Raw genomic sequence first — 56,755 nt, forward strand, 5'->3', positions numbered from 1 at the left:
AGTTCGCAATTAGGGAACTGCTCAGGCGGATTGCTCAGGACTTCGAGCATTTTCTCGATGGTTGAGATTTTTTCTTCCAGTTCCATGATCAGTCCCTCGCCCATGATGGGATTTCAGTCTGCCCGTAGTCCTTCGCTGCAAAGTTTTCCGGCTGGCGCCCATTAGCAATCTTGCGTGGCGTCCGTGAAGACGCCTGCTTGTTCTGGTAGCTCAGTTTTTGGCTGGCGGTAATAAACCAGTTTTTCGGCTTTTCATGGCTGAATTCGATATCCAGCTTTTGCAGTTCGTACTGCAGGTCAATCAGCGGGTACAGGGCTAACCACGCCTGGTAGTCTTTGTGATTCAGGCGAACCACAGAACCTTCGAATGCGTATCGACTAGCCATCTGATGAACAGTTGCCTGCTCAGCCCCTTGGTCACCTTCGCAAGTCGCGGAAGGGGCTTGGGTGTTATCCAAGGAATCAGGATCAGGGTTAAGGGAATCAGGAATCAGGTTAAAGGAATCAGCAGGATTTAAATTGTTCTCCACTGATTCTTGCACCGTGCTTGCACTATGCTTTTCTGGTGCTCCTTTATTTTCAATGACTTCAGCTATTCCTGAATCCTTCTTGTCTTCCTCACTATCTTCCTTGCACTGTTCTTGTCCGGTGCTTCTATCGTTTTCAACTGGTTTTGGTATCTCACTAGCAGCTTCTTTGCAGTGTGGGTTCTGGTGCTTTTTCCAGTTAGAAATCTGAATGTATGAGTCCCCATTAACCTGATAGCGGTTAATGAATTTGTGCTGATGGAGTTGTTGCAGAAGAACGTCGCAATCAGCATCGTCAAAAGGGAGCACCATCACTTTTATCTTTTTTGGACGGTCATCCAGACGCCCTTCTTTGTCAGCAATAGTCCAGAGACCAGCAAACAGAATTCGAGCCAGAGGCTGACATTCTGCAAGCTCATCATTTGTGAAAAAGCCGGGCTTGATGTTTCGGGATCTGGCCATTTAAAACTCCAATGGTTTTTGAGGACCATACGCACCAGCCGCATTGCAGGCTTTAATGTGCGCACTTCTTTGTTGCTCAAATTCTGTAAGCATCGGTATTGCTCTGCCGTCCATGAAAACGATGGAGCACCCAAGGCGTTGGAAGTGATCAATGTAGGATTTTGCAATCTCGACCAGGCGCTTAGTCGCTGCGAACTTGCAGCCAAAAACGTGGAGGTCCAGGTCATCAAGCATCTCTTCCAGAGAGAACCTTTTTTCGGTTTCGAAGCAGACGACATTGAACCGGTCAGCAAGCTCTTCAGCTGACGATGTTCTACGGACTAACCCTGCAGCGCTGAACGCTTCTTCAACGTCTTCTCCAGAGCACTGGAAAAACTCTCTGCTCTGATTGATTCTGAAGTCAGACAGGTACTCATGAATGTCCTGCTCGTCCTGCTTTGGATTTTCTGAGAAATAGGCCTCGCTCACCTCAAACGGCGCCGGTATACCTGTTCCCTGAGATATCTGATTAGCCCGGAATTCAGGTTCATTTGTTGTCATCCCGATCTTGTAGATGCCTGGCATGTATGGGTTTGTCAGAACATAAACCCAGCCTTCACTACGAACCCCATCAGGGATATCGAGATGTGTCTGCACCTCTTTCTCCATTGATAACGGCAAAAACAATGTGTGAATCGTGTTGGGTTCTGCCATAATTACTCCTGTGAATTGATCCAGTTAATTCGCCTGAAAGCCGTTGGTGTGTCAGCACTGCGGCTTTCGTCTTTTCTACCCTTCATTAGTCCCATCCCAGCGGGCCAGGCCGCTTACGCTCAGCCCGTAATCCGATATCCGCCAGCGTCTCTACTGACTGCAGGTAATGCCGGGAAACAACTACCGCCTCAGGCGGGACAACCTGCAGACCCAAAACTGACAACTCTTTTGCTATGTCAGCGAAATGCCCTTCTCCTTTCCTGCGGCTGACTGTGGATTCACTGATACACAGCAGCTCTGCGTAAACCTTCTGCCCGATTGAAGAAAGGCGGTTGAGTAGAACCCCTTCCAGCTCAATCGGGTTGAGGATCGGCGGTTCTAACTTGCGAGCTATTGCACTTTCCATTTGTGATAGTTCCTCTGGTGTTGTTTGGAATAGCCGCCTTTTAGACGGCTTTTGGTTTGCTAACTTCCAAGATCTGATCGGCGGTGTACTGACCTTCAGAGGCGCTTGCTATCTTTTCCGCATACTTCGTCTCGCCTGTGTAGTCAGTTCTTGGAAGGCTGCCGCTACCGATCCATTTGTAAATGGCTCTCGGGGTGCGGCCACAAGCTTTAGCGACAACTGGTACGCGGATTTTCTTGATGATTTCGCTGAGGCTGGATGCTGCCATTTTTAATCCTCGAAAATGAACTGTAGGTACATATTATGTCGGAACTGATAGTTCACGCAAGTGGTATTATGATTGAACCCATGGTTCAGGAAGAAAAAGCGCGAAAAGAATTCTCCAAGAGGCTTGCGCTAGCCTGCGATAAAGCCGGTTTGCAGTCACATGGTCGTCAAGCTGATATAGCGAAGAGGATGAAATTGACACCGAAAGCGGTCAGCAAATGGTTTAACGGAGAGTCAATACCGAGACGTGGGACGCTGCAGGAATTGGCAGCGCTCATTGGCACGTCTTCATCCTTCCTCCTTGGTGACAGCCCATCTGATGGCATAGAGGCAGGCCACTTATCACAATCACCCGACAGCTTTAAAATCGATGTTCTAGATATTGCAATGAGTGCCGGCCCTGGGGTGGTCAATAGGGAGTTCGTTGAAGTGCTTCGCTCTGTGGAGTACGCCCCTGAAGATGCTCGCGCTATGTTCGATGGACGCAAGTCGGAAAACATCCGCATCATCAACGTTCGCGGCGACAGCATGTCGGGAACGATTGAGCCAGGAGATCTGCTGTTTGTCGACATCAGCATTAAGAGCTTCGATGGGGACGGTATTTACGCATTCCTGTACGATGAGACCGCGCATGTTAAGCGGCTTCAAAAGATGAAAGACAAGCTGCTGGTTATCTCAGACAACAAGAGCTACGCAGCATGGGACCCGATCGAGAAAGACGAAATGAACCGAGTTTTCGTGTTTGGGAAGATAATAGGAAGCATGCCGCAGACCTACCGCAAGCACGGATAGCCAATCTTTAATTCTCTAAAACGCCGGCTCTTCTCAAACGCCGGCGCCCTCCAAATAGATATTAATAAAAACTAAATATACTTAATGTTCATAGCGTTAAGTCTTAGTGAACTTTCAATTCAATTAAAATGTACTTTTGGTACTTTACAATGATGAACCATTAGTACATTATCAACTCATCCAAACAACACCGGCAACGCCGGGAAGTCGTAACAACGTTCCGTTAGCCGCGATAAGGCTTGAGGGTGAGATGAATACTTCAGATCTTCAGAAAATTTTAGACGAGCATAAGGTATGGGTTGAGTCCTTCCGCCTGCGCGGCGATCGTGCCGACCTGCGCGGTGCCAACCTGCGCGGTGCCAACCTGAGCGGTGCCAACCTGAGCAGTGCCAACCTGAGCAGTGCCAACCTGCGCGGTGCCAACCTGAGCGGTGCCAACCTGAGCGATGCCAACCTGAGCAGTGCCAACCTGCGCGGTGCCGACCTGCGCGGTGCCAACCTGTGCGGTGCCAACCTGAGCGGTGCCAACCTGAGCAGTGCCAACCTGCGCGGTGCCAACCTGAGCGGTGCCAACCTGAGCGATGCCAACCTGAGCAGTGCCAACCTGCGCGGTGCCAACCTGAGCGATGCCAACCTGAGCAGTGCCAACCTGCGCGGTGCCGACCTGAGCGGTGCCGACCTGTGCGGTGCCAACCTGAGCGGTGCCAACCTGAGCAGTGCCAACCTGCGCGGTGCCAACCTGAGCGGTGCCAACCTGAGCGATGCCAACCTGAGCAGTGCCAACCTGCGCGGTGCCGACCTGAGCGGTGCCGACCTGTGCGGTGCCAACCTGCCAGATCTCACCTTCATCATTATGGGCATGGAATACCCCATCACGATTACGAATGGAGAATATATCCGCGCCGGATGCCAGAACCACAAAATCGAAGACTGGCGCCAGTTTTCTAAACGAGACATTGCCGAAATGGACGGCCGCCGCGCGCTGAAGTTCTACCCTCGCCTGCTGGATGTTATCGACTTCTACATCAGCAAGGGTTCCCGTCCTGAATGGCTTAATGAGCCAGAATCTGCGGAGTGCGAAGAATGATCCGTGAAGAAGATAAATCCGAGTGGTTTAAGTTCCTGGCAAACGCGTTCGCAATCGTGGCCGGCGTTCTGGTGGTAAGTGCGTTATGTCTGCTTCCTGGCGGTGTCGCATGAGCAGAAACGGCATTCGTTCACTGACAATCGTCCTCCTGCTGATGATTCCGGTATGGGTGGCGGCATTCAAGTTTGTTGCGTCTCTATGGGAGGTATTTCATGGCTAAGCCAATTCCAAACAACGGTCGTGCAGTGATGATGCGCAACGCTAAAACTGGCGCCACCTGGAAGGTTTCTCGCGACTACCTGAACGAAACCTTCTGGTTCGAACCGCAGGGAAACTTACGGCATATCCGCCAGTGCTTTGAAGCGCGTGAGCTGCTGCCAAACCTGGTGCCGGCCGGAACGCACTAACCGGAACGCAAATTTAATTAAGCCATTAGGCAGCCAATACGGTGCCGGGATTTTCACAACCTTTTGGAGGGTTAAACCATGCAACCATTACCACGCTTAACCGCCGATCGTCTCGCCTCTTTACCTGCTGGCACCCGACTGAAACTCGGCGGCCACATCGTGAAACTGGTAGGTCGCGGGTCATTTACCAACTCAGCTGGCATCGCTCAGACCATGGTCGACTATGTCGATTCTCGCGGTGTGCAGGGCAGCTTTGAGGAAAAGATTTTCCTCTCTACTGCCACCGAACACCTCAACGCGGTTCAGTGCGAGCTCTGCTTCGCCCTGCGCCATCCGAAAGACTGCGTTGTCCGCTCCATCACTAATTACATGACCACCCGGCAGGCTCATTTCTGCGACGACAGCGGGTGTGCTGAGAAATATTTCATCAAACACCCCGGGCGCCAGAAAGCTGGACGGAGAACGAAATGGTAAGCCAACAAAACGGAATGCTGGCGCTGGCATGGGTGATCGTCGCCTTTGGCCTGCAGCCTGAAGACCTCGAAAGCGCCGCTAACCAGCTGGCTGAATTTGATGCAATTAACGACGCACACACGGAGATGAAAAATGTTGCGAGTCATTGATACCGAAACGACCAGCTTGGAAGGTAGCGTTCTGGAGATTGCCAGCGTGGATATCGTCGACGGCACTATCTGCAACCCAATGAGCGACTTTGTCCGCCCATTAGAGGCGATCAGCTTCGAAGCGATGGCGATACATCACATCACTGAAGATATGGTCGCTGACGCCCCACTGATTAACGAAGTGATTGGACGTTACCTGGGCGCTGATGCGTATGTTGCTCACAACGCAAAATTCGATAAGTCAAAGCTTCCCCAGATAGACGCTCCCTGGATTTGCACCCTGAAGCTGGCTCGCACCCAGTACCCGGAATTTGAGAGTCACGGTAACCAGTACATGCGTTACCGCCTGGGTTTGAAGCCTTATCTGCCAGAAGGCCTGTACGCGCATCGGGCGCTATACGACTGCTACGTAACCGCCGAGCTCCTGCTGTACATGGGCCGCCTGGCTAAGTGGACGATGGGAGAAATGCGCACCATCGCAAATAGCCCTTCGCTGATGAAGGCGATCCGATTCGGTAAGCACAAAGGCCTGTCCTTTGAAGAGATAGCAAAAGTCGATCCGGGTTATCTCCGCTGGCTGTCCAGTAACAGTGACGATGAAGACATTCTGTTCACCATCAAACACTGGTTGAAAGGAGCCTGATATGGGAACGCCTGTGCTCATTCTTGGCGATAGCGGCTCCGGCAAGTCGTACAGCCTGCGCAACTTCACGCCTGACGAAGTGATCCTGCTGCAATGCATTCCGAAGATGCTTCCGTACCGCGCCACTGGCTGGAAGCTGAACGGTAAAGAGTTACCGGATGGCTCTGTGCAGCGCGGAAACATCATCCGTTTTGATGCCTGGGATGCGGTACTGGATTCCATAAACCGCATGGTTCTTTCGAAGAATCGCCGGGTTCTGGTTATAGACGATTTTCAGGTCGTTATGCAGCACGAAAACATGATGCGCGCATACCAGACCGGATATCAGAAATATACCGAAATGGCCGATCACGTCTGGCAAATCATCATGGCGGCCACCCGGCTTCCGGATGACTTCCGGGTTTACTTCCTGGCTCATACCGAAGAGTCGGAAGGGAAAATCAGGATGAAGACCACCGGCAAGATGCTGAACGAAAAGCTTACGCCGGAGGGCTATTTTTCCATCGTCCTGCGAGCCATCAAGAAAGACGGGAAGCATGTTTTTTTGATTAAGGGTGACGACAACGACACCGCCAAAGCGCCGCCGGACCTGTTTCCGGGGCTAACAGAAATGGATAACGACCTGAAAGCCGTTGACGTCGCTATCACCGAATTTATGACCGAATTATAAGGATCACCACCATGAGCCAACCAATGTCTTTTGTATGGAACACCGAAGCAGCATCTATGGCTAAGAAAGCTGGCAGCACTGGCGGCATCAGCGAAACCGGCGCATATGAGGGTGTAATCGCCTCTGCAATTTACACCTTCGGAAAAGATGGTAGCCAGTCCCAGGCGCTTGAGCTGAGCCTTGATAGTAACGGAGCAAAAGCGAACTACCTTCGCATCAACTTTATCGGGAAAGATGGTCAGCAGACCTTCGGCATGGGCTTAATTTCGGCCATCCTCTGGGCTGCGCAAGTAAAGAACGCTCAACCTGAACAGATCCAGACTACTGAAGGCACTGAGTGGCATTGCCCTGCCCTGGAAGGTAAGAAAGTTGGCCTCTTCCTGCAGAAAGTCCTCTACTCCAAAGGTGACGGATCTGATGGCTATAAATTCGAGGTTCGCCATGTGTTCCAGCCAGGTACGCGTCGCACTTATGCAGAGCATAGCGAAAACGAGCCGGCAACAGCTATCAGTGCCCTTGAGCAGTCGATGAAAGACAAAGATGAGCGCGCTCCGGGCAACACGCAGTTCTCTGGCGGAGCGCGTCCGCAGGCAGGCGCAAACCCCTATACGCAAAACCCTAACTCAGTTCCAACCTCCAGACTTCAACAGGCTGCCAATCAGCATGCTCAGAACCGTCAAAACCCGCCTGATTTTGACGACGATATCCCGTTCTAGAGTTGGCAGGTGAGCATGAAACACGCTCAGGACGATATCAGGGTTGGCGCGGTGCGCCTTCCCTACCTGAAAGAAAAGAAAGGCTGGCTGACTCCGTGGGGCGATGTGGTTAGTAACCCGCTAAAAGCTCAGCGACTGGCTGAAGAGCTGGACATGAAAAGAGGTGCGCAATGACTGACTACACCGGAAGCAAAACACCTGTTGAGCAACGCAACCTTTGGCAGACGCCGATCCCTCTGTTCGTCGCTCTGGATGCTGAGTTTTGCCTGACACTGGACGCGGCCGCATCATCTGATAATGCGCTGTGCAACCGCTATATCACGGAACAGCAGAACACGCTGACTATCCCGTGGGCTGACTTCCTTGTGGCTCCCGGTTATGCATGGCTTAACCCACCGTACAGCGATATCACGCCCTTTGTTCAGAAGGCTGCAGCAGAATCCAAAAACCAGATCGGCACTGTGATGTTAGTTCCGGCTGATACGTCTGTCGGCTGGTTCCGGGAGGCTATTGCGACGGCCAGCGAAGTGCGATTCATCGTCGGCGGTCGCCTGGCTTTCATCAATCCGGTATCCGGGAAGCCTGTCAGCGGAAACAACAAAGGGTCAATGCTGATTATCTGGCATCCCTACCCGCGCACTCACTGCCAATTCACTACCGTTGAGCGTGATGCTCTGATGAGTTTCGGTGCCCGATTAATCACTAAGCGGGAGGCAGCATGAAAATTTACATCGCTGGGCCGATGACCGGCTTTCCCGAATTTAACCGCCCTTCCTTTCATGAAGCTGCTGCCGTACTCAAAAGTGACGGACATGTAGTGCTGAACCCCGCGACGCTTCCGGATGGGCTCAGTCAGTTCGAATACATGGATATATGTCTGGCCATGTTGCGATGTGCTCACGCCATCTACCTGCTTCATGGCTGGGAATTGTCTGCAGGCGCGCGAGCCGAACAAGCGCTGGCTGAAAAATTAAACCTTCAGCGGATTTATGAGGAGCCACTCCAATGACGCCAGAAGAGAAAGAAAACATCCTCCGCGCCCAGGCTCGTCGCTGCGCAGAAGAGCTAACCAAAGCGATGAGCGCAAAGCCTAAACCGAAGTGGAACGCTGTATGCCCCCCCATCCTTCGCAAGCACTACGAGAAGGTCCGGCCTATGGGCGTCAGTTTAGTCAAATTTGTCAGTGTTATTGGTCGGCTTAGCGGCCGCTATGGAGTGGAATCATGAAAGAACGCGGAATGATTTTTAACGGGGAGATGGTGCGGGCGCTGCTGGATGGTCGGAAGACGCAGACGCGCCGCCCCATCAAATGGAGGCAGACTCGTGCTACTGAAATCGCTGAGCGTGAAGACGGTAGTAAATGGCCCTGGAGCGAAGATGCAGAGAACGTATGCGATTACTGGCATCCGTGCCCGTTCGGCGCTGTCGGCGACCGTATCTGGGTGCGCGAGACGTTTCAGGGGCCGCTATTCGATTTCGACCTGATGGATATCTATTGCAAAGACTCAACTCCTTTTGAGACGCCAGAGTTTTGTGTTTACAAGGCTGACGGCGTGCCTGCGCCCGAGTTTTACGATGCCGATGATGAACTGCATTGCCGCTGGCGCCCATCAATCCATATGCCGCGCTGGGCCAGCCGCATCACGCTGGAAATCACCGATGTGCGCGTGGAGCGACTGAAGAGTATCAGTGACGTCGATGCGATACGCGAAGGGTGCAGTACCGCCGACATGAAGAGTGGCGATTGCGCAGCTGATGTGTTCGCGCGCCTGTGGGCATCAATCTACGGCTCAGATAGTTGGAATGCCAATCCCTGGGTTTGGGTCATTTCGTTTAAGCGCATTGAAGGCGGTGCAGCATGAACAGAGCCTCTCCCGTTGATTTAAGGAAATGCCTTGAAGCCGCAAATGGCCTCGCTCATATCGGTATCCGTTTTGTGCCGATCCCAGTTGCGACAGAGGAAGAGTTCCAGTCTCTGTCTGCCGAGCTTTCACGAAAACTTGAGCAGATGGCGATTGAAGCTGAAAAGAGTGAAGGCGGTCCAGCATGAGCGCAGAGATTATCGATCAGGCCAACGAACTCGAAGAGCTGCAGCGTGAAGCCGCCATAGCGAAGTATCGTATCGACCATAACGCAGTTTCGGCTATTCATTGTGTGGATTGCGGGGAAGGAATACCAGAAAGGCGCCGGGAGGCAGTGGCGGGATGTCAGCGCTGCGCCTCCTGCCAGGAAGAGGCTGAAGAACGCGGAAAGCATCGGAGGTGACAGGTGTTCAAGCTTATTCAGCGCGGCCAGATATTCGCAGATAGCCACGGATGGCCGGTGCTAATCCACAGTTGCGACAGCCAGACGGTGCGCTACTGGCGTCAGGGTCGGATCAACACGGCAAGCATTGACAGATTTAATACCGACTTCGAACCGCTCTCACCCGAAGAGGCGCACCAGATACGCGCCGAACTGGAGCAGAGTGAGCATATTAAAAAGCTGCGCGCCCAGCGCGCGGCCTGATTCAGGAGAGCTTATGAGCGACGTAATTCAACTGGTACCTAACAAGTGGGTTACAGAAAAAAAACTCACAGAAATTACCGGTCTTCGTTCTGGGACAATTGAAAGAGCCAGAAAGAACTCCTGGTTCGTTGGCCGAGAATATATGCATGTATCACCTGATGGTGATCCAAACCCGAACAGCCAATGTATGTATAACCTGGAAGCGATAAATCAGTGGATAGAGCGCCAGTCGTCGAAACAGCCAGGTGCTCATTCATGCTGAAAGCGATATTCTTAACATGCTCTTGGGCGCTAGGGAGGAAGAATGGCCAAATCGTCATATCCAACTGGCGTTGAGAACCATGGCGGATCGCTTCGTATATGGTTCATTTATCAAGGTGTCAGGGTCAGGGAAAACCTTGGCGTTCCTGATACACCAAAAAACAGAAAGACGGCAGGTGAGCTAAGAAGTTCAGTTTGTTTCGCAATCAAAATGGGTAACTTCAACTATGCCAGTCAGTTTCCCGAATCTCTTAACCTGAAAAAATTTGGGGTTGAGAAAAAGGAAATAACAGTAAAGGAAATAGCTGAGAAATGGCTTGAACTCAAACGGATTGAGATGAGCAGCAACGGATTTGTTGGTTATGAGTCCATTGTAAAAAACATGGTGCCAAGGATCGGCGCTGACAGGTTCATTTCCTCAGTTAACAGGGAGGATTTGCTGCTGATAAGAAAGGAACTTCTGACCGGGTGGAAGGTGCCTAAAAAAGGGCATAAACCATCAAAAGGAAGAACGGTACCCACCGTTAACAACTACATGACCACTATTTCAGGAATGTTCAGTTTTGCTGTAGCGAGTGGGTACACGGCAGAAAACCCGTTTAACGGTATATCAGCTTTGACAAGAAGTCGCCCAGACCCCGATCCTCTTTCGAGAGATGAGTTTCTTCGACTGCTTGATAGCTGCAAGCATACGCAGATCAGGAACATCTGGGCCCTTGCAGTATACACCGGCATTCGGCATGGGGAGTTGGTTTCACTTGCCTGGGAGGATATCGACCTGAAAGCGGGAACGATGATGATCAGGAGGAACTTTACCCCTACAAATGAATTTACCATGCCAAAAACTAAGGCTGGAACGAACAGAGTTGTTTTCCTGATTGAACCTGCAATAGAAGCACTCCGCAGTCAGGCAGAGATGACAAGGTTTGGTAAACAGCATGAAGTAGAAGTAAACCTACGGGAGTACGGGCGAAGGGAAAAGCACGAATGTACGTTTGTGTTTGATCCACGACTAACAGGGCGAAACTACCTTGCAGGGGACCATTATGCAGTCGGGTCGATAAAGAAAATTTGGGATGCTCATATAAAGCGGGCCGGTCTGAGACACCGAAACGCCTATCAAACGAGACATACTTACGCTTGCTGGTCTCTTTCAGCTGGCGCAAACCCGAACTTTATTGCCACACAAATGGGCCATGCCGATGCACAGATGGTTTATAAGGTTTACGGGAAATGGATGGCAGAGAAAAACACGGAACAGGTAGCGCTTTTGAACCAAAAACTATCTTATTTTGCCCCACCCCTGCCCCATGACATTGCATTGAATGATTAATATATAGATATATCATTATGTTACATGTGACCATGCTACATATTGATAACACAGGAGGCACAAAATGCGCTCGACCCGATGCAAAGCTTGTGGTGTGATCCGTGTTCAATATATTAAACTAGGCCTCGCAAATGACCGTCAGCGTCGCCATCGGCCTTCACTGCGGGACAGAGTCGGGGAATAAAGCTATACTCCGCCTCCTTTTTTCTGCTCAGGTTTTGATGGATACGCTCCAGTGAGAGGATGCTACTGCGCACCATGACACAATTCACTGCTCCTGTACTGCACTCGCTGCTTGATACGGATGCCTATAAACTGCACATGCAGCAGGCCGTGTTCCACCGCTATAACGAGGTACACGTTGCGGCGGAGTTCCGCTGCCGCGGGGATGATTTACTCGGCATCTATGCCGACGCGATTCGCGAACAGGTTGAGGCTATGCGCGACCTGAAGCTGCAGGACGATGAGTATCACTGGCTGTCGACCCTGCCGTTCTTTTCCGAGGATTACCTCGACTGGCTGCGCGACTTCCGCTACGACCCGCGACAGGTCACCGTCAGCAACGACAACGGCAAGCTGAACATTCGTCTATCCGGCCCCTGGCGCGAAGTCATTATGTGGGAAGTCCCGCTGCTGGCGGTGATCAGCGAGCTGGTTCATCACTACCGTTCGCCGGAAATCGGCGTTGAGCTGGCGCTGGAGACCCTCGAGCGCAAGCTGAGCGACTTCAGGGAAATCACCGCCGATATCGATATGAGCCGCTTCCGCCTGATGGACTTCGGTACCCGTCGTCGCTTCTCGCGCGAGGTCCAGCAGGCTATCGTCAAACGCCTGCAGCAGGAGCCGTGGTTTACCGGCACCAGCAACTACGACCTGGCGCGTCGCCTGCATCTTACGCCGATGGGTACCCAGGCCCATGAGTGGTTCCAGGCCCATCAGCAGATCAGCCCAAGCCTTGCCAGCAGCCAGCGCGTGGCCCTTGCCGCCTGGCTGGAAGAGTATCCGGACCAGCTGGGCATTGCCCTGACCGACTGTATTACGATGGATGCCTTCCTGCGTGATTTCGGCCCGGAATTCGCCGAACGCTATCAGGGGCTGCGCCACGACTCCGGAGACCCGGTGGAATGGGGCGAGAAAGCCATTGCCCATTATCAGAAACTGGGTATCGACCCGCTGAGTAAGGTGCTGGTCTTCTCCGATAACCTCGACCTGACGAAAGCCGTCGATCTCTATCGTCACTTCTCATCACGGGTGAATCTCAGCTTTGGCATCGGAACGCGCTTAACCTGCGATATTCCACAGGTTAAGCCGCTCAATATCGTGATAAAGCTGGTGGAGTGCAACGGCAAGCCGGTGGCCAAGCTCTCAGATAGCCCTGGCAAGACCATCTGTCACGATAAGGCATTCGTGCGCGCCCTGCGCGAAGCCTTCGACCTGCCGCCGATCAAAAAGGCCAGTTAATCACCACAAGGAGCCGTTCTGGCTCCTTGTTCTTTATTTATTTCCGAAAACTCCCTCTCGCGGTGCGAAATCTGCTTGTCTGACGGAAGATGACAGGTAACATAGATATCCCCCATTGCAGGGGGAAACAGATATTTTTATTGGACTACGAATAGAGAGACTATTATGAGCGTTGTGCCTGTAGCCGACGTACTCCAGGGCCGTGTTGCGGTTGACAGCGAAGTCACCGTCCGCGGATGGGTACGTACCCGCCGAGATTCAAAAGCTGGCTTTTCCTTCCTGGCCGTCTATGACGGTTCCTGCTTTGATCCTGTACAGGCCGTCATTAGTAATTCTCTTCCCAATTACAATCAGGAAGTGCTGCGTCTGACGACCGGCTGCTCGGTCATCGTCACCGGTAAAGTCGTGGCATCTCAGGGCCAGGGCCAGAGCTTCGAAATTCAGGCTAGCAGCGTAGAAGTTACCGGCTGGGTCGAAGATCCGGATACCTACCCGATGGCGGCCAAGCGCCACAGCATCGAGTATCTGCGCGAAGTCGCCCACCTGCGTCCGCGTACCAACCTGATTGGCGCGGTTGCCCGCGTGCGTCATACCCTGGCGCAGGCGCTGCATCGTTTCTTTGACGAGCAGGGCTTCTTCTGGGTTTCTACTCCGCTGATCACCGCCTCTGATACCGAAGGCGCAGGCGAAATGTTCCGCGTCTCGACGCTGGATCTGGAAAACCTGCCGCGTAACGACCAGGGCAAAGTAGATTTCGATAAGGATTTCTTCGGCAAAGAGTCGTTCCTTACCGTTTCAGGCCAGCTGAACGGTGAAACCTACGCCTGCGCGCTGTCGAAAATCTACACCTTCGGCCCGACCTTCCGTGCGGAAAACTCCAACACCAGCCGCCATCTGGCGGAGTTCTGGATGCTGGAGCCGGAAGTGGCCTTCGCCAGCCTGAACGATGTGGCGGGCCTGGCGGAAGCAATGCTGAAGTACGTCTTCAAGGCCGTACTGGAAGAGCGCGCGGACGACATGAAATTCTTCGCCGAGCGCGTGGATAAAGATGCGGTCGACCGCCTCGAGCGTTTCGTCTCTGCCGATTTCGCCCAGGTCGATTATACCGACGCGGTCACGATCCTCGAAAACTGCGGCAAGCAGTTCGAAAACCCGGTGTACTGGGGCGTCGACCTCTCTTCCGAGCACGAGCGCTACCTGGCAGAAGAGCACTTCAAAGCGCCGGTGGTGGTAAAAAACTATCCGAAAGACATTAAGGCGTTCTACATGCGCCTTAACGAAGACGGCAAAACCGTCGCCGCAATGGACGTTCTGGCACCGGGGATCGGTGAAATTATCGGTGGTTCACAGCGTGAAGAGCGCCTGGACGTGCTTGACGCACGTATGGCGGAAATGGGTCTTAATAAAGAAGACTACTGGTGGTATCGCGACCTGCGTCGCTACGGCACCGTTCCGCACTCCGGCTTCGGCCTGGGCTTTGAGCGTCTGATTGCCTACGTCACCGGCGTTCAGAACGTTCGCGACGTGATTGCGTTCCCGCGTACTCCGCGCAGCGCGACATTCTGATTTTTATTCCCGCTTTGCAAAAAGGGTCAGCGTAAGCTGGCCCTTTTTTATGTCAGTTATTGTTAACAAATATCTAGAAATTTAAACATCAACCCTTTCACGTCACATTTATGTTACTCACTATTTCGAGATCCTCCGAAACAAGAAAGCGCACCTTATGTTCATTCTTCGGTGAAATGCCTGATTATTTTGCTCATTTTTTAACCACCCACCGCACAACATGCAAAGACAAATGCTGAGTGAAAAAAAAGCGAAATCCAGCCATAAAATGCACAAATCGCCACTTATCTAAATTAATCATAATTAATTCATATAGATATATAAGACGTGGTGATTTTGCGCACAAAGTGGAACGGAATTTTGATTGAGTTCACAAAGTTCCCAAAAATTCACACTTTGTTACACACGCTTTCTTATTGTTACCAATATGCGACATTGGTAGCATTTTCAGGGTAGCGAAACGCTGGCTCGGATGGAAAGATGCCTTCAGACACCAAACTATCATCAATGGTTCTGTAAATTTTCATTGACAGAATGTATTGGCGGCAGTGGCAAGTGTTCATATAAAAATACTAATGAGGGTAATAAATAATGATGAAGCGCAATATTCTGGCAGTGGTAATCCCTGCTCTGCTGGTAGCCGGTGCAGCGAATGCTGCAGAAATCTATAACAAAAACGGCAACAAACTGGACTTTTACGGGAAAATGGTTGGCGAGCACATTTGGACGACAAATGGCGACACCAACAGCTCCGACACCACCTATGCACGTATCGGCCTGAAGGGTGAAACCCAGATCAACGATCAGCTGACCGGTTACGGCCAGTGGGAATACAACATGGATGCGTCCAACGTTGAAGGTTCCCAGGGGACTAAAACCCGTCTGGCATTCGCAGGCCTGAAGGCTGGTGAATACGGTTCATTCGACTACGGCCGTAACTACGGTGCCATCTATGACGTTGAAGCTGCAACCGATATGCTGGTTGAGTGGGGCGGCGACGGCTGGAACTACACCGACAACTTCATGACTGGCCGTACCAACGGCGTTGCTACCTACCGTAACTCTGACTTCTTCGGTCTGGTTGACGGCCTGAGCTTCGCGCTGCAGTACCAGGGTAAAAACGACGCAAGCCGTGCTATCCAGAAACAAAATGGCGACGGCGTCAGCACCTCTGCAACCTACGCATTCGAAAACGGTATTGCGCTGTCTGCAGGCTACGCGAGCTCTAACCGCAGCATCGATCAGAAAGCTGATGGCAACGGTGACAAAGCTGAAGCATGGGCAACCTCCGCTAAGTACGATGCAAACAACGTCTATGCGGCAGTGATGTACTCCCAGACTTACAACATGACTCCGGAAAACCAGGCTAACTACTTCGCTGGCAAAACTCAGAACTTTGAAGCCGTTGCTCAGTACCAGTTCGACTTCGGTCTGCGTCCGTCCGTTGGCTACGTTCAGACCAAAGGCAAAGACCTGCAGGGCCGCGCTGGCTTCTCCGGCGGCGATGCTGACCTGGTTAAATACGTAGAGCTGGGTACCTGGTACTACTTCAACAAGAACATGAACGTCTACGCAGCATACAAATTCAACCTGCTGGACGACAACGAATACACCAAAACTGCTGGCGTAGCCACCGACGACCAGGCTGCAGTGGGTATCGTTTACCAGTTCTAAGTTTTAATCAGTACACCCCTTCGTGATATGCCTAAAAAGCAGGACTTCGGTCCTGCTTTTCTACGTTACTAAGGCAAAGATCGTAACTTTGGAAAACCTTCGCGCTTTTTGTCGCAAACGGTTGGCAATTGGTCATTCTCCCGTTACCCTGATAGCGGAACTCCCTTCAGTAATCACAATGGAACCTCGTCATGTTTGAGAACATTACTGCCGCCCCTGCCGACCCTATTCTGGGCCTGGCCGATCTGTTTCGTGCCGATGACCGTCCTACAAAAATTAACCTCGGGATTGGCGTTTATAAAGATGAAACGGGTAAAACCCCGGTCCTGACCAGCGTGAAGAAGGCAGAGCAATATCTGCTGGAGAATGAGACCACAAAAAATTATCTGGGTATCGACGGTATTCCGGAATTTGGTCAATGCACGCAGGAGCTGCTGTTCGGTAAAGGAAGCGCTATCATCAGCGACAGGCGTGCGCGTACCGCCCAGACCCCTGGCGGTACCGGTGCCCTGCGCGTTGCCGCCGACTTCCTTGCCAAAAATACCGACGTTAAGCGCGTTTGGGTGAGTAATCCGAGCTGGCCGAACCACAAGAGCGTATTCAATTCCGCCGGCCTCGAGGTTAGCGAGTACACCTACTACGATGCGACTAGCCGCACGCTCGACTTTGCCGGCCTGCTGGCAAGCCTCAATGAAGCTCAGGCGGGTGACGTTGTTCTGTTCCACGGCTGCTGCCACAACCCAACCGGTATCGATCCAACGCTGGAGCAGTGGCAACAGCTGGCACAGCTCTCCGTTGACAAGGGCTGGCTGCCGCTGTTCGACTTCGCCTACCAGGGCTTTGCCCGCGGTCTGGAAGAAGATGCCGAAGGCCTGCGCGCCTTTGCCGCGCTGCACAAAGAACTGCTGGTTGCCAGCTCCTACTCGAAGAACTTCGGCCTGTACAATGAGCGCGTTGGCGCCTGTACGCTGGTCGCGAGCGATAGCGACACCGTTGACCGCGCGTTCAGCCAGATGAAGTCAGCGATCCGCGCTAACTACTCCAACCCGCCGGCGCACGGCGCTGCCGTTGTGGCGACGATCCTCAGCAACGATGCGCTGCGCGCTATCTGGGAGCAGGAGCTGACCGACATGCGCCAGCGCATTCAGCGCATGCGCCTGCTGTTCGTCAATACCCTGCAGGAAAAAGGTGCTGACCGCGACTTCTCCTTCATCATTAAGCAAAACGGCATGTTCTCGTTTAGCGGCCTGACCAAAGAGCAGGTTCTGCGCCTGCGCGAAGAGTTCGCTATTTACGCCGTGGCATCCGGGCGTATCAACGTTGCCGGCATGACGCCGGACAACATGGCGCCGCTGTGTGAAGCGATCGTCGCCGTACTGTAACGCCGCAGAACCCTAAAAAAGAAGGCCGCATTTGCGGCCTTTTTTGTATTTAGCGTCCGGCATGGTTACCAGACCGGCATTTCATCCTGCAGGAAAGGATTGCGCAAACGCTCATGACCCAGCGTTGACATCGGCCCGTGGCCAGGGATAAACGTCACGTCATCACCCAAAGGCAACAGCTTGCGTTTAATCGCGTCGATCAGCTGTCCGTGGTCGCCGCGCGGGAAGTCGCTACGCCCGACGCCACCTTTGAAGATAACGTCGCCGGAAACCAGCAGCCGCGACGCGTCATCGAAGAAAACAACGTGTCCCGGCGTATGGCCCGGGCAATGCAGAACCTGCAGAGAAACGTTCCCCACGCTGACGACATCACCTTCATTGAGCCAGCGGTCAGGATGCAGCGGCTGGCAATCCTCCAGGCCGAACATCCGGCTTTGCGCAGGGAGTCCTTCCAGCCAGAACTCATCTTCTTTTTCCGGCCCGATAATCGGCACGCCGTAATGTTGCGCCAGCTCGGCAGCCGCACCAACGTGGTCGAGATGACCGTGAGTGAGCAAAATCTGCATCAGGCTAACGCCTGCTGCCGTCACTTCCTGTTTGATTCGCTCTGCATCACCGCCGGGATCGACCAGCGCAGCAAGTCGGGTTTGCTCACACCAGATTAAAGAGCAGTTCTGGGCGAACGCGGTAACCGGAATAATACGATAGTTCATGACGCTCCTTTCGTTACCAGTGCCTTACGGGACCGGTATCAATATGCACAAAGTTGCTACGTGGGTAGTATCCTACACCACCCGCGCCCATAGATAACGCCGCTTTGCGAACATTGCTCAACGAAATGCCTTCAATATGAAAATCCATGGCCTGGCCTTTAGTGTGGTAGCTATGTTTAGCCACACCACGGCTTCGTGCACGTAGCTCATCGTTGGTATCGAGGGAACGATAGCCGGAGATAAGCTGGACAGGCTTACTGGTGCCAAGTAATCCCTGCAGGCGATAAAGATGATCGAATAAGCTCGGATCGATGGACTTTATTTTATTCGCGCGGAAATCACGGAAGAAATGGTTAAGTCTTGCTAATTCATCCTGAATATAGCCTCTGCCATCGAAGAACTCCGCCTTGAGTGATTCACCGGTATGCAGGTTATTCAGCGTCAAAATACGCGGTCGGGGGGTCGAGAGGGTGGCAAATGCCGGCGCAGGCAAAATGGCTGCTGCACCTAGCGCAGCGCCACCTAGCGCCAGCAGTTTGCGGCGATTAGCGTCAAATTTGTCCATGATAATCAGGTCTACAAGTAAATGAATCGAAATATACACGCCATCCTTCAAGCTGCTTCTTTATTGGTGACGTCTACTCCCCCGCGCACTTACCCAAGTAAGCGTCAGGAGGTTCCCAGACCTATCACCTCAATGCAGTTTTAATGGTGTTGTGTAATATGCACTTCTGGCGCACGAAAGGCACCTTACCGGGCATTATTGCCAACGTCAAGGCGGCCTAACCCCAGTGAAAACAGGCCCTGTAGACGAACAGCGCCTGTTTTCACCCAGAGTTAGGACAACAATATCCGTTGAACTACTTCATTTACCTGATTAATTGTTCAGCTTTTGCCAGAATTTGTGCGCCAGATCGCGCGGTGAGATCGTAATTGTAAATATCTGTTCTATATTGTGTGCGTCCATCAGCGCCAACAAAGGCGGTGAGATAATAAAGATTCACCGGGATATTGTTGCGGATATTCACATAGCGGGTATCGCCCTGCTTAAGCGCGGCGGAAATTCGCGTATCGTTCCAGCCCGCATCCTGCAGCAGCATATTTGCCAGCTCGGAGGCCTTATTCACACGCACGCAGCCGGAGCTCAGCGCCCGCACGTCCTTCTGGAACAGATTGTGGTTCGGCGTATCGTGCAGATAGATAGCGTCAGAGCTCGGCATGTTGAATTTGTAACGCCCCAGCGAGTTGCGTGCGCCCGGAGCCTGCTGGAAGCGGAACGGAAGATTGTTCTCGGTGATGGTCGACCAGTCTACGCGATAAGGGTCAATCGCCTCTTTGCTGTTCCAGCCGCGCATCAGGGTATAGCCATGCTGCTCAAGATAGCCTGGATCGTTGCGCACCTTCGGCAGAATATCTTTGCGCGCCAGCGTCGGCGGCACGTTCCACGGCGGATTGACCACCACGTTATTCAGCGCGCTGCTCATCATCGGCGTTTTACGGTCCGGACGACCGACGATCACCCGCGATGCCAGCACCTGGCTACCGTCCAGGTAATAGACCAGCGAAAAGGCCGGAATATTCACCATAATGCCGGTCGACAGCTTGCCAGGCAGCAGGCGCAAGCGCTGAATGTTGAGCGCCACCACCCCGGCACGCTGCGCCGCGGAGACGTTCAGCCCATCGCGCGTAGATTGTCCGATCACGCCGTCCGCGCCCAGCCCCTGCCAGGCCTGAAAGCGCTTTACGCCCTCAACCAGCTGGCGATCGTAAATGCCGCGGGCGGCCGGCTTACTTTTCTTGCCCGCCGACGGGCTGACAACATCGCCAGGGAGGGTAATTTTCGCCGAATCATCCAGCATGCCGGTACGCTGTAATATCTCGCGCAGCGCGCCGATATCATTACTCCACTCGCCAGGACGCAGCGATGCGCTGCCGGTCAGCTGCGGCCACGGGCGCGAATCGGCCACCAGCTGCAGCAGAGCCTGATGCATCGCTTCATACTGCGGATGACGCGGCGTGAGCCCGGCAATAAACTGCGGCAAAGAGCCGTTGTCCAGCGCCAGCTGCCACTGATTTATGACCGATAGCGGCGGCGTGGCCATGGTGTAGGGTTTGGTTCCGTAGAGCCAGCGGTTGCCCTGAATCGGAATACCGCTAATAAAATGCAGGTAGCCCATCATGGCGTCGGACAGCACGACATCACGCGCCATTCCGCTCACCGCGGGATCGGTCAGCAGGCTCACCCAGGTGGTGAACTGCGGCTGGAAACCGGCGATAGCGACTTCGGCCAGCTGCTGCTGAAACGCCTGCACCGCCTCACGGCTATCCCACATCGGTTTCATATCCCTGGCCGCATACAGCGAGACCAGCGGATTCATAAAGACAGGCTTATAGCCTGCGGGAAGCAACGCTTCAATCTCAGCCCGGCTTTTCGCGGCGACCTCGGTCGCCAGGGGCTGCTCGCCGGCCATTTTCGCCACCGTGGCAGACTGGCCGTTGTTTTGGATCAGCGCCGACGAGAGCTCTCCCAGCGTGGCGGAACTGTCCGTGGGTACGACTTCAGGCTCTTCGGCCTGGACATTGAACAGTGGAGCAAATGCAAAAGCCAGGCTCAAGCTCAGCGCCGACAATTGACGACCATACCGTTTCTTTAGCAACATCCCTTGCCCCCCTGTTGACACATTGCCGCCCTTAAAAATAGGGCTCACTCTCAGTATATAAAAGCGAAGACGCTTTTGCCTTCCCAAATGTAAAGAAGTTTAAAGATTATACAACGTTAACACATCATACCGGCTAACAAAAAGGGCGACATCATGTCGCCCTTTTAGACTTACTCACTGCCTATCGCTGCAGACCGATCAGGAAGCGTCCGCCGTGCCCGGCAGCGTTTGGGGCAGCTGGGCCGCGAAACCGCGCAGGCCAACCACGTGCACGTGCTCATGGTTATTGAACACCTTACGCACCAGCTTATAGGTGGTGCCTTTTTCCGGGCTGATATTTTCCGGGGCGGCAATAATCAGCTGCATTTCCAGACGTTCGCACAGCTCAAACAGGGTGGCGATAGAGCGGGCATCAAGGCGCGCCGCTTCGTCGAGGAACAGCAGACGGCACGGCGACAGGTCTTTACCGCGCAGGCGACGGGACTCGTCTTCCCAGCTCTGAACGACCATCACCAGAATCGACATCCCGGTACCGATCGCTTCCCCGGTCGACAGCGCGCCGGACTCTGCGCGCAGCCAGCCGTCGGAGCCACGGTTAACTTCCACTTCCATCTCCAGATAGTTGCGGTAGTCCAGCAGCTCTTCACCGATGGTTTGCGGAGTACGCTGGCCCATATCAATCTGCGGATTGAGGCGCTGATAGAGCTTCGCCAGCGCTTCCGAGAAGGTCAGGCGGTTGCTGTTGAACAGATCCTGATGCTGCTCATGCTGCTCAGACAGCACGTCGAGCAGCGTCGAGTGGGTTTCCCGCACGTTGACGTTGAGACGCACGCTGTTGACCTGACCAAAGGAGACGCTCTGCAGACCCTGGTTGAGCATCCGAATACGGTTCTGCTCGCGCTGAATGGTCTTGCGGATGATATTGGCCACGCTGCGGGAGCTGATCGCCAGCTTCTGCTCGCGGTTGGTCAGCTCTTCGGTCAGACGGCTGAGCTCGATCTCCATCTGCTCAATCGCCTCGACCGGGTCGTCGGTGCGGATAATATCCTGACGGATACGCTCGCGCAGGTGCTGGTAGACGGCGACGAAGAACTGAATTTTGCGCTCAGGACGCTTCGGATCTTCAGAGACTCGCAGCACGTCACGCAGGTGTTCGTTATCGGAGACCGCCAGACGCAGCGCGCCGAGCGCTTTATCCGACATCGAACGCAGCTCATCTGCCGAGAGGTAGGCCAGCTCGCGACGGTGCAGTCGGCGCTCAACACCGTTGTCTTTCACCAGCCGCATCACCGCACACCAGCCGGCTTTGGCGCTGACCACCTGCTCACGCATTTCGCAGTAATCACGCTCAAGCTTGCGCAGCCTGCGGGTCAGGTTGTCCATCTCCGCTTCGCAGAAGGTCAGGGCTTTTTCCAGCTGATTGCGCCGCGAGCGGTTATTGCTCAGACGCGTATGCAGCTCATCACGACGCACGCGGGCGCGCTCTTCCGCCCCGCTATCGGCGCGCACGCCGATATCCTGCAGCTCTTTATACAGATCGCCCAGCAGCTCTTTTTTGGTGTCATACGAGCTTTTCAGCGAGGCCAGAACCTGGTTGTACTGGTTTAGCTGCGCGGTATGCGTACGCGTGGCGTCACGAGCCCGGCTGCGTTCGCCCTCCGCCTGCTCCAGACGCTGGCGCAGCTTTTCGTTGAGATCGCTGTTGCCGCTGAGCATCTCCGCGGAATCAGAGTAGCTAAAGTGGGCGCGACGCTGCACCACTTCGCTGAGCGCAAACGCCTGCTGGCGCGCTTCACGCTGGGTTTGCTGCGAGTAAGCGTAGTCTTCTTTCAGCTGCTCGAACTGCTCCGGATCGCTCTGTAGTACTGAGAGCATCGGTTCCAGCTTCGCCAGCTGATTGCCGTGCTGCTGGATAAAGCGGGCCGCTTCCTCGGCTTCGTCCAGGCGCTCCTGAATTTCATCAACGCGATCGGCCAGCGTATCGTCCGCCAGCAGGCTAAGCCGCGGCAGCAGGCGGTTAAGCGCGGAAACGCCCTCTTTTGCCTGCTCGTACTGCAGCCGGTTCTGCTGGTTATCGCTCTCGTGCGCGTTAAGCGCCCGCTCCAGCTCGCCGCGACGGCCGTTCAGCTTACGGATCTCTTCTTCCGGATCGTCTTCAAAGGCCACCGCCAGGTGGCTGCCGATAAAGCGGCTGAAGGCCTGGTGCTGACGCTGGGTTTTCTGCACGTCGAACGACAGGGTCGCAAAACGCTCGGACAGATCTTCCCGCTCGGCGTGCAGGCTTTCAATACGGCTTTCACGGGCAGCGCGGCCAAACAGCGGCAGCGTCGGGAAGCGCGAGTAGCGCCACTGGCGATCGGCAACCTTGACGACCACCGCTTTTTCCAGCTCATCAACGCTAAATACGCTGTCATCGAACGACTGCGGATCGCCTTCGATCAGGTAGAGATCTTCCGGGCAATCCTCCAGGCCATCAAGCTGCCCGGTGAGCTGCGACAGGTCGGGAACCACGATGGCATGGCGCGACGGGCCGTACAGGGCCGAGAAGTACGGCGCATCTTCGAGGCTGACGTCGTCATAAATTTCCGACAACAGCACGCCGCCAAAACGCTCTGCCAGGGCATTCAGCCGCGGATCTTCCGAGCCGCCCGGCTGGCTAAGACGCTCAATCTCTTCATCTATGGCCCGCTTACGCGCGCCGACTTCGTCGCGCTCAACGATAGCCTCGCGCTCGCGCTCCAGCAGCTGCTGGAGGTATTCGGTCACGTCCTGGCTTGATTCAAACTGCTGGCCGCTCTGCTCGCAGAGCTGGCTGAGGCTGTTCTGCGCCGCCAGCCAGATCGGCGCCCGACGCAGCAGCGTCTGGGTGCGGGACTGCAGCTGCTCCAGCTCCTGACGCAGCGTCATTCGCTGCTCGCTGGCAGAGGAGACGCCGTCGGACAAGGAGGCAATTCGCGCTTCCAGCTCCTCGTGCAGCGTTTCCAGGCGGTCAATATCGTAACGCTTGCCCTGGCGCTTGCAGAATTCGTTCAGCTGGCGTTCAGCCTCCTGCTGCTCGCGCAGGCGCTGCTCCAGCTCGGTCAGGCGGCTACGCAGCCCCGGCGCCTGTTCGGCGTGATGGCGCTGGTTGACGCCGTCGCGCAGCAGCTCGCGCGCCACGTTCCAGGCTTCGTTACGCGCCAGCGGGCCGTTGATGGCCGCCACCAGCTGGAAAGCCTGCTCAAACTGACCGTGCGCGGTTTGCGCAACGCTCATTTTTTGTTCCAGCGACAGCATTTTCTCCGTCGCTTCCTGCTCCTTCGCCTGGAAGGTTTCCAGCCACTCGCCGGCGCTTTCCGCAGTTAAATCCGGCAGATGGCACAGCGCCTTCGCACGGTCTAAGGCCTGCAGCGCCTGGTTGTACTGGATCGCGCGGGTCTGCTGGACGTCCAGCGCCTGCTGGTAGTCGGCAAGCTGGCTTTTCAGCTCATCCACTTCCAGCTCTGCGGCTTCCGCACGAGCCTCGTTCTCTTCCTGCAGATCGGTCGCTTCCGCCACCACCTCGTTCTGCTCTTCAAGACGGATCTGCAGCTCGTCGAGATCCGCTTCGTAGCGCTCGATTTTTTCCTGCTGGCGAAGCGCGGTTTGCACCAGGTTCAGATGATCGCTGGCGGCCTGATAGTCGGCCTCAAGATCGCCTTCTGCCCCGTTATGCTCCTGCAGCTCGCGGGCCATATCGACGTGCTTATACTGCTCTGCCGCCAGCTGCGCGCGGGAGGTGAACAGATCGCGGCGATACTCCAGCGCCTTATCCAGATGGACGCGACGCTCGTTGGCGTGACGCATGTAGTCCGCCGCCACGTAGTTGGTGGCCTCGCTGATCAGGTGCTTAAACAGATCGCGGTCGGACTGCGTGACGCGAATCGCCTCCAGGGTCATGCGGTTTTCGCGCAGCGCGGCTTCCATATCCTGGAACGCCTTACGTACGCCGCTGTTTTCCGGCAGCAGGTAGTCGCGCAGCGAGCGGGTAATGGTGTTGGAGATCCCGCCGTACAGCGAGGCTTCGATCAGGCGATAGTATTTGCTACGGTCAGAGGCCGAGCGCAGACGACGGGCGACTACGCCCAGGTCGAACATCAGCGAGTGGTAGTCGGTTATCGAGTTGAACTGCTTGAACTGCACCCCTTCTATCTCTTCCAGCTTATCTTTCAGCTCGTTGAGGCTCAGGACGCGCGCCTGGCGTTCGTTAAGGGTTTCCGTCAGCAGCTGCGTCGGTTGGATAGCGTCCGGCAGGCCCTGAATGGCAAACGGCTTGATATCGACTTTGCGATCGCGACCGGCGATCTGCTGCAGGCGTACGCCCACCACCACGCGCTGGTGGTGAGAGTTGATAACGTCCAGCACCGAGTAGCACACCCCGGCGCGCAGCTTGCCGTGCAGGCCCTTATCGCGCGAACCGCTGGTGGCGCCCGCTTCGGTGGTGTTACGGAAGTGCAGCAGGGTCAGGTCCGGGATCAGGGCCGTAACGAAGGCCGCCATGGTAGTTGATTTCCCGGCGCCGTTACCCCCTGAAAGCGTGGTAACCAGTTCATCCAGATCAAAAGTACGGGCAAAAAAGCCGTTCCAGTTAACCAGCGTTAGCGAGCGAAATTTACCGCGTTCAATCATTACTCTTCCTCCCCGCTATCCGGCTGATTCTCTTCATTCTCATCAGTGAGCTGCAGGTGATTCTCCAGCGCCATCGCTTCGCCGTCGCGGATTAGCCGCTTCTGCGCCTCGCGCGGATCGTCGCCGGCGCGAACGTCAGCACCGAAGCGGAACACCGATTCGGTAATGCGGAATTTGCTGCTGTCATGGCCCATAAACCACACCATGCCGAGACGGCGCAGGCGGTTAAGCGACGCGCGCATTTTTTCCTGCAGCTTCTGCCTGTCAAGGTCGGAACCGGTGGAGCGGTTATTCACCAGCTTCAGCAGCTTGGCTTCGTCCGCCAGGGTCAGCAGCTCGTCGTAGAGCTCCTGCTGGGTAAAGATCCCCTCATTCGCCAGGCGCTCCGGGCTAAGGTAGAGGTAGCAAAGAATTTTGCCGACCATCATATCCAGCTCTGACAGCACCGATCGCGGGATCAGCGTGGTGGAGCGCGGACGCAGGTAGAAGAACCCCTCCGGCGCGCGAATCAGCTCAACGTTATAGCGAGCGTAAAACTCTTCCAGGTAGTCCTGAAAATCCATCAAAAATGCGTGATTATCCAGTTCGTCCAGGCCGATATGACGGCCTGCACGCAGGGCGCTATCCAGCGCCGGAAATAACGGATTGCCCAACGCCAGCGCCAGCTTAACTGGCATCACTTGTTCAATATTTGTCGATGACATGCGCCTGTACCTTGGCTCCGTAATCATTAATCGGCTGCCATTGTGCCGGCAGTCCGGTGAAATCTGCTTGCGCTACGCCCAAACGTACCGCCTGATCGACGACGATTCTCGCCACATCGAAGTGCCGCGCGCGCGGATACTGCGCCAGATACTCGCGAACGACCAGGCCGAGGTCCAGCGGCAGACCTTTGTCTTTATAGATAACCAGCTGCGCTTCAATCAGGGCCGCCAGCTGTTCACGGATTTCATTAAACTCTTCGTACTCCAGATCCTCAGGGAGCTCCCCGGTGACCTCTTCGTCGAGCAGCGCCATCTCTTCATCACGCATATCGAGCAGGCGGTCGGCGCTGGCGTGGGTCAGGGCCCACGGCGCATCGAAGTAGGTCTGCACCGACTGGCGTAGACGCTGAGCAAATACGCGGTTTTTATCCATATCAATGGCGGTACGGATAAACTTGTGCACATGGCGATCGTAGCCGATCCACAGGTCGATGGCCTGCTGGCCCCAGCTCACGATGCGGTCCAGCTTGCTTTGCAGATCGAATACCAGGCGATCGACAAAATGCAGGTCGTCCCGCGCGATAGTCGCGTCCTGGATCCGCAGCAGGTTAGCCTGCAGCTTATCGCCCGCCGCGTCCAGCGTATCCTGCAGTTCGCGCAGCGTCCCGGAGGTTTCCGAAAGCAGCAGCTCGCAGCTGGAGATCGCCGCTCGCCAGTCTTTGTTCAGCAGCTGGGCGATGTCGTCCTTCACCAGCTGCTGCTGTTCATCCATGATCCTCTGGGTCAGATCGATGCTGTCAAAAATTTCCGCGACCGAATATTTCAGCGGCGCGAAGACGTTACGATGCCAGTGAAACTCGTCCCCGCCCTCTTCCGCAGAATCGGCGGCGCGCTTGAGCTCGCCGGCGACGATCGAGAGCTGCATCGACAGGCGCAGCGTGGAGAACTCGCGCTGGCGAATATAGTAGTCGGTAATCCCAATACCTAACGGCGTCAGGCGATAAATAGCGTTGCCTTCCGTGAGTTCGCTGGTAAAGCGGTTCAGCAGACGCTGGCGCACCATATCGTTAATCGCGTTATTGGCGCGCTGGCTGATGGTTTCGCTGGTCTGCTCAAACGCATCACTGACGTGGCGGAACGCGTCCACCAGTTCTCCCTCGGTCATTTCCCCTTCAAGCCGCTCGCCGTTCAGCGTGGCAACCGCCAGCAGAAAAGAGAGTCTGTCGACCGGCAGCGAAATAGAAAAATCATTTTTTCTGGCCCAGGCAACCAGTTCGGGGACTGTCTGGGAAAATTCACTCATACTTTATCCTTGCATCTGCAGCTCTGAGCCTGGTTCTTCATCGCGGTGACGTGAATATAGCGACCCAGGCTAATATACGGCTCCTGGCGACAGTAGCGCGTCTCCAGCTCCAGCAGCGCCGCAAAATTGTCGCGCTGTCTGCGTTTTTCACGCAGATAGTCATGAAATACCCGCACGCCGGTTTTGCCGGTAATTTGCCAGCCCTGCTCTTCCAGCCAGCCGTACACCTGCTCCGGGGAACGCGGATAGTCCGGCGATAGCGTGCGTTTTTTCTTTTTTGGCATCCCGATCTGCACGTAATCGAAGTTTCCGACAACCATGTTGTGCATCAGCAGACCGTTAGCATTGTAGAACATTAGCGACAGCGCGCCGCCGGGACGCAGCACCGACCACAGCGCCCGCAGCATCTCCTGAGGCTCGGCCACCCATTCCAGCACCGCATGAAACAGTATCAGATCGACCGGGCTTTCCAAATGCTGCGCAATATCCTGAGCCGCGCATTGTACAAAATGCATGTTGTCGATCACACCTTTATCGACTGCCGCCTGTTGGGCGCGGGCAACCATCTCGGCAGAAAGATCGCAGAGCGTGACGTGATGACCCATCTGCGCCACCTTTACCGCCGTTTGCCCCTCGCCGCCGCCGGCGTCAAGAACGCGCAGCGGCCCGGGACCCAGCCGATCCAGCAGCGGCTGTAGATCCTGCCAGAGGATAGCCTGGCGCAGTTCGCCCTTGGTGGTGCCGTATATATTGCGCGAAAACTTTTCGGCAATGTCATCGAAATTGCGATCCTGCACGGGCGACTCCACAAGCCAACACAAAGCCGCTATTTTGTCATACCCGCGCTGAGAGTGAAGCGATCTGTTATAAGATCGGGGCATAAGTTTGGTTATGTGGTTAAAAAGGACCCATCTGGCATGCTTTTTACGCTGAAAAAATATTTGGGCGGCATGATGCTGCCCCTTCCCCTGCTGCTGATGCTGATAGCTTTCGGCATTGCGCTACTGTGGTTTAGCCGTTTTCAAAAAACCGGCAAGGCCTGCGTCAGCATCGGCTGGCTGGTGCTGGCCCTACTCAGCCTGCAGCCGGTGGCCGACAGCTTGCTCAAGCCGATTGAAGATACTTATCCGACATGGCGCGGCGGCGAAAAGGTTCAGTATGTGGTGGTGCTCGGCGGCGGGTACACGTGGAATTCGGCGTGGGCGCCCAGCTCGAACCTGATTAACAACAGCCTGCCGCGGCTGACCGAAGGGATCCGCCTGTGGCACGAGAATCCGGGATCGAAGATGATCTTTACCGGCGCCGCAGCGAAAACCAACCCGGTCAGCACCGCGCTGGCCGGCGCCCGGGTGGCGGAGAGCCTCGGCGTGCCGGCCAGCGACATTATCGTCCTCGATCGGCCAAAGGATACGGAAGAAGAGGCTCAGGCGGTAAAACAGGCGATTGGCGATACGCCCTTCCTGCTGGTCACCTCCGCGTCGCACCTGCCGCGAGCGATGATCTTCTTCCGCAATGCCGGGCTAAATCCGCTGCCGGCGCCGGCCAACCAGCTGGCCATCGAATCGCCGTTAAATCCCTGGGAGCGCGCAATCCCGTCTCCCTTCTGGCTGATGCACAGCGATCGCGTCGGCTATGAAACGCTGGGGCGCATCTGGCAGTGGCTCAAAGGCGCATCAGGCGAGCCAGGGCAGGAGTGATTTCGCGGCTAAATCAAAGCGGGCGCGATCGAAGCGCCCGGTGTTGACCAGGCTGTCGACCTCGTCCCACAGCAGATAGAGCCAGCGCCGCCAGAGGAAGGATTCCGCGACCGGCGCGCGGTGCAGATAGTGCCACAGCAGCTGTTCCGCCTGGCCGCCGTCGCAAAGGCGAAACAGCTCATATTCACGCGGTGCCCACAGCATCATCCCCGGCCCCACCATGGCCAGCAGCTGGTCGCTACGCGCGTCCTTCAGCATGCTGCGCAGCGTGAAGCTGCCGTGCACCAGCACGCAGTTGTCGTTGAAGTCTTTAAATAATTCGCCAAGGCACTCGCGCGAACGGAAGAGGATCCGCTTGTCCTGCATCGTCAGGCCGGTATCCTGATAAAGGTTAAGCGTTCCCCACAGGACCTCTACCCGCTGGCGGTACCAGTTTGGCCACTGGTTTTCCTGCGTACAATCCACCACCCCGACGCAGCCACCGCCATCCTGACGGTGCCACGACAGCAGCGCTTCGACGATCTGCTCCTGCAACTGCTCCCAGCGCTGCGGGGTGCGGGCCGGGGCTTCGACGGAGACGCCGCGCAGCCGCTCAATCAGCAGGACGTCCGGCCCGGGGTGCTCCTCATGCGTCATCACGCCGTAGACCACCGGCATACGCACGGAGCCGCTGCGGGCCAGGGTTGATATCTTCCACGCCAGCTGGCGCGCAACGCCGGGCGTGGTGAAGCTTCTCGCCAGCAGCGGCAGCGGATTTCCCTGTGCATCATAGAGCGCCCACAGCGCCGTCAAGGGCTTCTCGCTCACGCACTCTACCCGGCTGAGCTTTTCGCCCAGCAGGTGACTCAGCTCGGTTCGCAACTGTTCCATTTGAATTACCCTCATGAACACTACTGGTTTCATCATGAGCGTCGGTCGCGAGGTTGTCATCGGGTGAGATCAAAAATTGCGGCGAAAAGTATGGAAAAATAGCCTGAGGATATCCCCTCCTGACGGAGGGGATCGGGGAATTAACGCAGCTCGGCGCGAACGCGCTCCAGATCTTCCGGCGTATCGACGCCGGTACCCGGGACAACTTCCGCTACCGCGACATGGATTTTTTCGCCGTACCACAGCACGCGCAGCTGCTCGAGCATTTCGATCTGCTCCAGCGGGCTCGGCGCCCAGCTGACATAGCGGCGGATAAAGCCTGCGCGATAGCCGTAGATGCCGATATGGCGCAGCAGCGAATCGCCGATGGCGTCGCGAGACTGCGCGAAGCGATCGCGATCCCAGGGAATCGTGGCGCGGGAGAAGTAGAGGGCGTAGCCTTCGGCATCCATCACCACCTTCACCGCATTTGGGTTAAACGCCTCTTCGGCATCGTGGATCGGCACCGCCAGCGTCGCCATCCCGCTGGTGCTGGAGGCCAGATTCTCGGCCACCTGGCGTACAATCGCCGGCGGGATCATCGGCTCGTCGCCCTGAATATTGACGATAATCGTCTCATCGCTGAAGGCACACTTCTCGACAACTTCCGCCAGGCGTTCAGTGCCGGACTGATGATCGGCGCGCGTCATGCACACTTCGCCGCCGGCGGCTTCCACCGCGCGCGCCACCTCTTGATGGTCGGTGGCGACAATAATACGATCGGCCCCGGACTCGCGCGCGCGCTCCAGCACGTGGACGATCATCGGCTTACCGTTGATATCCTGCAATGGCTTGCCGGGCAAACGCGTGGAGGCGAAGCGCGCAGGGATGATGACCACAAAACTCATGAGTGGCTCTCTCCAACGGCTAGCGAGCGGGCTTCGGTTTCCAGCAATACGGGAATACCGTCGCGCAGAGGAAAGGCCAGGCTGTCAATTTTGCAGATGAGCTCTTGCTTATCCTGGCTGTAATACAGTTTACCGTTGCAAACAGGACAGGCGATAATTTCAAGTAAACGGTGATCCATGTTTCCTCCTGATGGACCGAATAGATTCCGCAGCAGCATAGCACAGGATACCTGACACCGGGATCCGTTTGCGCTCGCGACGAAGGGGGCGAAGGCCCGCCGACGTGCCGCTGCCGCGCGGCGTTTGGCGATGCGACCGGACGGATGCCGGGTGCTCAACTAGCTTCGAGCAGCCAGCCCTGCCGGCGGTCGGCAAAGAGTTCCGGCGGCAGTTGGCCGAAGCTCACGCGTTCGGCCAACTGCCAGCGGGCAAAATCCTCAATCGCCCGCTGCAGCCCACTCTCCAGGCCAGAGGTCACCTTGACGCCCTCTTCCAGCCATAGTGAGAAAATTTGCAGAACCCCGGCTTTGCGATGCATTTTGCTGTCCATGCGGCCCACCAGCCTGCCCTGATGCAGCAGCGGCAGCACGAAGTAGCCATACTGGCGCTTTGGCGCCGGCGTGTAGCACTCAAGACGATAGCTAAAATTAAACAGCTGCTCGGCGCGCTTACGGTCCCAGACGACCGGGTCGAACGGCGACAGTACCGCGCTATGGCTCGCCGAAAGCCTGCCGCCCGGCGCCGCCTCCAGCTGCTGCAAGGCCTCCCGGTGCAGCCACATATCGCCGAGCCCTTCGACGTTTACCGCCGTCACCAGCCCCTCTTCCTGCCAGTTTGCCAGCAGGCCCGCGAGCGCCGGTTGCCGCAGGCGATAATAGTCCGCCAGCCACTGCGGGCGGAAAATACCCAGGCTGCGGGCGCTATTGCTCAGCATAATCTCTTCAGCCTGCGCCTGCGACAGCGCATCGCGCTCATCATCCCAGTGCGGCATCACCCGCTGCGTCAGGTCGTAAACCCGCTGAAAGTTGCGCCGTTCCACGACCATCACTTCGCCGGCGGTAAACAGCCCCTCCAGATGACGCTTGTGCGGCTTCCACTCCCACCAGCCGCTGGCGCCTTTACGCGGATGGCTAAAGTCGGCCGAGCGTACCGGGCCATTTTGCGCGATGTGCTCCAGCAGCAGCTGGATATCATCCGCATGCTCCGTCATCCACCCCTTATGGTACTTCCAGCCCATGTTATCCGGCGTCAGCATGCGGTGGCGCACCAGCGAAAAATCGCTGCGCGGTAAAAAGCAGGCCTCATGAGCCCAGTATTCCATGAGTTCGCCCGCGCGCAGCGCCTCGTCCAGCCAGCTTTGCGGATAGCTGCCGAGGCGGCTGAAAAGCACCAGATAAGGGCTGCGGGCGACAACGTTGATGGTATCAATTTGCAGCAGCGACATCCGGCGGATAACCTGCAGAATATCGGCCGAGTGGGCGCGACGGCGGGGCCTTTTCAGCAGGCCCTGCGCCGCGAGGTGAAGATGGCGGGCTTCTTTAAGTGAAAGCGTTAGTACCGACATGCAGGTTCTCCGTTGTGGATCCCGATACAGCGGCACCGAAAGCAGGCGTGGCGAAAACTAACGTTGCGCTAGCGTCGCCAGATCCGTAAGCAGCCGCTGCGCGCGTTCGTCCGTCATTATGGCGTCGACGGGCAGATACCACCAGTTGGCTTCGGCAAAGGCCCGGCATTTCACCGCGTCTTTTTCGGTCATCAGCAGCGTTTGCCGCTCGGTCACCAGAGCGCCAACGTCGGCACGGGTAAGGGCCTGATGATCGGCCAGCGCCACGGTTTTTATCGGCCGCACGCCGCAGCTTTCGAGGGTGGCAAAAAAGCGCGGCGGATGGCCAATCCCGGCCATCGCGACGACGTTATCAAAGCTCGCCACGTCGCGTCGTTCGCCGTTAAGCACATTCACCGCCTGCCCGGGACGCAGCTGCATGGCTATCTCTCCCGGCCGCGCGACGCCGCCGTTAGCGATAATGGCGTCGACGCTGCGCAGGCGTGAGGCGCGTTCGCGCATCGGCCCGGCCGGCAGCCACCAGCCGTTGCCAAAGCGGCGTACGCCGTCAATAACCACGATTTCTTTATCGCGCGCCAGCCCGTAGTGCTGCAGGCCATCGTCGGTGACGATAAGCTGCAGGTCGTGTACGGCAAGCAGCGCCCGCACCGCATCGCTGCGCTGGGGGGAGACCGCCACCGGCGCGCCGGTGCGTTGATAAATCAGCACCGGCTCGTCGCCGGCTTCCGATGTGCCGGTGGCGCTGTTGAGCACCAGCGGATAGCTCGCCGCCTTGCCGCCGTAGCCGCGAGAAACGACGCCAACGCGGATCCCGCGCTGCTGCAGCTGCTCCACCAGCCAGATGACAACCGGCGTCTTGCCGTTACCGCCGGCAGTGAGATTTCCGACAACAACAACCGGAACCGGCGCGCGCCAGGCCTTCTTCAGCCCCAGCCGATAGCTGAGACGAATCAGGCCGCTCACCAGGCCGTAAAGCCAGGAGAGCGGAAGCAGCAGCCGCCATAAAGGCGACTCACCGGACCAGATACGCGCGATCATTGGCCAAATTGCATTTTATGCAGCTGAGCGTAAACGCCGCGATGTTCCAGCAGGTCAGCGTGGCTGCCGCGTTCAACGATGCGCCCATCTTCGACCACCACGATTTCATCGGCCTTCTCGATGGTTGACAGGCGGTGAGCGATAACCAGCGAGGTGCGGTTTTTCTGCAGCTCGTCCAGCGCCGCCTGAATGGCGCGTTCAGATTCGGTATCCAGCGCCGACGTTGCCTCATCAAGGATCAGGATTGGGCTGTTACGCAGCAGCGCGCGCGCGATGGCGATACGCTGGCGCTGGCCGCCGGAAAGCAGCACGCCGTTCTCGCCGATCACGGTATCGAGGCCGTTATCCATTTTACTGATAAAGTCCATGGCATAGGCCATCCGCGCCGCATCTTCGATCTGCTCGCGGCTGTACTCTTCGTTGCGCGCGTAGGCAATATTGTTGGCTACGGTATCGTTGAACAGGTGCACGTTTTGCGAAACCAGGGCGACCTGATCGCGCAGAGAGGCCAGGGTGTATTCGCGCAGATCGTAACCGTCGAGCAGGATCTGGCCTTCATCGATATCATAAAAGCGGGTGATCAGGCTCGCGATTGTCGATTTACCCGATCCCGAACGTCCCACCAGGGCCACGGTTTTACCTTCCGGAATATTCAGGCTGATGTTACGCAACGCCGGCGTTTCACGGCCAGGGTAGGTAAAGGTGACGTTACTGAACTCAAGGCTCCCCTTCGCGCGCTCGATAACCCGCGTGCCTTCGTCTTTTTCCTGCTCGGAATCAAGAATAGCAAACAGCGTCTGGCAGGCGGCCATTCCGCGCTGGAACTGAGCGTTGACGTTGGTGAGAGACTTCAGCGGACGCATTAAGGCGATCATCGAGGAGAAGACCACGGTAATGGTACCGGCAGTCAGCGTTTCCATAACGCTTGGGAAGCTGGCGGCGTAGAGCACAAACGCCAGCGCCAGAGAGGCGATCAGCTGAATGATAGGGTCAGAGATGGACGATGCGGAGACCATTTTCATCCCCTGCAGGCGCATTCTGTTGCTGACCTTATCAAAACGCTTGGTTTCTACGGCCTGGCCGCCAAACATCAGCACTTCTTTATGCCCTTTGAGCATCTGTTCCGCGCTGGTGGTCACCTGACCCATGGTGTTCTGCATATTCTTGCTGATATTACGAAAACGCTTCGAGACCACGCGGATCGCGATGGAGACGATTGGCGCCAGTACGATCAGAATCAGCGACAGCTGCCAGCTGTAGTAGAACATCATGATAAACAGACCGATGATCGACGCACCTTCGCGCACGACGGTGATCAGCGCGCTGGAAGAGGACGACGCAACCTGCTCGGAATCATAGGTGATGCGCGACAGCAGCGTACCGGTGGACTGTTTATCGAAGAAGGAGACCGGCATCCCCATCATGTGGCTGAATAAACGGCGTCGCATGGTCATCACGACCTTGCCGGAAACCCACGAGATACAGTAGCTCGAAATATAGCTGGTGACGCCACGCAGCAGCATCAGCCCAACCACCACCAGCGGCATCCATAGCAGCACTGAGCGATCCGTTTTACCAAAACCATCATCCAATAACGGTTTAAGAAGCGATAGCATGAAGGTATCACTAGCCGCGTTAAAGACTAACGCAATTGCCGCGACGATCAGTCCGGTTTTAAATGGCGCAATAAGCGGCCAGAGGCGGCGGAAGGTCTGCCACGTGGAGAGATCTTTATCATTCTGCATTCAGTAAACCAGCTTATGTTGAAATAGCCGCATATTCTACCCGTTATCCTCGGTCTCGCCAAACCACTGATGATACCAACGAGGTAAAAGTTGATCTCGTAAGCTAAGGATTTGCCAACCATCTGGGGAAAAAACAACCGTCATTTGCCCCTGATGGGCCGTATCGAACCAGCGGTATCCCTGCTGTCGGTAGCGCTGGACAACCTTATCCGAGGGCATACGCCACGCATTATAGCGGGATACCGAGGCCAGCGCCGCCTCGCCGCCGGTGCGCTGCAGCAGCGCAATGGTCGAAGAGGTATTGCTGCCATGATGTGGAACCTGGATAAGTGTAGACGCCAGATGCTGCCAGTAGCGGCTCAGCATTGCCCGTTCTGCTACCGCTTCGATATCACCGGTGAGCAAAATACTGCGCTGGCCGTCATCAACGCGCACCACGCAGGAGCGATTATTGCCGGTAGCAGTCGCTCCCGGCAGCGGCCAAAGCGCGCGAAAGGTTAAACCGCGCCACCGCCAGCGCTCTCCCCTTCTGCACGCGCGATGCCCCACCCACCCCAGAGGGCTGCGTATCCAGGCCGCTGGCCAGACCTGGCGTATCGAATTCAGGCCGCCGCGGTGGTCAAGATGCTCATGGCTCAAAATAATCCCTTCCACCCGCAGATGGTGCCAGCGTAGCCAGGGGATGATAATCAGTTGACCGCTGTCGCCCTCGGGCCAGGCCAGGCCGGTGTCATAGAGGATTGCAGCCCCCTGCCGTTCGATGACCATCGCCAGCCCCTGTCCGACGTCCAGCATCGTCACCCGCCACTCCTCCTTCGCCATCGGCCGCCAGAAGGGCCAGCTCAGCAGTACGATGCTGCTCAGACACAGCGCCGGAAGCGAGCGCCAGGCGTGAAAGCGCCAGACAATCAGCAGCAGCCAGGGCAGTGCGCTGACGCCCGTCCAGCGAGAATCCAGCGGCAGCCAGCCCTGCGGCAGCCCGCGCAGAAACCAGAACAGCGCCGCCAGCAGGCGATCTACCGATAGCCATAGCGCCATCTCAACCACCGCAGGGCCGCAAAGGTGCAGCAGCATCGCTGCCAGAATAAGGGGCACGATGGCAAAAGTGACCAGCGGCACGGCAACAAGGTTCGCCAGCCACGAGGTCAGGCTGATACCGTGAAAGATAACAATCTGCATCGGCAACAGCAGCAGCATTAGCCCGAACTGCAGGTGGCTTAGCCCCAGCAACTGGCGCAGCAGCCAGCCCCGCGATGTCGGGGGCCGCGGCACCAGCTGATACCAAAAAATGAGCGTCGCCACGGCAAACACCGATAGCCACAGGCTGTCGGATAGCACGGCCAGCGGATCGCTAAACAGAATGGCACCCACGCAGCATATTCCTATTTGCCATGACGACCAGCGCCTGCCGGATAGCCGCAGCCCGCAGCCGACGGTGAGTGCGACGCAGGTTCGCAGTGCCGGTGGCTGCATGCCAGTAAGCCAGGCATAGAACAGCGCGCAGGCCAGGCCAATCAGCAGCGGCAGCTGCCAGACAATCCAGCGGCAGGGGAAAAAGAACTGCACGCCGCGAGTCAGTAGCCCACCCAGTATTGCACCCAACGCAATATGTAAACCGGAGATGGCCATCAGATGGGAGGTCCCCGTTTGTTGCATCAAGGCCTTGATCTCCTTCGGCACCACCAGCCGCTCCCCCATCCCTAACCCTAATATCACCGACCGCCACGGCAGCGCATCGAGGGTGCGGGTTAACGAGTGCAAATAGGCCGCGCGTCGGCTACAGCGCAGGTCAAGGGCTTCTGCGGACGTGAAGCGTCCGGTTACGGGGCGAGACTGTGCCAGGGCAAAACGCTGGCTGTCAAAACCGCCGTCGTTAAGCTGGCCGTGTACCGGGCGAATGTGGACGGTCATCATCCAGCGCTGTCCCGCGCACGGCGGTTCGGGAAGCGCCTGGCCGTAGAGCGCGATCCCCGGCGCCGGGAACAGCCGCCGTCCGTCAACCCGGATGAGGCTTCCCTGATGGGTGGTCTGCCCGTCCGTCGCCGTCAGCTCTACCTCTACCCGCCGAGGGCTACCGGGTAAAGCGTGCGTCGGCCAGATGACCTGGTGAGCGCTCAGCACGCCCCAGAGGAAAAAAAGCAGCGTCAGCGCCGCGAAACGTAAGGGCCGCCAGCGCAGTAGCAATGGTACAAGCGCCAGGCCCGTCAGCCACCACAGGGTAGCCAGCTCGGGCAACCGCGCGAGCAGCAGCAGCGGCAAGACTCCGACGATCGCACAACCCGCAAGCTGGGGTAAACGCATGCCAACCTCCCTGTTTCAGGGAAGTATCGCGTCGGGTTAGTTGATAGTCATCCAGCAAGGTCGCGGCGCGGGTGCCGGCTTCCTGGAATATCGGCGCCTTGCGCTAAAGCAGGCAGAGGTTTGCGAGGAAGGTCGGATTGCGGGCATAAAAAAAGCACCCTCAGGTGCTTTTTTTATCTTCAGAGTACGTTAACGCCGTTCAGCGGAACTTACTCTTCGTAAATATTGGCGCGGTCGCGTAGTTCTTTCCCAGGCTTAAAGTGCGGAACGTACTTGCCTTCCAGTTCGACTTTATCGCCAGTTTTCGGGTTACGCCCGGTGCGAGGTGCTCGGTAATGCAAAGAGAAGCTGCCGAAACCGCGGATTTCAATGCGCTCACCTTGAGCAAGCGTTGAGGCCATATGTTCCAGCATTTCTTTAACAGCATCTTCAACCGCTTTCGCAGGAATGTGGGATTGCTGGCTGGCAAGTCTTTCTATCAATTCTGACTTGGTCATTTTTCCTCCGGTTTCCTTCAGGGCCAGATTAGCTAACAGCTTTAAACAAGGGCGGCCGTAGCCGCCCTTTGTGCTTGATTACAGGACGAATCCTGCAATCTGTCAAGTAAACTCGTCGTAATTCAGGTTGTTGTAACCCGAAAGACTAAGATTACTCGCCTTTAGCTGCTTTGAAAGCTTCAGCCATTGCGTTGTTAGAGAAGTTTGCATCTTCCTGTTTGTTAACAGTTGCGATTGCATCTTTCTCATCAGCTTCGTCTTTCGCACGAACAGACAGGCTGATTGCGCGGTTTTTACGATCAACGCCGGTGAATTTAGCTTCAACGTCATCGCCAACGCTCAGAACCAGAGTCGCATCTTCAACGCGGTCACGGGATGCTTCAGAAGCACGCAGGTAACCTTCAACGCCGTCAGCCAGTTCTACGGTTGCGCCTTTAGCGTCAACTGCAGTGACTTTACCGTTTACGATTGCGCCTTTCTTGTTCAGTGCAACCCAGTTGTTGAACGGATCTTCTGCGAGCTGCTTAACGCCCAGAGAGATACGCTCACGCTCTGCGTCAACCTGCAGAACAACTGCTGCGATTTCGTCGCCTTTTTTGTATTCACGTACTGCTTCTTCGCCTGCAACGTTCCAGGAGATGTCAGACAGGTGAACCAGGCCATCGATGCCGCCGTCCAGGCCGATGAAGATACCGAAGTCAGTGATAGACTTGATTTTACCTTCAACACGGTCGCCCTTGTTGTGGGTTTCCGCGAACTGCTGCCATGGGTTGTTTTTGCACTGCTTCAGGCCCAGGGAGATACGACGACGTTCTTCGTCGATATCCAGAACCATAACTTCCACTACGTCGCCAACGTTAACAACTTTGGATGGGTGGATGTTTTTGTTGGTCCAATCCATTTCGGAAACGTGAACCAGGCCTTCAACGCCTTCTTCGATTTCAACGAAGCAGCCGTAGTCGGTCAGGTTGGTCACGCGACCGGTCAGTTTGGTACCTTCCGGATAACGCTTAGCGATAGCTACCCACGGATCTTCGCCCAGCTGTTTCAGGCCCAGAGATACACGGGTACGCTCGCGGTCGAACTTCAGCACTTTAACAGTGATTTCGTCGCCAACGTTTACGATTTCGCTCGGGTGCTTAACGCGTTTCCACGCCATGTCGGTGATGTGCAGCAGGCCATCGACGCCGCCCAGATCAACGAATGCGCCGTAGTCAGTGAGGTTCTTAACGATACCTTTGACTTCCATGCCTTCCTGCAGGTTTTCCAGCAGCTGATCGCGTTCTGCGCTGTTCTCGGATTCGATAACGGCACGACGGGAAACAACAACGTTGTTACGCTTCTGGTCCAGCTTGATTACTTTGAACTCAAGCTCTTTGCCTTCCAGGTGCAGCGTGTCGCGAACCGGACGAACGTCAACCAGGGAACCCGGCAGGAACGCGCGAATACCATTCAGCTCAACAGTGAAGCCACCTTTAACTTTGCCGTTGATAACACCGACTACAGTTTCAGCTTCTTCGTAAGCTTTTTCCAGCGTGATCCAAGCTTCGTGACGTTTAGCTTTTTCACGGGACAGCAGGGTTTCACCGAAGCCGTCTTCTACTGCATCCAGAGCAACGTCAACTTCGTCACCGACCTGGATTTCCAGCTCGCCCTGGGCGTTTTTGAACTGCTCTGCCGGAATGGCAGACTCAGATTTCAGACCGGCGTCAACCAGTACGATATCTTTGTCGATAGCAACAACAACACCACGAACGATGGAACCCGGACGGGTTTCGATTGTTTTTAAGGATTCTTCAAATAGTTGAGCAAAAGATTCAGTCATGTTTAATCTTCAGGTTTCATATTTAACGTCCACCTGGCTCCGTGCCGGATGGGGTTGTTTAACATACCCGCTAACACTCCGTTGCTGCGGGGGTACTGCTATAATTCGGAGGCCGCTGCGCTTTGCCGATAACGGCTAAGCGGCTGCCAATTTCTCGCGCGCATATTGTAGCGCTTTTTCAATTACTTGCTCAATGTTTAGTTCAGTAGAATCGAGAACTAAAGCATCGGCAGCCGGGACAAGTGGCGCCACGCTGCGATTACGATCGCGGTCGTCACGCTCTTTTATCTCGGATAAAAGGCGGTCAAAGTTAACACTAAAGCCCTTTTCCTGCAACTGCAGCATGCGCCGATGCGCACGTTCTTGCGCGGACGCATCAAGGAAAATTTTCACCGGCGCATCGGGGAACACCACGGTACCCATATCTCGTCCGTCGGCAATCAGACCCGGCAGTTCGCGAAACGCGCGCTGACGGCGCAGCAGGGCTTCACGCACCCGGGGAAAAGCCGCGGCTTTCGAAGCAGTATTCGCCACTTCCTGCGTGCGGATTGCCGCGCTGACGTCCTCACCTTCAAGGATAACTTCGAGGCTGCCATCGGTGGAAATAAAGCGCACGTCCAGGTGCGCAGCCAGCGGCACCAGGGCTTCTTCAGACTCGACGTCCACATGATGATGCAGCGCGGCCAGCGCCAGAACGCGATAGATGGCGCCGGAATCGAGCAAATGCCAGCCTAACGCTTCCGCCATCGCCTTGCACAACGTTCCCTTACCCGCACCGCCAGGCCCATCAATGGTGATTACCGGAATAGCTGCCGTCATCTTTTTCTCCTTCAGCAAGGCGCATAGAATATAAACGCCGCGCATTATACGCATCTATACGACGGAAAGTGAGCATTGGATGCAAAATACGGACGACCGGAAATGAAATGCAGAATAATTGCGCAATTATAGCGGGCTGACGGCATATCAGCCCGCAGATAACAAAGCTTTACGTTGGCGCAACCGCAGGCGCTTACGCCTGGGTGCTAATCCGCGCCAGCTGTTCGAAGTAGTCAGGGAAGGTTTTGGCCGTACACTTCGGATCGAGGATCGTCACCGGCGTGTCGGAAAGCGCCACCAGCGAGAAGCACATCGCCATGCGGTGATCGTTATAGGTGCCAATCTCAGCAAACTGCAGCTCCAGCGGAGGCGTAATGCGGATGTAATCCTCGCCCTCTTCCACTTCAGCGCCGACTTTGCGCAGTTCGGTGGCCATCGCGAACAGGCGATCGGTCTCTTTTACCCGCCAGTTATAAATATTACGCAGCGTAGTGGTGCCTTTGGCAAACAGCGCCGCGGTGGCGATAGTCATTGCCGCATCCGGAATATGGTTCATATCCATATCGATGGCGTTCAGCTCGCCGCGGGTACAGGCAATATAGTCATCGCCCCAGCTGACGATAGCGCCCATTTTTTCCAGCACGTCAGCAAAGCGGATATCGCCCTGCACGCTGTTACGGCCGATACCGGTGACTTTCACCGTACCGCCCTTAATGGCACCCGCCGCGAGGAAGTAGGATGCCGAAGAGGCATCGCCCTCAACCAGGTAGTCGCCCGGAGAACGGTACTGCTGATTGCCGCGAACGACAAAACGCTGATAGGACTGGTTTTCAACGTCCACGCCGAAGGTCTTCATCAGATGCAGCGTAATATCAATGTACGGTTTGGAAACCAGATCGCCTTTAATGGTGATAACGGTATCCTGCGGCGCCAGCGGCGCAGCCATCAGCAGAGCGGTAAGGAACTGGCTGGAAACGCTGCCGTCAACATCAACGCTGCCGCCGGCAAAGCCGCCGCGCAGGCGCAGAGGCGGATAGTTTTCCAGCTCCAGATACTCAATTTGGGCGCCACCCTGACGTAACGCATCAACCAGATGACCAATCGGACGCTCTTTCATCCGCGGTTCACCGGTCAGCACGATATCGTTGCTTCCCAGACACAGAGCTGCCGCCAGCGGGCGCATCGCGGTCCCGGCGTTGCCAAGGAACAGCTCCAGCGCGCTATTCGCCCGCAGCGGACCACCGTTGCCGGTCACTTCGCAGCGGGTACGATCGGAGGACAGGGTGTAATGAACTCCCAAGGCGCTCAGGGCATTCAGCATGTGGCGAACATCGTCGCTGTCCAGCAGGTTGGTCAGCACCGTAGTGCCACGGGCTAATGCCGCCAGCAGCAAAGCGCGGTTAGAGACACTTTTAGACCCAGGCAGGTTCACGGTGCCATCCACGCGCGCGATGGGTTGTAACGTCAGGGATTCCATCAAACTCAACTCTCAAAAAAACGGAATAAAAACCCCGCAGACCGGCTGCGGGGATGAAAAGCACAACAATGATTAGCCGTGACGACGTTCAAAGTCCTGCATAAAGTCGGTCAGCGCCTGCACGCCTGCCAGCGGCATCGCGTTATAGATAGATGCGCGCATGCCGCCCACGACGCGGTGCCCCTTCAGTGAATGCAGGCCAGCGGCGAAGGACTCTTCGAGGAACAGCTTGTCCAGCGCGCTGTCGGCCAGCTGGAACGGAACGTTCATGCGCGAGCGGTTGGCCGCCGCCACGTCGTTACGATAGAAGCTGCTGCCGTCGATCGTGCCGTAGAGCAGATCGGCTTTTTGCTGGTTGATTTTATCCATTGCCGCCACACCGCCGTGCTCTTTCAGCCATTTGAATACCAGCCCAGAGAGGTACCAGGCAAAGGTCGGCGGCGTGTTGAACATGGAATCATTGGCATCAAGCACGGAGTAATCGAGTATTGACGGACAGGCGACGTTCGCTTTACCCAGCAGGTCTTCGCGAACGATCACCAGCGTCAGCCCCGCCGGGCCAATGTTTTTCTGCGCGCCGGCGTAGATAACACCAAAGCGGCTGACGTCGATCGGCGCGGACAAGATAGTCGAGGAGAAATCAGCGGCAACAACGACGTCATCACCGAAGTTCGGTGTTTCGTCAATGGCGATGCCGTCGATGGTTTCATTCGGGCAGTAGTGCAGGTAGGCGGCGCCCGGCGTCAGCTGCCATTCGCTCATCGGCCGGACGGCCCGCAGGCCATCAACGGTGACTTTGGCATCAATGGTATTTGGCGAACAGTATTTTTTCGCTTCTTTGATGGCGCTTGCTGCCCAGTAGCCAGCGTCAACGTAGTCAGCGGTGGTTTTATCGCCGAGCAGGTTCAGCGGGACGCCAGCGAACTGGCCGCGACCGCCGCCATGGCAGAATAAAACTTTGTAGTTGGAGGGGATGTTGAGCAGATCGCGAAAATCCTGCTCCGCCGCCTCGGCCACCTGGATAAACTCTTTACCACGGTGACTGATCTCCATTACCGACGTTCCCAGACCCTGCCAGTCGCAAAGCTCCTGCTGAGCCAGTTTGAGAACTTCCGCCGGCAGCATTGCCGGGCCCGAACTAAAGTTATAGACCTGAGCCATTTCCCCTCACCACGTTGCTATGTTATTTGCCCGCGAACCGTCGCGTGCATATGTTATTCCGGTATCTGAACCATGATAATTCGAGCTGCGGACGGACGACCAGTGGATTCTTCCGCTGGCGCCTGCTGAAGTCAGCGGCCGGCTTGCACGAGTGCGGCCAGCGCACATGCAGCCTGAAGTATGACGGGTACATCGGTTTTATCATTCAGCGACACGCATCGCAATGCCTAAAACTTATGAGCGGAAAAATATGATCGGCTTCACACAAAACAATTCACTAGCCCTCCGTAACAAAACCGACAAAAAGGCTGTCAGGTGATGCGTTTAGCTCTGCTAACCCTCGCCCATTCTGGATTTTGACAGCGCCGACATAATTGCTTTTTACCGGCCTGAATAACGATCACCTGGCTACAGCGCACGCAGGCGTATTCGCCGGTTTCAGGAATGGTCACAAAACGTTCATAGCAGCCATCCGGCAGAATACATAGCCCCGGCTTAACCTCTTCATCAGCGTAATAGTACATACTGATTTGCCCGTTAGTTTCCATTATCGCCAGCCGAACCTGGCCGAGCTGCTCCACGCTGTAGAGGCGAAGTTCCATAAAAAACTCGAACTCGGTCATGTTGGCGCGGTTGACTTTTTCCCACGCCAGCTCCCCTTCTTCGACGATGATCACCGGCTTCCCTTCCAGCAGGTTTTCCAGCTTCTCGCTTTTTGACATCAGCCACATCACCAGGCGGTAGAGCAGCGCCAGAGTGACAAACACGACGAATACCGGGATCAGCGGCACGTCGTCATAAAAGGCGACGTCCCCGGCCGCAGAGCCTAGCGTCAAAATGATCAGCACTTCAAAGAGCGACATCTGGCGGACGCCGCGCCGTCCGGTAATTTTAAGGAACAGGAAAACCAGCAGGAAGGTAAAGAGGCTGCGCAGCGCGACCTCCCCTAAAAACTCCGGCGGAACTTTATCAAACGCCATGCGATGAAGATCGAACGCTTTCATTTTTTAATGCCTTAACAGTAGGTTACTGCCTGTAAGCATAGCCCAGGCTTTTATTTTCGCCGGGGCCTTCACGAAGATAGCGCCTGACACACAAACCCCGTATCATTGCGCGCTTTACGTACGAAAAAAGTGACCGCTATGACTCAAACGTTTATCCCCGGCAAAGACGCCGCCCTGGAAGATTCCATCGCTCGCTTCCAGCAGAAATTGCTCGACCTCGGATTTGATATTGAAGAGGCCTCGTGGCTGAATCCGGTACCGCACGTGTGGTCAGTTCATATCCGCGATAAAGCCTGCTCGCTGTGCTTCACCAACGGCAAAGGCGCGACCAAAAAAGCGGCGCTGGCCTCTGCGCTGGGCGAGTACTTCGAACGTCTGTCGACCAACTATTTCTTCGCTGACTTCTGGTTAGGCGAAACCATCGCTAACGGGCCGTTTGTTCACTATCCAAACGAAAAATGGTTCCCGCTGACCGAAGATGACGAAGTTCCGCAGGGGTTGCTCGATCCTCGCCTGCGCGCCTTCTACGATCCTGACGATCAGCTGACCGCCGGCATGCTGGTTGACCTGCAGTCGGGTAATGACGATCGCGGCGTTTGCGGCCTGCCGTTCACCCGTCAGTCCGACGGCGAAACCGTTTATATTCCGATGAATATCATTGGCAACCTGTACGTTTCTAACGGGATGTCCGCGGGCAACACCGCGAACGAAGCGCGCGTTCAAGCCCTGTCGGAAGTCTTTGAGCGCCATATCAAGAACCGCATCATTGCTGAAAGCATCAGCCTGCCGGAAATCCCTGCCGACGTGATGGCCCGCTATCCGGGCGTGGTGGAGTCGATTAATAAGCTGGAAGCGGAAGGTTTCCCGATTTTTGCTTACGACGGCTCGCTGGGCGGCAAGTATCCGGTGATCTGCGTGGTGCTGTTTAACCCGGAAAACGGGACCTGCTTCGCCTCCTTCGGCGCGCACCCTGACTTCGGCGTCGCGCTGGAGCGCACCGTCACCGAGCTGCTGCAGGGCCGTAGCCTGAAGGATCTCGACGTCTTCACGCCGCCAACCTTCGATGACGAAGAAGTGGCTGAACACGCCAACCTTGAAACCCACTTTATCGACTCCAGCGGCCTGATCTCCTGGGATATGTTCAAACAGGATGCCGACTATCCGTTCGTCGACTGGAGCTTCTCCGGTACCACGGAAGAAGAGTTCGCCACCCTGATGGCCATCTTTAAAGAAGAAGATAAAGAGGTCTACATCGCCGATTACGAGCACCTGAGCGTCTACGCCTGTCGGATTATCGTTCCGGGGATGTCGGATATCTATCCGGCAGAAGACCTGTGGCTGGCGAACAACAGCATGGGCAGCCATCTGCGCGAAACGCTCCTCTCTCTGCCGGGCAGCGAGTGGGAGAAAGAGGACTATCTGGCGCTGATTGAGCAGCTGGACGATGAAGGTAATGACGACTTCACCCGCGTTCGCGAACTGCTGGGCCTCGCAACGGGCAAAGACAACGGCTGGTATACGCTGCGTATTGGCGAACTGAAAGCGATGCTGGCGCTGGCCGGCGGCGATCTGGAGCAGGCGCTGATCTGGACGGAGTGGACGATCGAGTTCAATGCATCAATTTTCAGCGCAGAGCGCGCCAACTACTACCGCTGCCTGCAAACGCTGCTGCTGCTGAGCCAGGAAGAAGAGCGCCAGCCGCTGCAGTACCTGAACGCCTTTGTGCGCATGTACGGCGCAGATGCAGTGGAAGCCGCCAGCGCTGCGCTAAGCGGCGAAGCGCCGTTCTACGGCCTGCAGGCGGTAGATAGCGATCTGCACGCTTTCCCGGCCCATCAGTCCTTACTGAAAGCCTACGAGAAGCTGCAGCGTGCTAAAGCGGCGTACTGGGCTAAATAGCCTTTAGCGCCGCCTGAAGTGCCCCATCACGGAGTCGTTTACGGCTCCGTTTTTTTATATTTTATTCACGGGACCAATAATTTGTAGTTGTGACGTTAATTTACGGTGAAAATTGATCGCACAACAGTTTGGAGATGTTAATTTTAATAAAAATACTCCATTTTAATTAACCGTTGCCGTTGCCCAAGAATGAAAAAAATCAACATATTTTGTAAATATTAAACTTTATTTTTCTCTTAATAAACATTAAGTTACAATTAATTACCGCAAAAACCATACGCTAAACGGGCTTATAGTTCCGGTGGGATATGATCTACATCAATTTCCCTTCTATAATGCTTTGTTAGTATCTCACCGCCAACTTATATAAAGAGAGAGTTAGTGTGAAAGCTGACAACCCTTTTGATCTATTACTCCCCGCTGCGATGGCGAAAGTCGCCGAAGAAGCGGGTGTCTATAAAGCGACAAAGCACCCGATGAAGACCTTTTATCTGGCGATTACCGCTGGTGTCTTTATCTCCATTGCTTTTGTCTTCTACATCACCGCGACGACCGGTACTGCCGCGATGCCTTTCGGTATTGCCAAGCTTATTGGGGGGATCTGCTTTTCACTCGGCCTGATTCTGTGCGTCATCTGCGGTGCTGACCTGTTTACCTCCACCGTACTTATCGTTGTGGCGAAAGCCAGCGGCAGGATTACCTGGGGTCAACTGGCAATAAACTGGCTCAACGTCTATGTTGGTAACCTGATAGGTGCGCTGCTGTTCGTGCTGCTGATGTGGCTATCGGGTGAATATATGGCCGCTAACGGCGGTTGGGGGCTAAACGTCCTGCAAACCGCTGACCACAAAATGCATCATACATTTATTGAAGCCGTCTGCCTGGGTATCCTGGCGAACCTGATGGTCTGCCTCGCGGTGTGGATGAGCTACTCCGGCCGCAGCCTGATGGACAAAGCAATGATTATGGTTCTGCCCGTAGCCATGTTCGTTGCCAGCGGCTTCGAGCACAGTATCGCTAACATGTTTATGATCCCGATGGGTATCGTAATCCGCGACTTTGCAAGCCCGGAATTCTGGACCGCAGTTGGTTCAACTCCGGAAAGTTTCTCTCACCTGACCGTCATGAACTTCATCACTGATAACCTGATTCCGGTAACTATCGGGAACATTATTGGCGGTGGTCTGCTGGTTGGGTTGACATACTGGGTCATTTACCTGCGTGGCGACAACCATCACTAAGGGTTGTTTCAGGCAGTAAATAAAAAATCCACTTAAGAAGGTAGGTGTTACATGTCCGAGCTTAATGAAAAGTTAGCCACAGCCTGGGAAGGTTTTGCGAAAGGTGACTGGCAGAACGAAGTCAACGTCCGTGACTTTATCCAGAAAAACTATACCCCGTACGAAGGTGACGAGTCCTTCCTGGCTGGCGCAACTGACGCGACCACCAAGCTGTGGGACAACGTAATGGAAGGTGTTAAACAGGAAAACCGCACTCACGCGCCTGTTGATTTTGACACTTCCCTTGCATCCACCATCACTTCTCACGACGCAGGCTACATCGAGAAAGCGCTCGAGAAAATCGTTGGTCTGCAGACTGAAGCTCCGCTGAAACGTGCGATTATCCCGTTCGGCGGCATTAAAATGGTTGAAGGTTCTTGCAAAGCGTACGATCGCGAGCTGGACCCGATGCTGAAAAAAATCTTCACCGAGTACCGTAAAACTCACAACCAGGGCGTTTTTGATGTTTACACCAAAGACATTCTGAACTGCCGTAAATCCGGCGTGCTGACCGGTCTGCCGGATGCCTACGGCCGCGGTCGTATCATCGGTGACTACCGTCGCGTTGCGCTGTACGGCATCGACTTCCTGATGAAAGACAAATACGCTCAGTTCCTGTCTCTGCAAGAAAGACTGGAAAACGGCGAAGATCTGGAAGCAACCATCCGTCTGCGCGAAGAGATCTCCGAGCAGTACCGTGCGCTGGGCCAGATCAAAGAAATGGCGGCCAAATACGGCTGCGATATCTCTGCACCGGCTAAAACCGCGCAGGAAGCTATCCAGTGGACCTACTTCGGTTACCTGGCTGCCGTTAAGTCTCAGAACGGCGCGGCAATGTCCTTCGGCCGTACCTCCAGCTTCCTGGATATCTTCATCGAACGCGACCTGAAAGCCGGTAAAATCACCGAGCAGGACGCTCAGGAAATGATTGACCACCTGGTCATGAAGCTGCGTATGGTTCGCTTCCTGCGTACTCCTGAGTATGATGAACTGTTCTCCGGTGACCCGATTTGGGCAACTGAATCAATCGGTGGTATGGGCGTTGATGGCCGTACTCTGGTAACCAAAAACAGCTTCCGCTTCCTGAACACCCTGTACACCATGGGGCCGTCTCCGGAGCCGAACATCACTATTCTGTGGTCTGAAAAACTGCCGCTGAGCTTCAAAAAATACGCGGCTAAAGTCTCCATCGATACCTCTTCTCTGCAGTATGAGAATGACGATCTGATGCGTCCTGACTTCAACAATGATGACTACGCTATCGCTTGCTGCGTAAGCCCGATGGTTGTTGGTAAGCAAATGCAGTTCTTCGGTGCTCGCGCTAACCTCGCGAAAACCATGCTGTACGCTATCAACGGCGGCGTTGATGAAAAACTGAAAATGCAGGTTGGTCCTAAGTCTGAACCGATCAAAGGCGACGTTCTGAACTTTGACGAAGTCATGGAACGCATGGATCACTTCATGGACTGGCTGGCTAAACAGTACGTCACCGCGCTGAACATCATCCACTACATGCACGACAAGTACAGCTACGAAGCTTCTCTGATGGCGCTGCACGATCGTGACGTTGTTCGCACCATGGCATGTGGTATCGCCGGTCTGTCCGTTGCCGCTGACTCCCTGTCCGCTATCAAATATGCGAAAGTTAAACCGATTCGTGACGAAGACGGTCTGGCAGTCGACTTCGAAATCGAAGGCGAATACCCGCAGTTTGGTAACAACGACTCTCGCGTAGATGACATGGCGGTCGATCTGGTTGAACGTTTCATGAAGAAAATTCAGAAACTGACTACCTACCGCAACGCTATCCCGACTCAGTCCGTTCTGACCATCACTTCTAACGTTGTGTATGGTAAGAAAACCGGCAACACCCCTGACGGTCGTCGCGCTGGCGCTCCGTTCGGACCAGGTGCTAACCCGATGCACGGTCGTGACCAGAAAGGTGCCGTTGCCTCTCTGACCTCCGTTGCAAAACTGCCGTTTGCGTACGCTAAAGATGGTATCTCTTACACCTTCTCTATCGTTCCTAACGCTCTGGGTAAAGACGACGAAGTTCGTAAAACTAACCTGGCTGGTCTGATGGACGGTTACTTCCACCACGAAGCTTCTATCGAAGGCGGTCAGCACCTGAACGTCAACGTTATGAACCGTGAAATGCTGCTCGACGCGATGGAAAACCCGGAAAAATATCCGCAGCTGACCATCCGCGTATCCGGCTATGCAGTACGTTTTAACTCCCTGACTAAAGAGCAGCAGCAGGACGTTATCACTCGTACCTTCACTCAGACCATGTAACGGGTTTTGACTGAAATCGCGATATAAAAAGCGTACAATAAAGGCTCCACGCAAGTGGGGCCTTTTTAGCAATACCTCCCACCCCCCCAGTCTCTTTTGTCCGCTATCTATACTCAATGGATAACTGCCAAAACAGACTTAGAGCCTATCCCATTAGGCGTAATTGTCGCAGCCAGTTTGAACACGGACAGCGCGCAACAACCGGAGCGTACACGTAGTACGTGAGGATTGTGAGCACTGCCCAGGTTCAAAATGGTAAGTAAAATAGCCTAATGGGACTGGCTCTTAAACACAGCCGGTTTGAGCTGTGCATCACAGGTCCCGGACGGACCGAATCTGGAGATACCACCGCAATGTCAACTATTGGTCGCATTCACTCCTTTGAATCCTGTGGCACCGTCGATGGGCCTGGGATCCGCTTCATCACCTTCTTCCAGGGCTGCCTGATGCGCTGCCTGTACTGCCATAATCGCGATACCTGGGATACCCACGGCGGTACCGAAGTCACCGTCGAAAGCCTGATGAAAGAGGTTGTCACCTACCGTCACTTTATGAACGCATCCGGCGGCGGTGTGACCGCGTCCGGCGGTGAGGCTATCCTGCAGGCTGAATTCGTACGCGACTGGTTCCGCGCCTGCCGCAAGGAGGGCATCCACACCTGCCTCGATACCAACGGCTTCGTTCGTCGCTACGATCCGGTGATTGACGAGCTGCTTGAAGTGACCGATCTGGTGATGCTTGACCTTAAGCAGATGAATGATGAAATCCACCAAAATCTGGTCGGCGTCTCTAACCACCGTACGCTGGAGTTTGCCCGCTATTTGTCGCAGAAGAATATCAACGTCTGGATCCGCTACGTGGTGGTACCCGGCTGGTCAGATGATGATGATTCCGCGCACCGCCTCGGCGAGTTTACCCGCGATATGGGCAACGTCGAAAAAATCGAGCTGCTGCCGTATCACGAGCTGGGCAAGCATAAATGGGTGGCGATGGGTGAAGAGTACAAGCTTGACGGCGTGCATCCGCCGAAGAAAGAGACCATGGAGCGCGTAAAAGGCATTCTCGAGCAGTATGGCCATAAGGTTATGTACTAGCTAAAGCTTGCCTCTTAGCAAGAGCCCCGGATAACGACGCTGGAGGTCTTATCCGGGCCAGGCCTTTCTTCAGCAGCATCAGGACATAAAGTATTGCGACAGCTTGCTGGTCACGCTCTCAATTGAGAAAATACGTTTTTGATGCGCTTTACGGTACTCAGCGTAGCGCTCGTCCTGCTCCTCCAGCGCGCTAAGGATCCGATCGGCCACCATCATTGCCCCCGCAATCTCGGCAAACCCTGATTCCCCCTCCCCCTGTAAAGCCACGGCTGCCTGTAGATTCCAGTCAGACAGGCGCGCCAGGGGCGCAAACGTACCGCGAGTCAGCGACAGTATTTTAACCCCCTGCTGCTTCGCCAGCGATAATGCCTGCATCATATCCGCCGATGCCTGCTCGGTATGAATAACGATAATCCCGGTTTTTTGACTATCAGACGACATCGGCAGCGCCGCCGGGTAAGAGCGGTCGACAAAACCAGCGGCTTTCCCCATGTTGATTAAGTTCATCTGGAGAAACAGCGCCACCGGCACCGCCGTACCTACCGCATAAATTGCAATGTTATTCAGTGAATTAAGCCAAACTGCCGCCGCCTGAAGCTCCTGAGCGTCAATGATGGCGTTGCTATCACGAATGCTTGCCAGCACGGGAGCTATCTCTTCATTACCGCCGTCCTCCGATCGCGTCGCCCCCTGCTCAATCGCCAACGTCGTTCTGAAATCAGAAAAGCCTTTAAAGCCAAACGCCCGGCAAAAACGCGTAATGCTGCCCTCGCTGGTATCGACGGAGTCGGCCAGTTCCGAAATGGTATGCCGCATCACAAAATCAGGATTTTCGGTGATAAAGCGGCCGACCTTTTCCAGTATCGGGCTAAGGCCTGCAGACTCATTTCTTATGTTTATCAATAAATTACTGTCTATATGGCTCATATTTCGCCTTTATTGCTCAAAATGCAAACACAGTCACATCTTTCATCTCACATCCAGGATAATAATTATTATCTCACAAGATAAAATAAAAATTATTATTTTTACAAACAGGAGAACATCTAATGAAAGGTCTCATCGTCTGTCGTACCGGTATGGGCAGCTCTCTGATGCTCAAAATCAAAGCACAAAAAATCATCGATAAACACCGCTGGGATGTCGAACTGGAGCATGACGTACTTTCCGGCCTGAGGACCTGGCGAGATATCGATTTCGTTATCACTATGCGCGATCTCACCGATGAAGTCGAAGCCGCTGGGTTCAGGGCCATCGGGATAACCGATCTGATGAACAGCGAAGAGATGGAATCTGCGCTCATCAGCGTCATCCAGGGCAACTAAATTCTCCCGGAGGCAATATGGATTTCCTCAGATTTATTGTATTCGACATTCTGGGCGTTACCCCACTTTTAGTTGGTTTTATCGCATTAATTGGCTTATTAATTCAACGCAAACCGATTGAAAAGGTGCTCTCCGGCACCTTCAAAACTATCGTCGGGTTTCTGGTTTTTGCCGGCGGCGCCGGACTGGCGGTAACCTCGCTTGGCAACTTTCAGACGCTGTTCAGCGATGGGTTTGGTCTGAAAGGCGTGATGCCGCTGTCGGAAGCGCTCACCGGGCTGGCGCAGACTAAATTCGCGATGTGCGTGTCGCTGATTATGGTCATCGGTTTTGGCTGGAATCTGTTCTTTGCTCGCGTCACCCCGTTTAAGTACATCTTTCTCACCGGGCAGCATAATCTCTATCTCTCGGCCCTGCTCACCGTCACGCTGAAAGCGCTTGGCTATAGCGATATGACCACGATTATTGTCGGCTCAATTCTGCTCGGCCTCGCCGCGTGCCTTTATCCGGCCATCGCCCAACCCTGGATGAGAAAAATCACCGGCAATGATGAAATCGCCATGGGGCACTACGTTACGCTGGCCTACGCGGCATCCGGATGGATCGGTTCGAAGGTCGGCGATCCGAAACAGTCGACGGAGAAGCTGAATCTGCCCGGCTGGCTGGGGATCTTTAAAGATTATATTGTCTCCGTTTCGATCTCGGTCAGTATCTTCTACTACATCGCCGCTCTCGCGGCCGGAAAAGAGGCCGTAACGGCGGCGGCCGGCGGGATGCACTGGCTGGTCTATCCGCTGTTCCAGTCGCTGACGTTCACCGCTTCGCTGTATATCATTATTACCGGCGTACGCCTGCTGCTCTCCGAAATCGTCCCCGCGTTCCTCGGTATTTCGGAGAAATTCATACCTAACGCCAAACCCGCGCTCGACTGTCCCGTGGTCTTCCCCTACGCGCCAACCGCTACGGTGCTGGGATTTATCTCTTCATTTATCGGCGGGCTGGTGGTGATGGGGTTCCTCGCGATCCTCGGTCAGACCGTCATTATCCCGGTCGCCATCCCCTATTTCTTTATCGGCGCCACCGCCGCGGTGTTTGGTAACGCCTCCGGCGGCTGGAAAGGCGCGATTGCCGGGAGCTTTATCACCGGGATCCTCATCGGCATCGGGCCGGCCCTGATCTACCCGATTATGGAGTCCGTTGGTCTGTCGGGAACCAGCTTCCCGGAAACTGATTTCGTCGCGCTTGGCCTGGTCGTGTACTACATCGGCAAAATGCTGCCATAGGAGGAAACAACGTGAATATTGCAGAACTAAAGTCCCACGCGCTCGCTGCACGATGCGATATCGTTAGCATGATCTATGAATCAGGGATCGGCCATCCGGGCGGCGCCCTGTCAATCATCGATATTCTGACCTGGCTCTACTACGAGGAAGTGGACCTCAGTCGCTCCCCCCGTTCGCGCATCGTCATGAGTAAAGGCCATGCCGTCGCCGCCCAGTACGCCATGCTTTATCAGATGGGTAAGATTGAACGCCGGGAGTTCAGCACCTTCCGCCAGATCGATTCCCGCCTGCAGGGCCACCCCAGCATCAAGGCGCTCCCCGACGTCGATGCCACCACCGGCCTGCTCGGCCAGGGTCTGTCGGTTGCCCTGGGGATGGCGGCAGCGAAAAAACGCCGTAACGATCCCCATCGGGTATTTGCGATCCTCGGCGACGGCGAGATGCATGAAGGGCAAATCTGGGAAACCCTGCAGCAGGCCGCCCATATGAAAATGGACAACCTGGTCGCCATCGTCGATTACAACCGCTTCTCGTCACACGATCCGGTCAATGAGGTGGTCAACCTTGAGCCGCTGGCTGACAAAATCCGCTGTTTTGGCTGGCATGTGCTGGAGCTTCTTAACGGCAATGACATGCACCAGGTTGCCGATACCCTGATGCTCTCCCGCCATCTAAAAGGCAAGCCGGTTGCCATTATTGCGCATACCACCAAAGGCTCCGGCGTTAGCTATATGGAAAATAACGGCGACTGGCACTCAAAAACCCCCACCCGGGAACAGTATCAGCAGGCAATGGAGGAGTTACAGTGATGAAAGCCCCACGCGATGAAATCGGTAACGCGCTGATCGCCCTGAAACAAAAGGGCTACCCCGTGGTTGCCATCGACAGCGACTTAGCCAGCTCAACCCGCACGGACCAGTTTCAGGCCCTCTATCCCGAGGCGTTTTTCGAAATGGGTATTGCGGAGGGCTCGGCAATGAGCTTCGCGACCGGACAGGCGCTTGAGGGGTTTATGCCCTTCTACGTCAATTTTGCGATGTTTGTAACGGGCACCGCCTGGACTCAGCTGCGGCAGGCCTGCTATGCCAAAGCTAACGTCAAACTGGTCGGCAGCCATCCCGGTATGGATGACGGACCGGACGGCGCCTCGCACCATGCGCTGGAAGATCTCGCCCTGACCCGCGTGCTGCCGGGATTAACGGTCCTGACGCCTGCGGATGCCGAAGAAATCGCGGAAGCCTTCGAACAGGCGGCCAATATTACGGGTCCGGTCTATATTCGCGTCGCCCGCGAGCCGATGCCGGTTCGCGATAAGAGCACGATTCCGCGGGTTACCGATATCGCGGCCATCGCCAGCTGCGGGAATGATTTTGCCATTCTCTTTGAGGGTACGGTGCTGGAGCAGGCCACCGATGGCTACGAGAAGCTGCTCGCCAGCGGTAAAAGAGGCAGGCTGATTCACGTAGCGCAGCTCAAACCCTTCAACCATGAGGCGTTCGCTGCGCTGGTTGCCGACTGTCCGCTCATCGCCACCCTTGAGAATCATAGCGTAAATGGAGGTCTCGGCGGCCAGATTGCCGAAGCGATGGCGCAGGCGGCCCACCCGGCGCGTCTGATACGCCTGGGAACTCAGGATACCTTCACCGAATCCGGCAATAGCCGTCAGCTAAAAGAGAAATATGGCATCTCCGGCGAGGCGCTATATCGCGCACTGAGCTAAGGCGCAGCGCGGGCCGGCCGCGGCCGGCTCGTTATCTGAGGAATTGATATGGACGACAAGCTTTTTGCCGCCAGCCAGTATGCGCAGCACGCTCTCAACTGGCGCAGCGCTGTTCGGCTCGCCTGTCAGCCTTTAGAGCTGCAGGGAAAGGTCACTGCGGAATACGCACAGGCGATTATCAGCGCCACGGAACAGCACGGTCCCTGGTACATACTGAGCCCTGAATTTGCGCTACCGCACGCGCGACCGGAAGACGGCGTGTTAAGCCACAACAGCGCGCTTTCGCTGCTTTGTTGCGGGGAAGGCGTTGAGTTTCCCGGCCATCCCGCTGTCCGGCTGATAGTCGTGCTGGCGGCAGCGGATAGCGAACAGCATATTCAAACCATCCAGCGACTGGTGTGCTGGTTAGATGAGGAGGACCGGCTGCAGCGGCTCGCTGCGATTGAGGAGCGCAGCCAGCTTGCGGCGCTTATCGCTTCTCATCAATAGCCAGCGGAGGTATCCCGCCGGCTATGGCTTGAGAAAATCAGGCGTGGGCCACCGGCGTCGGGTGGTGCCCCGCTTTGCGCAGCAGCGTCAGCAGGTAGATGAACGACACGCTCGCGATCATAATAAACAGCAAGTTATCGGAGAAATTCTGCATCAGCATCGCGGTAAGCGTTGGCCCAAGCAGGCTGCCGATGGTGTAGCTCATCAATAGCGCCTGGTTCATCGCCACCAGCTGATGGCGCTCAACTTTTTCGCATGCCCAGGCCATCGCCACCGGATACAGCGTAAAGCCGGAGGCGCCAAGGATAAACAGCGCGGGCGCCATCGCGGCCTGGCTAAGCATGGCCAGACAGCCGAGAATAACGATAAACACCTGAACGCGCAGTACCAGCAGGCGACCATAGCGATCCGCCAGGCGACCCACCGGCCACTGGCCAAAGATCCCGGCGCTCACCATCACCGCCATCCAGAAGCCAATCCCGGCGTCGCTCACTCCCTGATGGTTCAGCCACAGCGGCATAAGTCCGTACAGTGAGCCGAGGACGATCCCGGAAATAATGCAGCCATTAACGCCGTGACGAGCCTGGCGAAGTCTGAGCATTGGCCAGATGCGCGCCGGCTCGTGCGGCTCATCCGTCTGATTGACCACGCGCGTAAACAGCAGAGGAAGGATGGCGGCCAGCGCCAGACCGGTCACCCAGGGCAGGACGCTCATCAGGTCTGTCGGCAGCTTGCTCACCATCAGTTGGCCCAGCACGGTACCAACGTAGTAAACCATCATATACGCCGCCAGCAGGCGACCGCGGCTGCGGGTGGTCCCGCTGCACACCAGCGCGCTCTCTACCACGACCCAAATCATTGCGCAGCCCACGCCGGCCACAAAGCGCCAGCTGAACCAGGTCCAGAACCCCATCGTTACGCCAAGCCCAACGCAGCCGACGGCAAAAATCAGCGAGGCAAGATAGTAGCTGCGGTTAAAAC

Annotated in this window: 58 protein-coding genes (1 of these 58 cut by a window edge); 32 read left to right on the plus strand and 26 right to left on the minus strand. The window is 55.6% G+C overall.

Annotation, left to right across the window (positions count from 1 at the left end):
• Positions 1-88 precede the first annotated feature (88 nt).
• The 4 genes from GVK32_RS21725 to GVK32_RS21740 all read right to left on the minus strand — a co-directional run bounded on the left by GVK32_RS21725 (position 89) and on the right by GVK32_RS21740 (position 2,355).
• Positions 89-988, minus strand: coding sequence for a hypothetical protein (locus GVK32_RS21725; protein ID WP_159872264.1), 900 nt, complete (start codon positions 986-988; stop codon positions 89-91).
• The gene (locus GVK32_RS21730) at positions 989-1,681 is read right to left on the minus strand and encodes a GIY-YIG nuclease family protein (RefSeq protein WP_159872266.1); all 693 of its coding nucleotides are present in this window, start codon (positions 1,679-1,681) and stop codon (positions 989-991) included.
• Between the two features lie 85 nt (positions 1,682-1,766).
• The gene (locus tag GVK32_RS21735) at positions 1,767-2,087 is read right to left on the minus strand and encodes a hypothetical protein (RefSeq protein ID WP_132510072.1); all 321 of its coding nucleotides are present in this window, start codon (positions 2,085-2,087) and stop codon (positions 1,767-1,769) included.
• Between the two features lie 40 nt (positions 2,088-2,127).
• Positions 2,128-2,355 (minus strand): Cro/Cl family transcriptional regulator, encoded by a 228-nt coding sequence (locus GVK32_RS21740; RefSeq protein ID WP_159872268.1) that lies wholly within the window; start codon positions 2,353-2,355, stop codon positions 2,128-2,130.
• Between the two features lie 68 nt (positions 2,356-2,423).
• Here GVK32_RS21740 and GVK32_RS21745 point away from each other — a divergent pair, with 68 nt between their 5' ends.
• From GVK32_RS21745 to GVK32_RS21840, 22 genes are all read left to right on the plus strand, one after another.
• Positions 2,424-3,146 carry an XRE family transcriptional regulator gene (locus GVK32_RS21745; protein WP_200842919.1) on the plus strand — a complete coding sequence of 241 codons (723 nt, stop codon included), beginning with the start codon at positions 2,424-2,426 and terminating at the stop codon, positions 3,144-3,146.
• A 250-nt stretch (positions 3,147-3,396) separates the two neighbouring features.
• Positions 3,397-4,233: a pentapeptide repeat-containing protein gene (locus GVK32_RS21750; RefSeq protein WP_159989800.1), complete on the plus strand. Its 837-nt coding sequence runs from the start codon at positions 3,397-3,399 to the stop codon at positions 4,231-4,233.
• Between the two features lie 212 nt (positions 4,234-4,445).
• Positions 4,446-4,640, plus strand: coding sequence for a hypothetical protein (locus tag GVK32_RS21755; RefSeq protein WP_135184513.1), 195 nt, complete (start codon positions 4,446-4,448; stop codon positions 4,638-4,640).
• A gap of 78 nt (positions 4,641-4,718) precedes the next feature.
• Positions 4,719-5,114 carry a hypothetical protein gene (locus GVK32_RS21760; RefSeq protein ID WP_159872274.1) on the plus strand — a complete coding sequence of 132 codons (396 nt, stop codon included), beginning with the start codon at positions 4,719-4,721 and terminating at the stop codon, positions 5,112-5,114.
• On the plus strand, positions 5,108-5,263 hold the full coding sequence (locus GVK32_RS28960; RefSeq protein ID WP_200842920.1) for a hypothetical protein: 156 nt from the start codon (positions 5,108-5,110) through the stop codon (positions 5,261-5,263). Before GVK32_RS21760 ends, GVK32_RS28960 begins: the two co-directional genes overlap by 7 nt.
• A complete protein-coding gene (gene exoX / locus GVK32_RS21765; RefSeq protein WP_159872276.1) occupies positions 5,247-5,906 on the plus strand; it encodes an exodeoxyribonuclease X in 660 nt (219 codons plus the stop codon). The genes GVK32_RS28960 and exoX overlap by 17 nt, the downstream gene beginning before the upstream one ends.
• A gap of 1 nt (position 5,907) precedes the next feature.
• The gene (locus GVK32_RS21770; RefSeq protein ID WP_159872278.1) at positions 5,908-6,576 is read left to right on the plus strand and encodes an AAA family ATPase; all 669 of its coding nucleotides are present in this window, start codon (positions 5,908-5,910) and stop codon (positions 6,574-6,576) included.
• An 11-nt stretch (positions 6,577-6,587) separates the two neighbouring features.
• Positions 6,588-7,292 (plus strand): hypothetical protein, encoded by a 705-nt coding sequence (locus tag GVK32_RS21775; RefSeq protein WP_159872280.1) that lies wholly within the window; start codon positions 6,588-6,590, stop codon positions 7,290-7,292.
• 15 nt (positions 7,293-7,307) lie between these two features.
• Positions 7,308-7,466, plus strand: a complete 159-nt coding sequence (locus GVK32_RS21780; protein ID WP_143966902.1) for a DUF1317 family protein — start codon at positions 7,308-7,310, stop codon at positions 7,464-7,466.
• Positions 7,463-8,014, plus strand: a complete 552-nt coding sequence (locus GVK32_RS21785; protein WP_159872282.1) for a phage N-6-adenine-methyltransferase — start codon at positions 7,463-7,465, stop codon at positions 8,012-8,014. Before GVK32_RS21780 ends, GVK32_RS21785 begins: the two co-directional genes overlap by 4 nt.
• Complete coding sequence (locus GVK32_RS21790; RefSeq protein WP_159872284.1) at positions 8,011-8,301, plus strand: DUF4406 domain-containing protein; 291 nt, start codon at positions 8,011-8,013, stop codon at positions 8,299-8,301. Before GVK32_RS21785 ends, GVK32_RS21790 begins: the two co-directional genes overlap by 4 nt.
• Entirely contained in the window at positions 8,298-8,519 is a 222-nt protein-coding gene (locus tag GVK32_RS29260) for a hypothetical protein (RefSeq protein ID WP_227697882.1), read from the plus strand. Before GVK32_RS21790 ends, GVK32_RS29260 begins: the two co-directional genes overlap by 4 nt.
• Positions 8,516-9,154 (plus strand): hypothetical protein, encoded by a 639-nt coding sequence (locus GVK32_RS21795; protein WP_159872286.1) that lies wholly within the window; start codon positions 8,516-8,518, stop codon positions 9,152-9,154. The genes GVK32_RS29260 and GVK32_RS21795 overlap by 4 nt, the downstream gene beginning before the upstream one ends.
• Positions 9,151-9,342, plus strand: a complete 192-nt coding sequence (locus GVK32_RS21800) for a DUF1382 family protein (protein ID WP_159872288.1) — start codon at positions 9,151-9,153, stop codon at positions 9,340-9,342. Before GVK32_RS21795 ends, GVK32_RS21800 begins: the two co-directional genes overlap by 4 nt.
• The gene (locus GVK32_RS21805) at positions 9,339-9,557 is read left to right on the plus strand and encodes a TraR/DksA family transcriptional regulator (protein ID WP_159872290.1); all 219 of its coding nucleotides are present in this window, start codon (positions 9,339-9,341) and stop codon (positions 9,555-9,557) included. The genes GVK32_RS21800 and GVK32_RS21805 overlap by 4 nt, the downstream gene beginning before the upstream one ends.
• Before the next feature lie 3 nt (positions 9,558-9,560).
• On the plus strand, positions 9,561-9,800 hold the full coding sequence (locus GVK32_RS21810; RefSeq protein ID WP_085396540.1) for a DUF4222 domain-containing protein: 240 nt from the start codon (positions 9,561-9,563) through the stop codon (positions 9,798-9,800).
• A 13-nt stretch (positions 9,801-9,813) separates the two neighbouring features.
• A complete protein-coding gene (locus tag GVK32_RS21815) occupies positions 9,814-10,062 on the plus strand; it encodes an excisionase family protein (RefSeq protein ID WP_015584784.1) in 249 nt (82 codons plus the stop codon).
• 42 nt (positions 10,063-10,104) lie between these two features.
• The gene (locus GVK32_RS21820) at positions 10,105-11,394 is read left to right on the plus strand and encodes a site-specific integrase (protein ID WP_159872292.1); all 1,290 of its coding nucleotides are present in this window, start codon (positions 10,105-10,107) and stop codon (positions 11,392-11,394) included.
• A 258-nt stretch (positions 11,395-11,652) separates the two neighbouring features.
• Positions 11,653-12,855: a nicotinate phosphoribosyltransferase gene (pncB, locus tag GVK32_RS21825; protein WP_159872294.1), complete on the plus strand. Its 1,203-nt coding sequence runs from the start codon at positions 11,653-11,655 to the stop codon at positions 12,853-12,855.
• Positions 12,856-13,020: 165 nt separating this feature from the next.
• Positions 13,021-14,421: an asparagine--tRNA ligase gene (gene asnS, locus GVK32_RS21830; protein WP_041144812.1), complete on the plus strand. Its 1,401-nt coding sequence runs from the start codon at positions 13,021-13,023 to the stop codon at positions 14,419-14,421.
• A gap of 591 nt (positions 14,422-15,012) precedes the next feature.
• Positions 15,013-16,095: a porin gene (locus GVK32_RS21835; protein ID WP_159872296.1), complete on the plus strand. Its 1,083-nt coding sequence runs from the start codon at positions 15,013-15,015 to the stop codon at positions 16,093-16,095.
• A 191-nt stretch (positions 16,096-16,286) separates the two neighbouring features.
• A complete protein-coding gene (locus GVK32_RS21840; RefSeq protein ID WP_159872298.1) occupies positions 16,287-17,477 on the plus strand; it encodes an amino acid aminotransferase in 1,191 nt (396 codons plus the stop codon).
• A 65-nt stretch (positions 17,478-17,542) separates the two neighbouring features.
• On the opposite strand, the gene GVK32_RS21845 is transcribed toward GVK32_RS21840, so the two are convergent.
• From GVK32_RS21845 to cmoM, 7 genes are all read right to left on the minus strand, one after another.
• Positions 17,543-18,190, minus strand: a complete 648-nt coding sequence (locus tag GVK32_RS21845) for an MBL fold metallo-hydrolase (RefSeq protein WP_159872300.1) — start codon at positions 18,188-18,190, stop codon at positions 17,543-17,545.
• A 13-nt stretch (positions 18,191-18,203) separates the two neighbouring features.
• Entirely contained in the window at positions 18,204-18,755 is a 552-nt protein-coding gene (locus tag GVK32_RS21850) for a YcbK family protein (RefSeq protein WP_041147566.1), read from the minus strand.
• A 304-nt stretch (positions 18,756-19,059) separates the two neighbouring features.
• Positions 19,060-20,850, minus strand: coding sequence for a L,D-transpeptidase (gene ldtD / locus GVK32_RS21855; protein WP_159872302.1), 1,791 nt, complete (start codon positions 20,848-20,850; stop codon positions 19,060-19,062).
• Positions 20,851-21,048: 198 nt separating this feature from the next.
• The gene (gene mukB, locus GVK32_RS21860) at positions 21,049-25,497 is read right to left on the minus strand and encodes a chromosome partition protein MukB (RefSeq protein ID WP_159872304.1); all 4,449 of its coding nucleotides are present in this window, start codon (positions 25,495-25,497) and stop codon (positions 21,049-21,051) included.
• Positions 25,497-26,201 (minus strand): chromosome partition protein MukE, encoded by a 705-nt coding sequence (gene mukE / locus GVK32_RS21865; RefSeq protein WP_159872306.1) that lies wholly within the window; start codon positions 26,199-26,201, stop codon positions 25,497-25,499. Before mukE ends, mukB begins: the two co-directional genes overlap by 1 nt.
• Positions 26,182-27,504: a chromosome partition protein MukF gene (mukF, locus tag GVK32_RS21870; protein WP_041144805.1), complete on the minus strand. Its 1,323-nt coding sequence runs from the start codon at positions 27,502-27,504 to the stop codon at positions 26,182-26,184. Before mukF ends, mukE begins: the two co-directional genes overlap by 20 nt.
• The gene (gene cmoM / locus GVK32_RS21875; protein WP_159872308.1) at positions 27,501-28,301 is read right to left on the minus strand and encodes a tRNA uridine 5-oxyacetic acid(34) methyltransferase CmoM; all 801 of its coding nucleotides are present in this window, start codon (positions 28,299-28,301) and stop codon (positions 27,501-27,503) included. Before cmoM ends, mukF begins: the two co-directional genes overlap by 4 nt.
• 120 nt (positions 28,302-28,421) lie before the next feature.
• On the opposite strand from cmoM, the gene elyC reads away from it, so the two are divergent.
• A complete protein-coding gene (gene elyC, locus GVK32_RS21880; RefSeq protein ID WP_159872310.1) occupies positions 28,422-29,201 on the plus strand; it encodes an envelope biogenesis factor ElyC in 780 nt (259 codons plus the stop codon).
• On the opposite strand, the gene GVK32_RS21885 is transcribed toward elyC, so the two are convergent.
• The 13 genes from GVK32_RS21885 to GVK32_RS21945 all read right to left on the minus strand — a co-directional run bounded on the left by GVK32_RS21885 (position 29,178) and on the right by GVK32_RS21945 (position 44,389).
• Complete coding sequence (locus GVK32_RS21885; RefSeq protein WP_159872312.1) at positions 29,178-30,071, minus strand: YcbJ family phosphotransferase; 894 nt, start codon at positions 30,069-30,071, stop codon at positions 29,178-29,180. The genes elyC and GVK32_RS21885 overlap by 24 nt on opposite strands.
• Positions 30,072-30,211: 140 nt before the next feature.
• A complete protein-coding gene (gene kdsB, locus GVK32_RS21890) occupies positions 30,212-30,958 on the minus strand; it encodes a 3-deoxy-manno-octulosonate cytidylyltransferase (protein WP_045854659.1) in 747 nt (248 codons plus the stop codon).
• The gene (gene ycaR / locus GVK32_RS21895) at positions 30,955-31,137 is read right to left on the minus strand and encodes a protein YcaR (protein WP_041144800.1); all 183 of its coding nucleotides are present in this window, start codon (positions 31,135-31,137) and stop codon (positions 30,955-30,957) included. Before ycaR ends, kdsB begins: the two co-directional genes overlap by 4 nt.
• 155 nt (positions 31,138-31,292) lie before the next feature.
• Complete coding sequence (locus tag GVK32_RS21900) at positions 31,293-32,522, minus strand: winged helix-turn-helix domain-containing protein (RefSeq protein WP_159872314.1); 1,230 nt, start codon at positions 32,520-32,522, stop codon at positions 31,293-31,295.
• Between the two features lie 57 nt (positions 32,523-32,579).
• Positions 32,580-33,560: a tetraacyldisaccharide 4'-kinase gene (lpxK, locus tag GVK32_RS21905; protein WP_159872316.1), complete on the minus strand. Its 981-nt coding sequence runs from the start codon at positions 33,558-33,560 to the stop codon at positions 32,580-32,582.
• Entirely contained in the window at positions 33,557-35,305 is a 1,749-nt protein-coding gene (msbA, locus tag GVK32_RS21910) for a lipid A ABC transporter ATP-binding protein/permease MsbA (RefSeq protein ID WP_159872318.1), read from the minus strand. The genes lpxK and msbA overlap by 4 nt, the downstream gene beginning before the upstream one ends.
• A gap of 36 nt (positions 35,306-35,341) precedes the next feature.
• Positions 35,342-37,606, minus strand: coding sequence for a ComEC family protein (locus GVK32_RS21915; RefSeq protein WP_159872320.1), 2,265 nt, complete (start codon positions 37,604-37,606; stop codon positions 35,342-35,344).
• A 209-nt stretch (positions 37,607-37,815) separates the two neighbouring features.
• Positions 37,816-38,103, minus strand: coding sequence for an integration host factor subunit beta (gene ihfB, locus GVK32_RS21920; protein ID WP_004100704.1), 288 nt, complete (start codon positions 38,101-38,103; stop codon positions 37,816-37,818).
• A gap of 151 nt (positions 38,104-38,254) precedes the next feature.
• Complete coding sequence (rpsA, locus tag GVK32_RS21925; protein ID WP_004860074.1) at positions 38,255-39,928, minus strand: 30S ribosomal protein S1; 1,674 nt, start codon at positions 39,926-39,928, stop codon at positions 38,255-38,257.
• 135 nt (positions 39,929-40,063) lie between these two features.
• Positions 40,064-40,747: a (d)CMP kinase gene (gene cmk, locus GVK32_RS21930; protein WP_045854654.1), complete on the minus strand. Its 684-nt coding sequence runs from the start codon at positions 40,745-40,747 to the stop codon at positions 40,064-40,066.
• 193 nt (positions 40,748-40,940) lie between these two features.
• Positions 40,941-42,224, minus strand: a complete 1,284-nt coding sequence (gene aroA, locus GVK32_RS21935) for a 3-phosphoshikimate 1-carboxyvinyltransferase (RefSeq protein WP_159872322.1) — start codon at positions 42,222-42,224, stop codon at positions 40,941-40,943.
• Positions 42,225-42,296: 72 nt separating this feature from the next.
• The gene (gene serC / locus GVK32_RS21940; protein WP_041144793.1) at positions 42,297-43,385 is read right to left on the minus strand and encodes a 3-phosphoserine/phosphohydroxythreonine transaminase; all 1,089 of its coding nucleotides are present in this window, start codon (positions 43,383-43,385) and stop codon (positions 42,297-42,299) included.
• Positions 43,386-43,696: 311 nt separating this feature from the next.
• Positions 43,697-44,389, minus strand: coding sequence for a DUF421 domain-containing protein (locus GVK32_RS21945; protein ID WP_159872324.1), 693 nt, complete (start codon positions 44,387-44,389; stop codon positions 43,697-43,699).
• Between the two features lie 138 nt (positions 44,390-44,527).
• On the opposite strand from GVK32_RS21945, the gene ycaO reads away from it, so the two are divergent.
• From ycaO to pflA, 4 genes are all read left to right on the plus strand, one after another.
• Entirely contained in the window at positions 44,528-46,288 is a 1,761-nt protein-coding gene (gene ycaO / locus GVK32_RS21950; RefSeq protein ID WP_159872326.1) for a 30S ribosomal protein S12 methylthiotransferase accessory factor YcaO, read from the plus strand.
• A gap of 383 nt (positions 46,289-46,671) precedes the next feature.
• Positions 46,672-47,529 carry a formate transporter FocA gene (gene focA / locus GVK32_RS21955; RefSeq protein ID WP_159872328.1) on the plus strand — a complete coding sequence of 286 codons (858 nt, stop codon included), beginning with the start codon at positions 46,672-46,674 and terminating at the stop codon, positions 47,527-47,529.
• Positions 47,530-47,580: 51 nt separating this feature from the next.
• A complete protein-coding gene (pflB, locus tag GVK32_RS21960; RefSeq protein WP_159872330.1) occupies positions 47,581-49,863 on the plus strand; it encodes a formate C-acetyltransferase in 2,283 nt (760 codons plus the stop codon).
• Between the two features lie 353 nt (positions 49,864-50,216).
• A complete protein-coding gene (gene pflA, locus GVK32_RS21965) occupies positions 50,217-50,957 on the plus strand; it encodes a pyruvate formate lyase 1-activating protein (protein ID WP_041144788.1) in 741 nt (246 codons plus the stop codon).
• 78 nt (positions 50,958-51,035) lie between these two features.
• Here the strand turns inward: pflA and GVK32_RS21970 are convergent, their stop codons facing one another.
• Positions 51,036-51,884 carry a MurR/RpiR family transcriptional regulator gene (locus GVK32_RS21970; RefSeq protein WP_159872332.1) on the minus strand — a complete coding sequence of 283 codons (849 nt, stop codon included), beginning with the start codon at positions 51,882-51,884 and terminating at the stop codon, positions 51,036-51,038.
• A gap of 122 nt (positions 51,885-52,006) precedes the next feature.
• On the opposite strand from GVK32_RS21970, the gene GVK32_RS21975 reads away from it, so the two are divergent.
• The 5 genes from GVK32_RS21975 to GVK32_RS21995 are packed head-to-tail and all read left to right on the plus strand — an operon-like array spanning position 52,007 to position 55,774.
• Positions 52,007-52,282 (plus strand): PTS sugar transporter subunit IIB, encoded by a 276-nt coding sequence (locus GVK32_RS21975; RefSeq protein WP_045854646.1) that lies wholly within the window; start codon positions 52,007-52,009, stop codon positions 52,280-52,282.
• A gap of 17 nt (positions 52,283-52,299) precedes the next feature.
• Positions 52,300-53,565, plus strand: coding sequence for a PTS ascorbate transporter subunit IIC (locus GVK32_RS21980; RefSeq protein WP_159872334.1), 1,266 nt, complete (start codon positions 52,300-52,302; stop codon positions 53,563-53,565).
• 11 nt (positions 53,566-53,576) lie between these two features.
• Positions 53,577-54,374 (plus strand): transketolase, encoded by a 798-nt coding sequence (locus GVK32_RS21985; RefSeq protein ID WP_159872336.1) that lies wholly within the window; start codon positions 53,577-53,579, stop codon positions 54,372-54,374.
• On the plus strand, positions 54,374-55,285 hold the full coding sequence (locus tag GVK32_RS21990) for a transketolase family protein (protein ID WP_159872338.1): 912 nt from the start codon (positions 54,374-54,376) through the stop codon (positions 55,283-55,285). The genes GVK32_RS21985 and GVK32_RS21990 overlap by 1 nt, the downstream gene beginning before the upstream one ends.
• Before the next feature lie 48 nt (positions 55,286-55,333).
• Complete coding sequence (locus GVK32_RS21995) at positions 55,334-55,774, plus strand: PTS sugar transporter subunit IIA (RefSeq protein ID WP_159872340.1); 441 nt, start codon at positions 55,334-55,336, stop codon at positions 55,772-55,774.
• Positions 55,775-55,811: 37 nt separating this feature from the next.
• Here GVK32_RS21995 and GVK32_RS22000 read toward each other — a convergent pair whose 3' ends face one another.
• Positions 55,812-56,755, minus strand: partial view of an MFS transporter gene (locus tag GVK32_RS22000; RefSeq protein ID WP_159872342.1) — the 3' portion only. The gene runs 205 nt beyond the window's last position; only the last 944 of its 1,149 coding nucleotides appear in the window; its start codon lies beyond the right edge, outside the window — the gene reads right to left on this strand; it ends in the stop codon at positions 55,812-55,814.

Source organism: Klebsiella sp. 18074 (assembly GCF_902705905.1).
Taxonomy (GTDB): Bacteria; Pseudomonadota; Gammaproteobacteria; order Enterobacterales; family Enterobacteriaceae; genus Klebsiella; species Klebsiella terrigena.

Excerpts from the sequence above, each read along its gene's own strand:
- GVK32_RS21970 (WP_159872332.1), bottom strand. The coding sequence starts at position 51,884 with ATGAGCCATATAGACAGTAATTTATTGATAAACATAAGAAATGAGTCT.
- GVK32_RS21995 (WP_159872340.1), top strand. The coding sequence starts at position 55,334 with ATGGACGACAAGCTTTTTGCCGCCAGCCAGTATGCGCAGCACGCTCTC.
- aroA (WP_159872322.1), bottom strand. The coding sequence starts at position 42,224 with ATGGAATCCCTGACGTTACAACCCATCGCGCGCGTGGATGGCACCGTG.
- GVK32_RS21800 (WP_159872288.1), top strand. The coding sequence starts at position 9,151 with ATGAACAGAGCCTCTCCCGTTGATTTAAGGAAATGCCTTGAAGCCGCA.
- rpsA (WP_004860074.1), bottom strand. The coding sequence starts at position 39,928 with ATGACTGAATCTTTTGCTCAACTATTTGAAGAATCCTTAAAAACAATC.
- GVK32_RS21775 (WP_159872280.1), top strand. The coding sequence starts at position 6,588 with ATGAGCCAACCAATGTCTTTTGTATGGAACACCGAAGCAGCATCTATG.
- msbA (WP_159872318.1), bottom strand. The coding sequence starts at position 35,305 with ATGCAGAATGATAAAGATCTCTCCACGTGGCAGACCTTCCGCCGCCTC.
- pflB (WP_159872330.1), top strand. The coding sequence starts at position 47,581 with ATGTCCGAGCTTAATGAAAAGTTAGCCACAGCCTGGGAAGGTTTTGCG.
- GVK32_RS21980 (WP_159872334.1), top strand. The coding sequence starts at position 52,300 with ATGGATTTCCTCAGATTTATTGTATTCGACATTCTGGGCGTTACCCCA.
- GVK32_RS21835 (WP_159872296.1), top strand. The coding sequence starts at position 15,013 with ATGATGAAGCGCAATATTCTGGCAGTGGTAATCCCTGCTCTGCTGGTA.
- pflA (WP_041144788.1), top strand. The coding sequence starts at position 50,217 with ATGTCAACTATTGGTCGCATTCACTCCTTTGAATCCTGTGGCACCGTC.
- GVK32_RS21785 (WP_159872282.1), top strand. The coding sequence starts at position 7,463 with ATGACTGACTACACCGGAAGCAAAACACCTGTTGAGCAACGCAACCTT.
- GVK32_RS21805 (WP_159872290.1), top strand. The coding sequence starts at position 9,339 with ATGAGCGCAGAGATTATCGATCAGGCCAACGAACTCGAAGAGCTGCAG.
- GVK32_RS21845 (WP_159872300.1), bottom strand. The coding sequence starts at position 18,190 with ATGAACTATCGTATTATTCCGGTTACCGCGTTCGCCCAGAACTGCTCT.
- exoX (WP_159872276.1), top strand. The coding sequence starts at position 5,247 with ATGTTGCGAGTCATTGATACCGAAACGACCAGCTTGGAAGGTAGCGTT.
- lpxK (WP_159872316.1), bottom strand. The coding sequence starts at position 33,560 with ATGATCGCGCGTATCTGGTCCGGTGAGTCGCCTTTATGGCGGCTGCTG.
- GVK32_RS21790 (WP_159872284.1), top strand. The coding sequence starts at position 8,011 with ATGAAAATTTACATCGCTGGGCCGATGACCGGCTTTCCCGAATTTAAC.
- elyC (WP_159872310.1), top strand. The coding sequence starts at position 28,422 with ATGCTTTTTACGCTGAAAAAATATTTGGGCGGCATGATGCTGCCCCTT.
- GVK32_RS21900 (WP_159872314.1), bottom strand. The coding sequence starts at position 32,522 with ATGTCGGTACTAACGCTTTCACTTAAAGAAGCCCGCCATCTTCACCTC.
- GVK32_RS21730 (WP_159872266.1), bottom strand. The coding sequence starts at position 1,681 with ATGGCAGAACCCAACACGATTCACACATTGTTTTTGCCGTTATCAATG.
- mukF (WP_041144805.1), bottom strand. The coding sequence starts at position 27,504 with ATGAGTGAATTTTCCCAGACAGTCCCCGAACTGGTTGCCTGGGCCAGA.
- ycaO (WP_159872326.1), top strand. The coding sequence starts at position 44,528 with ATGACTCAAACGTTTATCCCCGGCAAAGACGCCGCCCTGGAAGATTCC.
- GVK32_RS28960 (WP_200842920.1), top strand. The coding sequence starts at position 5,108 with ATGGTAAGCCAACAAAACGGAATGCTGGCGCTGGCATGGGTGATCGTC.
- GVK32_RS21740 (WP_159872268.1), bottom strand. The coding sequence starts at position 2,355 with ATGGCAGCATCCAGCCTCAGCGAAATCATCAAGAAAATCCGCGTACCA.
- asnS (WP_041144812.1), top strand. The coding sequence starts at position 13,021 with ATGAGCGTTGTGCCTGTAGCCGACGTACTCCAGGGCCGTGTTGCGGTT.
- kdsB (WP_045854659.1), bottom strand. The coding sequence starts at position 30,958 with ATGAGTTTTGTGGTCATCATCCCTGCGCGCTTCGCCTCCACGCGTTTG.
- ldtD (WP_159872302.1), bottom strand. The coding sequence starts at position 20,850 with ATGTTGCTAAAGAAACGGTATGGTCGTCAATTGTCGGCGCTGAGCTTG.
- GVK32_RS21945 (WP_159872324.1), bottom strand. The coding sequence starts at position 44,389 with ATGAAAGCGTTCGATCTTCATCGCATGGCGTTTGATAAAGTTCCGCCG.
- GVK32_RS21750 (WP_159989800.1), top strand. The coding sequence starts at position 3,397 with ATGAATACTTCAGATCTTCAGAAAATTTTAGACGAGCATAAGGTATGG.
- GVK32_RS29260 (WP_227697882.1), top strand. The coding sequence starts at position 8,298 with ATGACGCCAGAAGAGAAAGAAAACATCCTCCGCGCCCAGGCTCGTCGC.
- GVK32_RS21735 (WP_132510072.1), bottom strand. The coding sequence starts at position 2,087 with ATGGAAAGTGCAATAGCTCGCAAGTTAGAACCGCCGATCCTCAACCCG.
- GVK32_RS21770 (WP_159872278.1), top strand. The coding sequence starts at position 5,908 with ATGGGAACGCCTGTGCTCATTCTTGGCGATAGCGGCTCCGGCAAGTCG.
- GVK32_RS21975 (WP_045854646.1), top strand. The coding sequence starts at position 52,007 with ATGAAAGGTCTCATCGTCTGTCGTACCGGTATGGGCAGCTCTCTGATG.
- GVK32_RS21745 (WP_200842919.1), top strand. The coding sequence starts at position 2,424 with ATGATTGAACCCATGGTTCAGGAAGAAAAAGCGCGAAAAGAATTCTCC.
- GVK32_RS21820 (WP_159872292.1), top strand. The coding sequence starts at position 10,105 with ATGGCCAAATCGTCATATCCAACTGGCGTTGAGAACCATGGCGGATCG.
- GVK32_RS21885 (WP_159872312.1), bottom strand. The coding sequence starts at position 30,071 with ATGGAACAGTTGCGAACCGAGCTGAGTCACCTGCTGGGCGAAAAGCTC.
- mukE (WP_159872306.1), bottom strand. The coding sequence starts at position 26,201 with ATGTCATCGACAAATATTGAACAAGTGATGCCAGTTAAGCTGGCGCTG.
- pncB (WP_159872294.1), top strand. The coding sequence starts at position 11,653 with ATGACACAATTCACTGCTCCTGTACTGCACTCGCTGCTTGATACGGAT.
- cmk (WP_045854654.1), bottom strand. The coding sequence starts at position 40,747 with ATGACGGCAGCTATTCCGGTAATCACCATTGATGGGCCTGGCGGTGCG.
- GVK32_RS21850 (WP_041147566.1), bottom strand. The coding sequence starts at position 18,755 with ATGGACAAATTTGACGCTAATCGCCGCAAACTGCTGGCGCTAGGTGGC.
- GVK32_RS21755 (WP_135184513.1), top strand. The coding sequence starts at position 4,446 with ATGGCTAAGCCAATTCCAAACAACGGTCGTGCAGTGATGATGCGCAAC.
- GVK32_RS21725 (WP_159872264.1), bottom strand. The coding sequence starts at position 988 with ATGGCCAGATCCCGAAACATCAAGCCCGGCTTTTTCACAAATGATGAG.
- ihfB (WP_004100704.1), bottom strand. The coding sequence starts at position 38,103 with ATGACCAAGTCAGAATTGATAGAAAGACTTGCCAGCCAGCAATCCCAC.
- mukB (WP_159872304.1), bottom strand. The coding sequence starts at position 25,497 with ATGATTGAACGCGGTAAATTTCGCTCGCTAACGCTGGTTAACTGGAAC.
- GVK32_RS21990 (WP_159872338.1), top strand. The coding sequence starts at position 54,374 with ATGAAAGCCCCACGCGATGAAATCGGTAACGCGCTGATCGCCCTGAAA.
- GVK32_RS21815 (WP_015584784.1), top strand. The coding sequence starts at position 9,814 with ATGAGCGACGTAATTCAACTGGTACCTAACAAGTGGGTTACAGAAAAA.
- GVK32_RS21760 (WP_159872274.1), top strand. The coding sequence starts at position 4,719 with ATGCAACCATTACCACGCTTAACCGCCGATCGTCTCGCCTCTTTACCT.
- GVK32_RS21915 (WP_159872320.1), bottom strand. The coding sequence starts at position 37,606 with ATGCGTTTACCCCAGCTTGCGGGTTGTGCGATCGTCGGAGTCTTGCCG.
- GVK32_RS21780 (WP_143966902.1), top strand. The coding sequence starts at position 7,308 with ATGAAACACGCTCAGGACGATATCAGGGTTGGCGCGGTGCGCCTTCCC.
- ycaR (WP_041144800.1), bottom strand. The coding sequence starts at position 31,137 with ATGGATCACCGTTTACTTGAAATTATCGCCTGTCCTGTTTGCAACGGT.
- serC (WP_041144793.1), bottom strand. The coding sequence starts at position 43,385 with ATGGCTCAGGTCTATAACTTTAGTTCGGGCCCGGCAATGCTGCCGGCG.
- GVK32_RS21795 (WP_159872286.1), top strand. The coding sequence starts at position 8,516 with ATGAAAGAACGCGGAATGATTTTTAACGGGGAGATGGTGCGGGCGCTG.
- GVK32_RS21840 (WP_159872298.1), top strand. The coding sequence starts at position 16,287 with ATGTTTGAGAACATTACTGCCGCCCCTGCCGACCCTATTCTGGGCCTG.